General features: G+C 63.3%; 38 protein-coding genes. 9 read left to right on the plus strand and 29 right to left on the minus strand.

Annotated elements, in window-relative coordinates; all coding sequences use genetic code 11:
- Positions 1-71 precede the first annotated feature (71 nt).
- From DVDV_RS07890 to DVDV_RS07920, 7 genes are all read right to left on the minus strand, one after another.
- Positions 72-2,186, minus strand: coding sequence for a PAS domain S-box protein (locus DVDV_RS07890; protein WP_075354139.1), 2,115 nt, complete (start codon positions 2,184-2,186; stop codon positions 72-74).
- 108 nt (positions 2,187-2,294) lie between these two features.
- The gene (locus DVDV_RS07895) at positions 2,295-3,239 is read right to left on the minus strand and encodes a UbiA family prenyltransferase (protein ID WP_075354140.1); all 945 of its coding nucleotides are present in this window, start codon (positions 3,237-3,239) and stop codon (positions 2,295-2,297) included.
- Positions 3,240-3,243: 4 nt separating this feature from the next.
- Positions 3,244-4,254 (minus strand): cytochrome d ubiquinol oxidase subunit II, encoded by a 1,011-nt coding sequence (gene cydB, locus DVDV_RS07900; RefSeq protein ID WP_075354141.1) that lies wholly within the window; start codon positions 4,252-4,254, stop codon positions 3,244-3,246.
- Between the two features lie 58 nt (positions 4,255-4,312).
- Positions 4,313-5,701, minus strand: a complete 1,389-nt coding sequence (locus tag DVDV_RS07905) for a cytochrome ubiquinol oxidase subunit I (protein ID WP_075354142.1) — start codon at positions 5,699-5,701, stop codon at positions 4,313-4,315.
- Positions 5,702-5,719: 18 nt separating this feature from the next.
- Positions 5,720-6,322: a class I SAM-dependent methyltransferase gene (locus tag DVDV_RS07910; RefSeq protein ID WP_075354143.1), complete on the minus strand. Its 603-nt coding sequence runs from the start codon at positions 6,320-6,322 to the stop codon at positions 5,720-5,722.
- A gap of 82 nt (positions 6,323-6,404) precedes the next feature.
- Positions 6,405-7,094, minus strand: coding sequence for a ubiquinone/menaquinone biosynthesis methyltransferase (locus tag DVDV_RS07915; RefSeq protein ID WP_075354144.1), 690 nt, complete (start codon positions 7,092-7,094; stop codon positions 6,405-6,407).
- Positions 7,095-7,108: 14 nt separating this feature from the next.
- Entirely contained in the window at positions 7,109-8,491 is a 1,383-nt protein-coding gene (locus DVDV_RS07920) for an MATE family efflux transporter (protein WP_075354145.1), read from the minus strand.
- Positions 8,492-8,642: 151 nt separating this feature from the next.
- On the opposite strand from DVDV_RS07920, the gene DVDV_RS07925 reads away from it, so the two are divergent.
- Positions 8,643-9,098 (plus strand): hypothetical protein, encoded by a 456-nt coding sequence (locus DVDV_RS07925; protein ID WP_075354146.1) that lies wholly within the window; start codon positions 8,643-8,645, stop codon positions 9,096-9,098.
- A 3-nt stretch (positions 9,099-9,101) separates the two neighbouring features.
- Positions 9,102-10,313, plus strand: a complete 1,212-nt coding sequence (locus DVDV_RS07930; RefSeq protein ID WP_175577081.1) for a ParA family protein — start codon at positions 9,102-9,104, stop codon at positions 10,311-10,313.
- Between the two features lie 281 nt (positions 10,314-10,594).
- Here DVDV_RS07930 and DVDV_RS07935 read toward each other — a convergent pair whose 3' ends face one another.
- The 11 genes from DVDV_RS07935 to DVDV_RS07975 form a co-directional block, all read right to left on the minus strand.
- On the minus strand, positions 10,595-11,428 hold the full coding sequence (locus DVDV_RS07935; RefSeq protein ID WP_075354147.1) for a polysaccharide deacetylase family protein: 834 nt from the start codon (positions 11,426-11,428) through the stop codon (positions 10,595-10,597).
- A gap of 74 nt (positions 11,429-11,502) precedes the next feature.
- Entirely contained in the window at positions 11,503-12,648 is a 1,146-nt protein-coding gene (locus DVDV_RS07940) for a lytic murein transglycosylase (RefSeq protein WP_075354148.1), read from the minus strand.
- Positions 12,649-12,650: 2 nt separating this feature from the next.
- Entirely contained in the window at positions 12,651-13,604 is a 954-nt protein-coding gene (locus DVDV_RS07945; RefSeq protein WP_075354149.1) for a nucleoside recognition domain-containing protein, read from the minus strand.
- Positions 13,605-13,626: 22 nt separating this feature from the next.
- Positions 13,627-14,103: a hypothetical protein gene (locus tag DVDV_RS07950; RefSeq protein WP_075354150.1), complete on the minus strand. Its 477-nt coding sequence runs from the start codon at positions 14,101-14,103 to the stop codon at positions 13,627-13,629.
- Positions 14,104-14,224: 121 nt separating this feature from the next.
- Complete coding sequence (locus DVDV_RS07955; protein WP_075354151.1) at positions 14,225-14,566, minus strand: carboxymuconolactone decarboxylase family protein; 342 nt, start codon at positions 14,564-14,566, stop codon at positions 14,225-14,227.
- A gap of 116 nt (positions 14,567-14,682) precedes the next feature.
- Positions 14,683-15,237, minus strand: a complete 555-nt coding sequence (locus DVDV_RS07960) for a transglycosylase SLT domain-containing protein (RefSeq protein WP_075354152.1) — start codon at positions 15,235-15,237, stop codon at positions 14,683-14,685.
- A 43-nt stretch (positions 15,238-15,280) separates the two neighbouring features.
- Positions 15,281-16,642: a hypothetical protein gene (locus DVDV_RS07965; protein ID WP_075354153.1), complete on the minus strand. Its 1,362-nt coding sequence runs from the start codon at positions 16,640-16,642 to the stop codon at positions 15,281-15,283.
- A gap of 210 nt (positions 16,643-16,852) precedes the next feature.
- On the minus strand, positions 16,853-18,496 hold the full coding sequence (locus DVDV_RS22180; RefSeq protein ID WP_139311557.1) for a hypothetical protein: 1,644 nt from the start codon (positions 18,494-18,496) through the stop codon (positions 16,853-16,855).
- A gap of 17 nt (positions 18,497-18,513) precedes the next feature.
- On the minus strand, positions 18,514-19,020 hold the full coding sequence (locus DVDV_RS07970) for a type II secretion system protein (RefSeq protein WP_075354154.1): 507 nt from the start codon (positions 19,018-19,020) through the stop codon (positions 18,514-18,516).
- Positions 19,021-19,416, minus strand: coding sequence for a prepilin-type N-terminal cleavage/methylation domain-containing protein (locus DVDV_RS21830; protein ID WP_139311558.1), 396 nt, complete (start codon positions 19,414-19,416; stop codon positions 19,021-19,023).
- An 8-nt stretch (positions 19,417-19,424) separates the two neighbouring features.
- Complete coding sequence (locus DVDV_RS07975; RefSeq protein WP_075354155.1) at positions 19,425-19,988, minus strand: Tfp pilus assembly protein FimT/FimU; 564 nt, start codon at positions 19,986-19,988, stop codon at positions 19,425-19,427.
- Between the two features lie 80 nt (positions 19,989-20,068).
- Between DVDV_RS07975 and DVDV_RS07980 the strand changes: the two genes are divergently transcribed.
- Positions 20,069-22,267 (plus strand): lipopolysaccharide assembly protein LapB, encoded by a 2,199-nt coding sequence (locus DVDV_RS07980; RefSeq protein ID WP_075354156.1) that lies wholly within the window; start codon positions 20,069-20,071, stop codon positions 22,265-22,267.
- A gap of 99 nt (positions 22,268-22,366) precedes the next feature.
- Here the strand turns inward: DVDV_RS07980 and DVDV_RS23770 are convergent, their stop codons facing one another.
- The 10 genes from DVDV_RS23770 to DVDV_RS08030 form a co-directional block, all read right to left on the minus strand.
- Entirely contained in the window at positions 22,367-22,771 is a 405-nt protein-coding gene (locus DVDV_RS23770) for a prepilin-type N-terminal cleavage/methylation domain-containing protein (protein WP_075354157.1), read from the minus strand.
- Between the two features lie 201 nt (positions 22,772-22,972).
- Complete coding sequence (locus DVDV_RS07990; RefSeq protein ID WP_075354170.1) at positions 22,973-24,307, minus strand: sigma-54-dependent Fis family transcriptional regulator; 1,335 nt, start codon at positions 24,305-24,307, stop codon at positions 22,973-22,975.
- A gap of 22 nt (positions 24,308-24,329) precedes the next feature.
- Entirely contained in the window at positions 24,330-25,556 is a 1,227-nt protein-coding gene (locus DVDV_RS07995) for a type II secretion system F family protein (RefSeq protein ID WP_075354158.1), read from the minus strand.
- A gap of 20 nt (positions 25,557-25,576) precedes the next feature.
- On the minus strand, positions 25,577-27,286 hold the full coding sequence (locus DVDV_RS08000) for a GspE/PulE family protein (protein WP_075354159.1): 1,710 nt from the start codon (positions 27,284-27,286) through the stop codon (positions 25,577-25,579).
- Between the two features lie 37 nt (positions 27,287-27,323).
- Positions 27,324-29,825 carry an ExeA family protein gene (locus DVDV_RS22185; RefSeq protein WP_075354160.1) on the minus strand — a complete coding sequence of 834 codons (2,502 nt, stop codon included), beginning with the start codon at positions 29,823-29,825 and terminating at the stop codon, positions 27,324-27,326.
- Positions 29,826-29,940: 115 nt separating this feature from the next.
- Positions 29,941-31,971 (minus strand): secretin N-terminal domain-containing protein, encoded by a 2,031-nt coding sequence (locus tag DVDV_RS08010; protein ID WP_083634706.1) that lies wholly within the window; start codon positions 31,969-31,971, stop codon positions 29,941-29,943.
- A 35-nt stretch (positions 31,972-32,006) separates the two neighbouring features.
- Positions 32,007-32,369 (minus strand): hypothetical protein, encoded by a 363-nt coding sequence (locus DVDV_RS08015; RefSeq protein WP_254845306.1) that lies wholly within the window; start codon positions 32,367-32,369, stop codon positions 32,007-32,009.
- 157 nt (positions 32,370-32,526) lie between these two features.
- The gene (locus DVDV_RS08020; protein ID WP_075354161.1) at positions 32,527-33,060 is read right to left on the minus strand and encodes a hypothetical protein; all 534 of its coding nucleotides are present in this window, start codon (positions 33,058-33,060) and stop codon (positions 32,527-32,529) included.
- The gene (locus DVDV_RS08025) at positions 33,057-35,900 is read right to left on the minus strand and encodes a hypothetical protein (RefSeq protein ID WP_139311559.1); all 2,844 of its coding nucleotides are present in this window, start codon (positions 35,898-35,900) and stop codon (positions 33,057-33,059) included. The genes DVDV_RS08020 and DVDV_RS08025 overlap by 4 nt, the downstream gene beginning before the upstream one ends.
- A gap of 205 nt (positions 35,901-36,105) precedes the next feature.
- Entirely contained in the window at positions 36,106-36,291 is a 186-nt protein-coding gene (locus tag DVDV_RS08030) for a helix-turn-helix domain-containing protein (RefSeq protein WP_075354163.1), read from the minus strand.
- A gap of 340 nt (positions 36,292-36,631) precedes the next feature.
- Between DVDV_RS08030 and DVDV_RS08035 the strand changes: the two genes are divergently transcribed.
- The 6 genes from DVDV_RS08035 to DVDV_RS08060 are packed head-to-tail and all read left to right on the plus strand — an operon-like array spanning position 36,632 to position 42,792.
- A complete protein-coding gene (locus DVDV_RS08035) occupies positions 36,632-37,702 on the plus strand; it encodes a type IV pilus twitching motility protein PilT (protein ID WP_075354164.1) in 1,071 nt (356 codons plus the stop codon).
- Between the two features lie 5 nt (positions 37,703-37,707).
- Positions 37,708-38,859: a type IV pilus twitching motility protein PilT gene (locus DVDV_RS08040; RefSeq protein ID WP_075354165.1), complete on the plus strand. Its 1,152-nt coding sequence runs from the start codon at positions 37,708-37,710 to the stop codon at positions 38,857-38,859.
- Complete coding sequence (locus DVDV_RS08045; protein ID WP_075354166.1) at positions 38,856-39,569, plus strand: hypothetical protein; 714 nt, start codon at positions 38,856-38,858, stop codon at positions 39,567-39,569. The genes DVDV_RS08040 and DVDV_RS08045 overlap by 4 nt, the downstream gene beginning before the upstream one ends.
- Before the next feature lie 2 nt (positions 39,570-39,571).
- Complete coding sequence (locus tag DVDV_RS08050) at positions 39,572-40,450, plus strand: LytTR family DNA-binding domain-containing protein (protein WP_075354167.1); 879 nt, start codon at positions 39,572-39,574, stop codon at positions 40,448-40,450.
- 32 nt (positions 40,451-40,482) lie between these two features.
- Positions 40,483-42,411, plus strand: a complete 1,929-nt coding sequence (gene acs, locus DVDV_RS08055) for an acetate--CoA ligase (RefSeq protein WP_075354168.1) — start codon at positions 40,483-40,485, stop codon at positions 42,409-42,411.
- A gap of 39 nt (positions 42,412-42,450) precedes the next feature.
- Positions 42,451-42,792, plus strand: coding sequence for a type II toxin-antitoxin system HicB family antitoxin (locus tag DVDV_RS08060; protein ID WP_083634707.1), 342 nt, complete (start codon positions 42,451-42,453; stop codon positions 42,790-42,792).
- Between the two features lie 36 nt (positions 42,793-42,828).
- On the opposite strand, the gene DVDV_RS08065 is transcribed toward DVDV_RS08060, so the two are convergent.
- On the minus strand, positions 42,829-43,305 hold the full coding sequence (locus DVDV_RS08065) for a hypothetical protein (protein WP_083634708.1): 477 nt from the start codon (positions 43,303-43,305) through the stop codon (positions 42,829-42,831).
- Positions 43,306-43,536: the final 231 nt, after the last annotated feature.

The raw sequence follows: 43,536 nt of genomic DNA on the forward strand, positions 1-43,536 counted from the left end.
CGGGGTCCGGGGCAGCGCCCCGGCAGGGTCCGGGGCAGCGCCCCGGCAGGGCAGCGTCCTGTGTGCCTTGGTTACTCCAAGGGGAACGCCACGTGGAAGGTCGTGCCGTGGCCGGGTTCGGAGGCGAAGTGGATGGAGCCGTTGTGCTTCTGGATGATGGACAGCGCAATGGAGAGCCCCTGGCCGCCGCCGTGTCCGACACCTTTGGTGGTGAAGAAGGGATTGAAGATTTTATCCTGGATATCGAGCGGGATACCTGTTCCCGAGTCGGCCACGGTGACGGCGATGGTCTTGCCTTCGAGGCGGCTGCCGACGCGGATGACGGTATTGGGCGTCTGGTTGTGTTCGCTGGCCTGGGTGGCGTTTAAGAGCAGACACAGCAGGAGCTGGTTGAAATCGCCGGGCACGCAGGGCAATTGCGGCAGGTTTTCGGCCAGATCGGTTTCCATGGTGACGGGGTATTCCTGGATGCTTTTGGCCACTTCGACGGTGGCCAGGATGGCTTCGTTGACATCGATGCTGCGCCGGCCGGTGGCTTCGGACTGGGCGAAGCGTTTGATGGTGCGCACGAAAGCGGCGACCCGTTCGGCTCCGAGCCGGCTTTCTTCCAGGGCCAACGGCAGTTCGGCCAGCACCATCTCCATGTCGTGTTCGTGTTTGAAGGTTTCGATGGCCTGGAGGGCATTTTCCAGGTCCTGGCCACACTCGGCCTGATGCAGGACGACTTCGTACCGGTCGAGCAGTTCGACGAGCCGGACGAGGTTGGATTGGGCGAACTCCAGGTTGCCGGAGAGGTATTGCAGGGGGGTATTGATTTCATGGGCCACGCCGCCGGCGAGCTGGCCGATGGCTTCCAGGCGTTTGGCGGTGGCGAGTTGCATTTCGAGTTGCCGCAGTTGGCTGACGTCGGTGAGGACTTCAAGCGACCCTTGGTAGTCGCCGTCGGGGCCGATCAGCGGCGAGGGCGAGACCATGACGATGACGAGCCGGCCGTCGGCGCGGCGCAGGGACAGTTCGTAGGGATCGGACTGCCGGTCCTGGCGGCTAAGCAGGGATTGGAGGAATCGGGCCCGTTCTTCTTCCCGGATGAAATTTGTGGCTGGTTGTCCGACGATGTCGCACATGGGGTGGCCAAGCATGTCGCACAGGGTCTGGTTGGCGAAATCAATACGTCCTTCGGCGGACAGGATGGCCACGCCCTGGTGCATGAGGTCAATGAGCGTCCGGTAGAGCTCCTGGCTTTGGGCCAGGGCGATTTCGGTTTTGCGGCGGTCGGTGACGTCACGGCACAGCACGACCTTGCCGGTGAATTTACCGGAGACGTCGCGCAGCCGTTGGATGGCAACGTTGTACTGCCGGGCGCTGTCGCCGGGGCCGACAGTCTTCTCGATCTCCACGCGGTCACCATGGGAATCCCGGAATTCGGCCAAGGCCGGCTCCAGCCAGGGGAGAAGCTCGGCCAGGGGGCGGCCGAGGGTGTCCTGGCAACTGTCGGTTTTTTTCGGCTTGGCGGCCTCATAGTACACCGCCCCGGCCCCGCCGACAAAGCCGATCATGCCCAGGGCGACAGCATTGCAATTCTCCACCCGTCCGGCCGCATCGAGCAGGAACAGTCCGTGTGGAATGGATTCAAACACCGTGAGGTATTTGTTTTTTTCATTCGTCAGGGTGAGATTTTCCCGGGCCAGGGCGTCCTGGGCCTCCTGCCCGGACAGTTCGTTCCAGCGCAGGACGAAGGTGTATTCCATGCGCTCGAAACAGTCGGCGACGAAGTCCCGGGCAGCGGCGTGGTGGACGCGCGGCAGTTCATCCACCGCATCCACCAGATCGAGGTAGGCCCGCTTGTAGTATTTGAGCATCCCCCAGAACATGGGAAGGGTCACGCCGCGGTGGCGATGCACGGCCGCTTCGTGGACGGCGAAAGCGGCAATGGGGTCCTCGGATGCGTCGGGGATGAGCGGATATTCACCGGGCCGGCCGTCATGGCTTTTAAGCGCTGCGGTCATGGCTTCGGTGAGCCCGACCACGGACACCCGCCAGGCTTCGACCAGGGTCGAGGTGAAGGCCGTGTAGCCGTGGGTCTTGGCATAGGCCAGGACACGCTCCATGAGCCAGGTCTCGCTGCGGGAGAGCAGGGTCGCCAGCGTGGATGTCCAGGGGATGGCGAAGGGCTGGGATGGCTCCATGCGTGTGCTCCAGGCTATCGAACCGCAAGGGGGACTCCGATGCAAGGAGTATTGCCGCATTTCCCGGAAGCGTCAAATGGCACAAACGGGTATGGGACGGCGTGTCTCTTACCGGATGAGCAGATGCACGATAAGGACGACCAGGACCAGGGCCGGATAGGTGCTGGCCCGGTTGAACAGGGCGGCGGCCTGGGCATCATCAAGGCTTTTGGCCAGCCGCACGGCCGGGGGCAGCATGAGCCAGGCCCCGCCGAGGCAGGCAGCCAGGGTCAGCGGCCAGGACACGGCCAGGGGCGAGGCGGCCAAAAGCGGCAGGGACAGGACGAGGCTGGCCGCCAGCATGGCCACGGCCAAACGGCTGGCTTTGGCGTAGCCCAGGACCACGGGCATGGTGCGCGCGCCGGTCAGGGCATCGCGGCTGGCGTCGTGCCAGTCGGCGGGGATGTTCTGGCCGCCGATTTCCCAGGTGAAAACCCAGGCAAAAAGGCCGAGGAGGAACCAGGGCGAGGGGTCCGGGACCACGGCATAGGCTGCGGCCAGGGGGCCGAGCGCCTTGACCACACCGTTAATAAGGGCGCGCAGGTGGGTGACGGTCAACAGCAGGCAGTAGGCGGTTTCGAGCAGGCAGCCGACGATGAGCAGCACGGCGCAGACCGGATTTAAGGCATAGGCCCCGGCAAAGGCCACCAGGGTCCACAGGACGAACCAGACGATGGCTCCGGGCAGGGACAGGCAGCCACGGGCCAGGGGATGGCGGATGAAGGCCGCATCAAGGTAGTTGGCCCGCGCGTCCTCGCCGCTGCCTTCGAGCTGGCGCTTGTCGGAGCGGTAATCCACGATGTCGTTTAAGGCGTAGACGGCGGTGTAGCCGGCAAAGACCGTGACGATGCCGAGCACCACCACGGACAGCGGCGGCATGACGCCCCGGCACAGCAGGGCCGCGCAAAACGGCCCGGCCAGATCGAGCAGGCCGTGCGGTGTGCGGGACAGGGCCAGATAGACGGTCAGGACAAAGCCCTGGCCTTGGGGAGCGGCGCAGGAAGCGGATTTCAAACGGCTAGACCTCGTCTTCCGGGACCGCCTTGCCGCGAAACACCCGGTACTGGTAGGCATTGTAAAAAAGGACCACCGGCATGAAGCCGCCGATGACGTAGAGCATGATGCGCAGCATGGGCTCCGGCGAGGCCGCTATGGCGGCGGTGACGCCCGGCGGCACGATCATGGGGAAAAGGCTCGTGCCAAAGGCCAGAAAGACGAAAAACAGCATGGAGGCGCAGTACATGAGCGGCCGGCGCTCCCAGCCCTTGCCGAGCGCCCGGAAATAGAGGGCGGCATTGAGCACGGCCACGACCAGGAGCAGGATGAACGCCGGCGACAGCCCGGATGCTCCCGGACGGCCGACCAGATGGCCGAGACGGCCGTCCAGGGCGATGTAGCCCACCAGCAGCACCAGGCAGCCCACGGCCCCCGAGCCGAAGCGCAGGCCCCACAACCGGGCGGCGTCCTGCAGTCCGCCCTCGGTCTTAAGGACCAGCCAGGCGGCAGCGAACATGGGATAGAGGCACAGCAGCGTGGCGGTCACCAGGATGGTGAAGGGCGAAAACCAGTCAAAGACGCCGCCGACGTAGCGCAGGCCGTCAAAGGCCATGCCCTGCAGGATGGCTCCGAGCAGGATGCCGTGGGCCACGGTGACGGCCACGCTGCCCCAGCCGAAGGTCCTGGTCCAAAAGCGCTTGTCCGCGACCTCGGCCCGGTATTCGATGCCGATGCCCCGGGCCATGAGCGCAAACAGCAGGAACCCGGCCGGCAGGTACAACGCGGCCAGCACCGTGCCGTAGACCAGCGGGAACGCACCAAAAAGCACACCGCCAAGCATGACCAGCCAGGTCTGGTTGGCGTGCCACACACCCTCGATGGTTTCGATCATGACGCTTTGCCGGGCTTCGCTTTTCTCAAGCAGGCACAGGATGCCGATACCCAGATCAAAGCCGTCGGTGAAGACGTAGAGCCACAGCAAAAAGGCCAGTATCCAGTACCAGACATCGGCCAGGGTCATGAATGCGTCCATCTCTGCCGCCTTTGGGTCTGTCCGTGGTATGCCCGATGGTCACAAGGTAACATGCGCACTAACCGGCCGTGCGCCCGGGCAGATGGCCGGCAGGAGGCATTTCGTCCATATTGGGCCCCTTGCGCAGAAGCCGGCCCATGAAAAAGAGGAAGGCGGCCCCCAGGAGCGTATAGGCCGCGATGAACCCGGCCAGGGACAGGCCCACTTCGGTGGCCGACAGGTTGGCCGAATGGCCGCCCTCGGTGCGGATGAGGCCGTAAACCAGCCAGGGCTGCCGCCCGACCTCGCGGGTGACCCAGCCCATGACCACGGCCAGATAGGCCCCGGCGGCCATGAGCACCCAGGCCAGATAGAGGGGCTTGTTTTCCGCCGCGCGCCCGGGGGTGAGCCGGCCGCGCCGCCACCACCAAAGGGTCCAGGCCATGACGGCGACCATCATGCCGCCAACGCCCACCATGAGGCGGAAGGAATAAAAGGGCAGCACGATGGGCGGCCGGTCCTGCCTGGGAAAATCCTTGAGTCCGGGCACGATGCCGGTCGGCGAATGGGTGATGAGCAGGCTTAACGCATAGGGGATGGAGATTTCAAAATAGTTGCGTTCGTTGGCCGGATCGGGCCAGGCCAGCATGTTCCAGGCCGCGCCTTCTCCGGGCTTGTTGGTGTCCCAGTGGGACTCGATGGCCGCCACCTTGGCCGGCTGGAGACGGCCGATCTCCTGGCCGTTTAGGTCCCCGACAAAGGCCTGCAGCGGGGTCACGACCAGGGCGGCTACGGCGGCGAATTTAAACGAGCGCAGGAAGAAGGCCGGATGCCGGCCAAGGAGGATGTTCACTCCGGACACCGCGCCGATGACGAACAGCGAAACGCTCAGGCAGGCCAGATACATGTGGGTGAAGGCCAGGGGCAGGTCCGGGGAAAAGACGGCGGCCAGATAGTCGTCCACCACGAAGATGCCGTTTGCGACATGGCCGCCGGACGGGGTCTGCATCCAGGAATTGGCCACAAGAATCCAGAAGGCCGACAGCGAGGCGGCAAAGGCCACCATGATGGTGGCGAAAAAGTGCATCCTGGGGCCGACGCGTTTCCAGCCAAAGAGCATGATGTAGAGGAAGGCCGATTCCAGCATGAAGGCCATGGTGCCCTCAAAGCCGAGGATCTGGCCGAAGAAGTTGCCGACCGTGGCCGAAAACGGCCCCCAGTTGGCCCCGAACTGGAATTCCAGCGGGATGCCGGAGACCACGCCCACGGCGAAATTGACGGCAAAAAGCCCGGACCAGAACCGAAACTGGCGAAAATAAACGAGGTCGTGGGTTTTAAGCCACAGGTACTCGATAAAAACGAGATAGACGCCAAGCCCGATGGTCAGGGTCGGGAAGGTGATGTGAAAGGCCGTGGTCAGGGCGAACTGCAACCGGGACAGCAGGAGCGGATCAGTCAGGTAGTCCATGGCGGCTCCCAGGCCCGGTTAGGGGCGCGCGGTTTTGATGGCCACACCGAGGATAAACAGACACGATTCGTGGAATCCCGGCAACAGGGTCAGCCCTTCATCGGCCAGGGCGGCCCGGAACTCGGGGCCATGGAACCGGTTTTCCCTCGGGTGGGCCAGGATAATCCGGAACAAGGGGTTGGCATAGAGCGGCGGATAGATTTCCTCGAAATAAAACGCGCCCCCCGGCCGCAGCACCCGGGCCACTTCGGCCACGCCGCGCCGCCAGTCGGGCAGATGGTGGATGATGCCGAAGTTGACCACGGCATCAAAGGCGGCGTCCGGATAGGGCAGCCGTTCGGCGTCGCCAAGGACAAACAGGCGGTTGTCCCAGTCCGGCCCCTGGCGCCGGCCGGCCGCCACCTTGACCATGGCCGGGTCCACGTCCAGGCCGTGGTAGAGCGACGGGGCAAAACGCCGGGCAAAGATGCCGGCCCCGCCGCCGTCGCCGCAGCCGATTTCCAGCACCCTGGCCCCGGGCGGGATGGGATGGGTGGCGCGGAAATAGGACACTTCCCGCCATTGGGCGATTTTGCGTACGAAGCTGCGACAATAAAACCGTTCCGGCCAGTTCACTTCCATTATGCCCCTCTGCTTAAGCTGTCAGTCTCCCATGTTGCACCAGACAGGCGGGGGCACTGTCAAGGGAAATCTCTATTGCCGGCTAGCCCTTGCGTCCTGTGAAGATGCGGGCCACGCCGCAGGTGAGGTCGGTGACGCGGCACTGGCCAAAGCCGGCTTCGGCCATCTGGGCCAGGAAATCGGGGTCGCGGGGGAAGGCGTCCACGGACTCGACCAAGTAGCTATAGGCGTAATCGGTGCGCGACAGGAAATTGCCCACCGGCGGCAGGATGCGATCGAAATAGAAGCGATACAGGGCCGCGGCCAGGGCGTTTCGGGGGATGCCGAATTCCATGATGTGCATCTGCCCGCCCGGAACAAGCACCCGGTGGAATTCGCGCATGACCGCCACCCGCTCGGCAATGTTGCGGATGCCAAAGGCCATGGTCACGGCGGCGACGCTGGCGTCGGCCAGGGGCACGTCGCGGCAGTCGGCCACGCCCAGATGGTAGCCCGAGACATGCTTGCGCTCGCTCTTGGCCCGGGCCACGGCCAGCATGGCCGGGGAGAAATCCAGGCCGACCACGGTCAGGCGCGGCCGGCGGCGGCGGATGGCCAGGGCCACCTCGCCCGTGCCCGTGGCCGCGTCAAGGACGATGCCGCTGGTCGGCTCAAGCATCCCGACCAGCACCCGGCGCCACCAGATGTCGATGCCAAGCGACAGGGCGCTATTTTGGAAATCGTAGGAAAAGGCGATGTCCTCAAACATCCGCCGCACCAGGGTGTCGCGCATGGATTCCCCCGAAGTTAGCGGCCGTTGCCGGCCGGTTTGACCAGTCGCAAGGTTTGCCATGCCCGGCCCCGGTAGCGCAACCACAAGACCACGGCCATGACTGCGGCGTAAAAGGCGAAAAGGCCCCACAACCCGACCACCCCGACCCAGCCGTAGGCCACGGCGGCAACGGCCGGGACCACCAGGGCGAAAACGGACACGGCGGCCGCGGCCCACATGAGGTAGCGGGTGTCGCCGGCTCCCCGGAGCACACCAAAGGCCATGTGGATGACGATGTCGCAACACCCGAGGACCGCGGCCCAGGCGAAAAGCGGCCGGCACAGGGCCACGGCGTCGGCAAAGGTGGCGTCGGCGTCGTTTGGCCGAAAGATCTGGGCCAGTTGGTCGGGCACGGACAAAAAGATCACGGCCATGACGGCCATGTAGACGGCCATGACGCGCACGGCGCTGCCGGCGGCCCGCACGGCCTCGGCCGGCTTCCCGGCCCCCATGGCCTGCCCGACAATGACGGCCAGCCCCTGGGACAGGCCGATCAGCGGCAAAAAGGCCGGCGTGTTGGCCGAAAGGACGATGCTCGTGGCCGTCAGCTCGGCCCGCCCCAGGCGGCCGGACAGGGCAATAAAGACCATGGCCGCAAACACGTCCAGAAAGACCTGGGCTCCGCCCGGCATCCCCAGCCGCACCAGCCGGGAAAAAAGCCCGCCGTCGAAGCGAAAGTTCCGAAAGACGCCGTAAAGCTTGTCGTTGTCCCGGGTGAAAATCAGCAGGCAGTAGACGGCGGCCATGCTTGTCCAGGCCATGACCGTGGCCAGGGCCGATCCGGCCACGCCCATGGCCGGCAGCCCGAGCTTGCCAAAGATGAGCACGTAATTGAGCGGGATATTGAGGAGCGCTCCGCCGAAATTGACGAACATGATGACGCGTGTGAGCCCCCGGCCGCTGAAAAAGGCGGCCAGCGCGGCCTCAAGCACCATCATCCCGGCCCCGAGCATCAGCACCCGGTAATAGATGACCTCCAGATGGCGCACGTCCCGGGGATGCCCCATGGCCTCGAAGATCGGCCCGGCGGCCAGGGCCAGCAGGGTCAGCGGCACAAAGGACAGCAAGGCGAAATAGATGCCCTGCCAGACCACCCGGCCAACCATGGCGGCGAGGCCAGCCCCGACATGCTGGGCCACCAGCACCCCGGCATAGCCGGCCGTGCCGAGGAAAAACGAGGTGAGCAGGAAAAAGGTCACACCGGCCGGCAGGGACGCCGCCAGGGCGTCCTGGGAATACCAGCCAAGAAAGATGCGGTCGGTCAGATGCATGGCCGTTAGCGACCCCATGCCGGCCAACAGCGGCAACCCCAGCCGCAACACATGGGCGATGCCGCCCGGACCGTGCCAGCGTTTCATATACGTCTCCGCTGGTCCCGAAAATACGGGGCCGGATTACAAGGACCGGGCCGAATGCCGGCGGTCTGTTCGAGGGTGGGGGTCTTGGCAGAGTTTTTGCTTGGCGTCAAGGAGCCGGACCGACGTCCGGGGTCAAACCGAGGAGCCGACCATGCCATCCGCCCCACCGGCCGCAACCGACATCATGGACCTCCTGCTGTGCGCCGACGATACCACGCCCTACCCCGGGCAACAGGCCCTGGAGCAGCTCATCCGCCGGGCCGCCGCCCCCGTGCCGGCCAAAGCGGCCAGGAGTCCGGCCCTCTCCCCGGCCGGCCCCACCCTGCTCCCCCTGCCGGCCAAAGCCAAGCCCCGCCAGCCCAAGCGCAAGGCCACCCACTATTTCGAAGCCGAAGCGGTCGGCCGCCTGGAATCAGCCCGCACCGCCCTCAATGCCCTGGCCCGCCCAAACCTTCCCGGACGGGCCCGGCGCATCAGCAAGTCCGCCGTGTTGGAGGCCGCCCTGACCCTGGCCTGCGACGCCTTTGAAGCGGCCGGCCCCGACAGCCCGCTCGCCTGCCGCCTGCTGCCGCAGGCTGCGTCCACCCCGCCCAAGACCGGAGGCTGACCCATGGAAACCGCCCTGTTCGCCATCTGCCCCTTCTGCCGGGCCAGGCAGGATGTCCCGGAAGGCCAGGCCACTGCCGGCGTCACTTGCGCCAAGTGCCACCGCCGCTTCACCATGCGCCGCCCCGAACCGGCCCAGGCGACACCCGCAACCGCCCCGGTCCTTCGCTTCGAGCGCCCCCACGGCGTGTTCGAACGCCCGACCATGGTGGAACGAAGTGTCCAGGCTGTCACCCGGACAAACGCCGCCCCGTTGGCCGCAACCGCTCCGGCCGCCCCGGCTGCCTCTGTCGCCAAAGCCGCCCCGGCCCTGGCCCCGGCGGCAGACACCGAGGAAGAGACCGGGCCGCCCATCCTGGCCGAACCCGATGCCGCCGAGGAGCAGGCTGCCGCTGCGGCGCTTCGCTCCATCAAAAGCCAGCTCGCCGCCGAACCGGCCCCCTGCCGGCTGCCTGCCCCGAAAACGGCCAAGGCCCGGCGTATCGGCGTGATGCTCAGCAAAGGCGGCGTGGGCAAGACCACCACCGCCGTCAATCTGGCCGCCGGACTGGCCGGCCTGGGCAAGCGCGTGCTGCTCATCGACGCCGACACCCAGGGCCAGTGCGCCTTTGCCCTGGGCGTGGCCCCGGCCAAGGGACTGGCCGAATTCGTCGAAGGCTCGGCCGACGCCGACACCGCCCTGATCGAGGCCCGGGAGAACCTGTGGCTGCTTGGCGGCGGCAAGGGGCTGGCCGGGCTCAAACGCCTTATAAGCCGCAAGGATTTCGGCGGCGAACGGACCCTGGACGACGCCCTGGCCGCCCTCGACGCCCGCTTTGACGTGATCGTGGTGGACAGCGCCCCGGGCTGGGATGCCCTGACCGTCAACGTGCTTTTTTACGTGCGCGAGGTGCTCGTGCCGGTGGCCCTTGAAGCCATGTCGCTGCAAGGATTCTCCGAATTCCTGCGCAGCTTCGCCGCCGTGTCGCGCTACCGCCCGGAACTGTCCCTGGCCTATATCGTCCCGACCTTTCTCGACAAGCGCGTGCGCGGCCCGGCCGCCCTGGCCGGCGAACTGGCCGCGCTTTATCCCGAACGCATCTGCCCGCCGGTGCGCTACAACGCCAAACTCTCCGAAGCGCCGGCCGAAGGCCGCACCATCTTCGAATTCGCCCCCCGCTCCCCCGGAGCCAAGGACTACCGCGCCCTGGCCAACCGCGTCGCGGCGGGCGCATAGGGGAGGAATGGGAGAGGGGAGAGAAGGCAGGAAGAGTGCCTCCGGCGGCCGGGGGCCTGAGGCCCCCGGACCCCCCACATGGGAAAGGGGGGGACGGTGTTGCCCGACCGCCCGGGACTGGCGGGAGGCCATAAAATTTCACTTTCCCGGGAAAAAATGCTCCAGCCGCGCAAACGCCGGACGGCCGCCCCACTGGATGTGGAAAGCGGCCGTCCGGTTCGTCTTTTCCGGGAATGGGGAGCGAATGCAATTTGAGGGGGTTGCCGGCCCGGGGCTGCCGGCTACTCCACGTTGCGTGGAATCTGCTCGGCCGCCTTGGTGGCGCTGACCAGGGTCTTGTCGGTTGCCGCAGCCGGAGCCTGCTTGGCCTTGGCCAGCATGGCGGCATGGCCGCGCAGCACCGAGGCCAAGACCGGCAGGGACAGACGGTGGGCGGCGATACGCGGAATGGCCTGGATTCTGGTCGTGGCCGAGACCGGACTGTCGCCGGTGACAAAGAGGTATTCGTAGCCGGCCTCGCGCAACAGCCGGGTATAGGCCTCGCTCACCGCGCCATAGGGATAGGCAAAGTATTTGGTGTCGTAGCCAAGCACCTGCCGGAAGCGTTCGCGGCTCTTGCGTACGTCGTCCCGGGCAAATTCCTCGCTTTTGGCCAGTTTCGGGGAATGGCTGAAGGAGTGGTCGGCAAAGGTCGCCTTGGGATAGGTCTTGATCGTGTCGATGTCGGCCTGGGACAGGGTGGCCTTGCAGTATTGGTTGGCCGTGTAGGCCATGGGCAAAAACAGGGTAAAGGGCAGATTGCGGCGCTTTAAGACCGCATAGGCCTGCATCACCGTGGCCCATCCGTCGTCGATGGCGATGACCACCGCCCCGTCCGGCGGATTCTGGCCGGTGGCGATGTCGCGCACCAGTTCGTCAATGCCGATGATCTTGTTGCCGTTTTTTTCCAGAAAATCGAGCTGGCTTTCAAACGCAGCCAGGGAAATGGACATGGAGGTACGGACGCCAAAGCTGTGGTATACCAAAATGGTGGCTGCCCGGACAGGCAGCACCGCAGCAAGGATCAACAGACAGGTCGCCAGGGCGACGACGCAAAAAGGCCCTTTGGCGCGCATGGGCACCCCCGATGCAGCGACATCCCTGACGCTCGTTCCCCCGGCCCAACGCCGACGGTACGCCACGGGCCGCTTTATGGTTTTGTCGTACCAGAGGCAGAGGCGTCACGCAAACGCCGGGCCGCATCCATAATCGTATTCACGTACACCTGGCTATGGTTATAGCCGTAAAAAACCTTGCGCATGGCCTCGTCCGACATGGGTTGCTTCCAGCCCATGGCCCGCAGGATGTTGCCGAGGCTGGCCAGGGCGTCCTCGACGTCGAACAGGTCGGCCTTGCCGTCGCCGTTGCCGTCCACGGCGTACTTGAGCGCGTTTGACGGCATGAACTGGCAGATGCCGATGGCCCCGTAAATGGACCCCGGAATGGACAGTGCATCAATGCCCTGGATGTCGGCGTAGCGCAAAAGCGCCCGCAGTTCGCCGTAGGCCCATTCGCCTTTTTCCAGCGCCTTCCGGTTGAGCCAGGCCTGACGGTCCGGGGAGGGCTTTTCATAGGTGAACGAGCCGGCCAGCCGGGCCGGGTCCTCGCCGGCCACGAGGCTGGCCAGATTGACCACCGCCACCTCGTCGCCAAGATACCGCCCCACCCGGGTCTCCACCGCCAAAAGCGCCACCAGATACTCTTCGGGCACGCCGTAATTCTGCCGGGTCCGGGCCAGGGCGGCGCGGTTTCGCTCGTAAAATTCCCGGGCCTCGGCCATGCGTTCGGCCGAAAGCACCACATCGTGGACTTCGGCCGTGGGGAACACGGGAAAGACCAGACCTGCCGGGGCGTGGTGCGGGGATTTGTCGAGTTCGGCCAAAAGCGCCTCCGTGGCCGTGCCAAGCGGCGGCAGGCCTTCCGAGGCCTGATAGGCCCTAATCGACCAGCGGGTCATGCGGTCGAGCTTGCCGTCGGCCGGCCCCGGATGCCAGCCCAGGGCGATAAGCCGGGTCTGGATGTCGGCCACCAGACGCAGGCCGTACTTGCGCATATACAGGGCAGAAAGCTTGTCAGCCATGGCCTTGGGCGAAAAGACCATCTCGGCCCGGGAGAAAAGCCGCCGCAATTTCGCTTCCGGCAGCCCGTCGGCAGCCAGCCGGGTCAGGATCGGCTCAAAGGCCGGGTCCACGGTGGAGGCGGCCAGGGCTCCGCCCAGGGCCAGGACCAGGGCGGCCAGCCCCAGGAGCAGGGCCACGGCGCGGGTCAGGCGCCAAAACACGCGTCCGGGGCGCATGGTCAGGCCAGCCTCGGCCGGGCCAAGCCGGCGGCCACCCGGGACAGAACGGCCACCACGGCCAGGGAAAAGAGCAGCCGGCCGACAAAGGTGCCCCACAGGCTGGCCCCGATGAGATACATGAGCAGCGTGTCTTCAATGAGGGCATGGGACAGGCTCATGAGGCTTATGGCCGAAAAGACGTCGCGCGGGGCCACCTTGCCCTTTTGCACGTCGTGCAAAATAAGCCCGCTGCCATAGGCCAGCCCCATGACCAGCCCGATGACGGTGATGGTGGCCGCACCGCCGCCAATGCCCATGAGCCGCAAAAACGGCAGCAGGGCGGCCTCGAAGATTCGGGTGACGCCAAGGGTCTCCAGCAGGCGCATGGTCCCGACCAGGGCGGCGATGACGCAGTAGATCATGCCGAGATTCTTTATTTCCCCAAAGGCCCAGGCCCAAAGGCTGCCGTCTTCAGTCGAGGGGGTAAAGAGCAGCGGGGCCGGGTCGGTAAAAACGCCCAGGGCCGAAAAAACGCCGTTGAGCAGCATGCCGCAGGCCAGCGCCCCGGCCAGTCGCAACACGGCCTGGCCCCAGAACCCCACGCCGCAGCGCTTGGCTATGGCCCCTTCCACAAAGAGGTTGTGGGCAATGAGCATCATGGTGGCGATGACGGTCGCCTGGGCCACGGTCAGCGGGGCCATGTCCGGGACCAGGGCGGCGTGGACGGCCAGGCCGGCGTAGAGATTGTTGGCTATGGCCGTGGCCCAGGTCAGGCCGCATTCCGGCGGCAGGCCGACCAGACTCATGAGCGGAGCCAGCGGTTTGGCCAGATAGGCGATCCAGCCAAGCTCCTTGAGAAGCTTCACGCCGATGAGAATGGGCACCATGACCTTGAACAGATCGAGACAGATTCGTGCGGCATCGACAACCACCGCACGCAGGGCGCGCGGCAGGGCGGAAAAGGCGATATCCATGGGTGTTGGCTATCCGTTTCGCCTAGGGCAGGACTTTGTTGCCCCGGGCCATTTTCACATACGCGTCGTAGGCGGCATCGCTCATGATGCCGGAGCCGACATAGACGGCCCGCCAGTCCTCGGCCGTAAGGCTCGTGCCTTCCATGGCCGTTTGCAACTGGATGTCGTAGACCATGATAACCAGGTATTCCCGGGCGATGGGGCTGCCGGACTTGGCCATTGCCAGGGCGGCCTCGGTGGTGGCGGCGGCGGAGTAGTCGCCGGACCAGGGCGCGACATAGACGGTTCGGGCCAGCCGCACGTAGTCGTCACGGGTTTCGGCCTTGCCGGCCTTGGCCTTGGCTGCGGCAACTTTGGCGCGCACCGCGGCCACGGCGTCCGCCGTCAGGGGCATGGCCGTTGCGGGGGCAACAGAGGAGGCGGGTTTTGCAGACAGCGCGCCGCAACCGCCAAGGAGTAAGGTCAGAGCCAGGATCGCCAACGCCGCTTTCGCCGCCATCTTTGCCTCCGGGGACGTACCGGCCGCAACAGCTGTCGCAACCGGCCGCGACAGAACCATTTTCCCGGCCATTTGTCCATGACGGCAGGAGGGCTTGGCCCCCCCGCCGCCAGAAGAGGCGTTATTTGGCGAAGGCGTCGTAGGCGTCAAGGATACGCGAGGAATAGACGAAGGCAGCGCCGGTGTTGAGGGTGATGGCCACGGCCAGGGTTTCGAGGAGTTCCTCGCGGCTGGCCCCGGCTTCGACGGCAGCCTTGGCATGAACGGCGATGCAGGTATCGCAGCGGGTGGTTGCGGCCACAGCCAGGCTGATGAGTTCCCGGGTCTTGAGATCCAGGGTGCCAAGGGCGCTCCCGGCTCCGTCCAGGGCCTTGTAGCCGTCCATGATGCCCGGATTGCCCTTGGCCAACGCGCCCAGTGCCTTGACTGCCTCGCCCAACTTCTCCTGCCAATTCTCGACCATTGCGGCCTCCTGTTTTTTGCCGCCACGCGGCGGCGTGGGCCGGGAACACGGACCCCACCGCTCCCGGATGATTCTTGGTGTCCGAGAACGCCGGCGCGGTCAAGAAGGGGTCGAGGTCAGCGCACCCCGCTCCTGGCCAGAACCTTGTCCACGTAGGCCCTGGTTTCCGGGATATCGGGCACGCTGCCGCCCTTTTTGACCCGTCCGGGGCCGGCGTTGTAAGCGGCCAGGGCCAGACGCACATCGCCGTAGGCATCGAGCAGGGCGCGCATGTAGCGGATGCCGGCCTCAAGGTTGTTGGCCCCGTCAAAGGCGTCGGCCAGTCCCAGGTCGCGGCCGGTGCCGGGCATGATCTGCATAAGCCCGCTCGCCCCCTTGGGCGAGACGGCCCGCACGGCAAAGCCCGACTCCACTTCCACCATGGCCCGCACCAGTCCGGGGTCCACGCCGTGGCGGCGGCAGTAGTAGCGGATAAACGGCACGATTTTGGCCTGGTCTGTCCCGGCCGGCAAGCGCATGTAATCAAACGGCTGGAAGTTCTCGTCGAGTTTGCGGTTGCTTAAGTGGATGGCGCCCTTGGCGTCGCGGTACTGGTAGATAGGTTCGGCTGCGGCTGGTACAGACGCGCCAAGCAGGCAGATCAGGGCAAGGGCGGCGTAAAGGGCAGGCATGGGCCGAGTGTGCTTGGATGCAGGCGTTTTGGCAACCGCTGGGTCAGTGGCGAAAGTCCAGGGAAAAGTCGTAAATGGCCACGGTCTGGGTTTCCCCGCCGGTGCCTTCGGTCCAGCCAAAGCGAACCGAGGCCAGACCGGCGTGATCGGACGGCGCGAGGCTTACGGTATGGTCAAGAAGCGGGGATTCGCCGCTGTAGTCGGCGCTGACGTCCTTGCTGCCTGTCCCGCCCGGATCGATCCAGGCCAGGACGCGGTACCGGCCGCGTGTGCCGTCGTTTGTGCGGTGAATTTCCAGGCGCATGGCATGGGCTGCCCCGTCCTCCAGCCAGTTGGGTCCGCTGGCCGGTTTGGCCCGTTGGTAGTAGCCGGTTGAGTTCTTGCCGGGATTGCCCGGGGCGTTGCCGGCTCCGTGGGTATTGTCGTCGTAGCTTGTGGACGAGCTGCCCCAGTACACCACGGCAATATGGTTGGCGAAGCTTGCATCCGCCCGGCTGTTGGACATGGTCGGAGCCAGTTGCCCGGTGTTGGGGTAGGTGTCCACCTCGACGGCGAGTTTCGGCGGCGCTATGCCAAGGCCCGAGGGGCCGGGCCCGGAATAGCCAAGGTATTCCCCGCGCGACCCGGAAGCCGGGCCGCCGGCGGCAGTGGCCGGGTCGTTGGCCGCAGTGGCCACGGTAAAGGTGAACCCGTCGGCGCACCGCATGGAGTCGGCGCTGTCGTCGTAGTTCTGGAATGTGAAGACGAAATAGGCGCGCAGTCCCTTGCCAAACGTGCACGCACCGTCCCGGCAGGTTCCATCCGGGCATTGGGCGGCTTGGCAGGAGCCGTAATCGCCGCCGTACCAGATCGCGCCATTGGAATCCGACAGCCCGCCGCCCAGGCGCAACCAGCCGCCGGCATACCGGTAGGCGTTTTCGGCCCACAGCGTGGCCCATTCGTGATCGGACAGGCCGCCTGGCGCATCCGGCAGGTCACTGTCGAAAACAAGTATGGACCGGGCGTTGTTGGCTGTTTTGCCGACGACTGGCGGGATGAAATCGTCTATATCGTCGTCGAAATTGATCGGCTTTGCCGATTTGCGCCTGGCCGAGAGCTGGCAGTTGGCAGCGGCAGCCGTGCCTGCATTGACGCACCCCAGGCTGGTGACGGTATAGTAGCCGGCGCCATCCGGTCCGGATTGGGACAGGGTGAAGGAACCGTCCGCCAGCGAATAGGTGCCGGTTTTGCCGGCCGACCAGTAATTGAGGCCGGAGAGGGCCAGGTAGTAGGCGCTCGTAGCGTGGATTGAGGCAAGTGAAGTCCGCTGGGAACTTGAGGTCAGAAAGGAGACGGTTACGGCAAGACAGGTGAATGCGAGAAGCGTCGTAATGACAAGCAGCAGGGATGAGCCGGATTGGCGCATTGCGTCATGCGCCTCCAGGGGGGGATGGGAAGAGTCTCGATTGCAATTAACGAATGCATTTCGCCACATGCTATTTTTGGGCCTGCGGCGAATAATTTTATGACATAAAGTACGGGATGCCGAAGCCTCACTTCATCTACTCTATGAACACGAAAAGCGACAACACCAAATAATATTTACAAATCAATATAAGCATTTTGTTAATGCCGCCTACTGATACCAATTAGCTATTGCATAGTTTGAAGGCACATAGGTAATATCATTGTCCCATTTATAATTGTTATTCGCTCCGAGCATGACAACTGCTCCAATGAGCGTATTATTTCCTCCTAAAGTTATAGATCCTGTTGAGAACAGTGTCCCAAACCACTCTGCACCCCAATCAAAATTTATGTCGGAATGGGCTTCCAAATACACTCGGGCGGCATAGGGATTTCCAACAGTTGACATGCTTTTCCACGTCGTCCCGTCAATAGATACATTCACAGAATCCAGGTTACCAACATTTACTGTTCCAATGCTAAAAATAGTAATATCACCACCTGAGACATTCAGATTAAGTGTAGCCCCGTATGCTAAGTCAATCTTGTTGAATACATACGTACCAGCGACCAATGTCAGCGGTTCACTGACGGCAATAGACAAATTCTTGTAAGACCCTGGCAAAAGCGGAGATGACTTTCCAAATTTTCCCTCGCCATAGTTGGATACTTTGTCCACAGTACCAGCCACGAGGTTGGCCTTTGGCGAAGGATCAGCCACATTTGCACAAATTGAAGGCGCAGTTGGAGCGACATTAGGCGGGTATGACGTTGTTTCAATTTTTGAACCAACCGTCCCAGACCCGACTTGGACTGATTTTCCAACAGCAACACCTAGGATTTTTGAAGCCCAAGACAAAGAGATTGTCTTACCAGCGTATGCATTTTTCGTCACTACAACTTCATTTCCGGAAAAAGTAATGTTATTTTTTATATATACATTCGTTCCATAAAAATTTTGAAATCCGAATATCCCATCACTCGCCGAGACAGCACCTACGTTAAGATTCCCGTTTACTGAGACATTCTCATCTGCCGTATACGATGTACCAACAAAAGCATCAGATCCAATAGATGACTTATATTTCATACGCAAACTTCCCTGTGCATTAAGTGTTCCGGCGACAGAGCTTTGATCCAAAACAACATTTCCACCACTGCAAAGGTTCTTGCTTAATTTCGTCGAATAGCCAAGAGTGGCATCTTTTTTTGTCGTCACACTACCGGTAATATTTGCCTGTTGCGATGTAAATGATTTAGCATACAAATTTCCTATGACAACAGAATCACCGCTTATTACAACATCAGAATTTCCTGCAAACACGACATATTCTGATGCACCGGTTGGTGTCGATTGTGGCTTTACTGTAAACGTCCTTTGCCCAGAATAGGTCAACAAAAAATTACTTTCTTGCGAACTAGCGGAGGAACTAATTGCACTTCCAACAAGTGTAGTCACAGTATAATTTGTCGTACTACCGCCGACAGGTGTAACAACTATTTGAAACTGCCCGATGCCTGATGGCAAAGTATAAGGCGACCCTGCATTAACTTTTGCGATAAAATCACTCAGGTCGGAATATACATAGTTTGGATTTTTTTCTACATACTTTAAGTACTGCAACCCAGAATACGCAGCATAATATGCACTACCAAAGCGGTTTTCCTGTGCTTCACTCGAAGAACTCGACCCGGTTAACTGCGATATCACGGCTCCGAGGACACTCAACGCAATAATAGAGCCTATAACCACGAATAATACGCTGCCATGGCAGCGCTTCCCCAAACAAGATTGCCAATAAATATTCTTCACTTAGCCACCAAATCCGCTTATGACAAATTTTTTATTGTAACTTGAGAAGTTAAGACCTGCGACTTCCCATTGACTGTCACAGTCATTGCAACAGTTACATACTTCAGACTGGACACACCTGTTCCTGATGTATCTTTCTGCATAGAAAAAGCTGTCACATTTTGACACAGCGGAGCACCATTCAAGTTCAACGTTTTTGTTGATGCCACATAGGTAATAACATTATCAACAATTGTCGCTCCATCCAATGACGGGATCTTGTATGTCGTGCTCGGTGTCGCTGCCCCTGGATTATCCAGAACATATGCATGAGCGGTTGCCGTCGTATCAACTGAAATTATTTCAATAAAAAGTCTATTCATAGCGACCTGCGCCTGCTGGATCGCCACATCTGTGTCCTTGACGGCCAAGTAAAGTTTGATGACCCGAGAGATCCCAACACTGGCGAATGAACCAAGGACGCCTAATATCACCAGGACGCAAATAATTTCGATAAGAGAAAACCCGTTGCGATTTCTCATCATTCACTTTCCGGGGAAAAGCATTGTCAGGGACTCACCAGTTGCAGTGCTTTTTACAGTCAAAGCATACATACCAGAAGTCAAGGTGTTATCGACACTGAATGTTGAACCCGTGAGCTTACAATAGCCTGATTTTGCAGCATCCTTTGCGTAACCAGACCCCATATTATTCGGAATACAGGTATCGATAAAAACACTCATCGTACTATTTGAATAGCAATTTACAATTTTTTCCATAGTCGACTGCAACGTCACGGCTGTTCCAAGATCTTGGAGAGCTTTCGAACTTCCCACCAAGGAGCCGACCATGTTCGGTCCTGCCAGAGATGCCAGCAATCCAGCCAGGACGAGGGCCAGGATAATTTCAATCAGGGTGAATCCACTTACAGACCGGCTCATCGACACCCTCACTGCGCAAACCCAGTTTTGGCGAAAACCGTCATCGCCTTGGCCGTATCCCCGGTAAATGTCACGGTAATATTCTTGCCGTACACGGCCAGCGGCGCGGTTTTCAGGTATTCCTTGCCCGCATTATTTCCCGCCCCGCCCGTACCGACCAGACGGCCGCGAGAATCGAAAATGATGTCCTGCCCCACGGCATCGCCCACCGCCATGGTCACGCCGTTGGACAAGGTGCGTGAGTTTGCGCCAACACCTGGCAGCACGGGACTGGTTTTCAAATCCGGATTGTTCGTGAAGAGGGCATAGGAATGGCCGTCTGCGTTTACGGTGATACCCCAGGTGGAGATATCGCCCATGGCCCGCTGCTGGGCATACCGCAAACTGGCCTTGAACAGATCGGCTTCCGTGGCAGCGGAAATATTGTTGGTCGAATATTTGCTTATCGCAACGGCAGTCAAAATCCCAAGCAGCAATAAAACGACAACAATCTCCATGAGACTGAAGCCGTGTGTGCCCGCATTTTCGGCACCCGGCGCCGCTCGTTGCTTTGCAAGACTTTGACAAATCATGTTTTATCCGCCATAGACCACGCTGCTCCAAGCACCAAAGCCAGAAAGCTTCTTGATTGTTATAAACATTTCCATGCCCTATGCAAATTGAAAATAATCCACTGTTCCGCGCCGGAAAGAATCCCCTTGTCTGGGGCTGCCTGCTCCTGACCGCCGTGACCATTCTCAACAACTGGCCCATGGCCGCCTTCGGCTTCGCCTGGGACGATCACGGCTACATCGTGCGCAACTACCCTATCCAGGACCCCGTCTCTCTCAAAAGCATCCTGTGGTGCCTGACCGCCTTTGCCGAAGCCAACTGGCATCCCCTGACCTGGCTGGCGCTGCATATCCAGTTCCAGTTCTTCGGGCTCAACCCCGGCGGTTACCACGTCGTCAACCTGCTCCTGCACCTCGCCAACACCCTGCTGCTCTACGCCCTGCTCTTTCGAACCACCCGGGCGGTCGGCAAAAGTCTGGCCGTGGCCGCGCTTTTTTCCGTGCATCCCCTGCATATCGAGTCCGTGGCCTGGATCTCCGAGATAAAAGACGTCCTGAGCACGTTTTTTTTCCTGCTGACGCTGCACGCCTACACCAGCTACGCCAGACGCCCCGGCCCCGGCCGCTACGGCCTTGTCTGCCTGTCCCTGGCCTGTGGTCTGGCCGCCAAGCCCATGCTCGTCACCGCGCCGTTCGTCCTGGTCCTGCTCGACTACTGGCCGCTCGGCCGCTGGCTGGCCGGTCCGACTGCAGTCCTCCAGACGCCGATCGTCCCCCGCTTCCCCGCCCGACGCCTCATCCTGGAAAAACTGCCGCTCCTGGCCATGGTCGCGGCAGTGTGCGTCCTGACCTTTATGGCCCAGCACGACGGCGGGGCCGTGGCGAAGTTATCATCGTTGCCTATACTTATGCGCTTGGGCAACGTGGCCAACTCCTACCTGCTCTACCTCTGGCGCATGATTTGGCCCTGGCCGCTGTCGTTTTTTTATCCCTTGGTTCCAGTCCCCATCTGGCGTTTCGCACTGTGCCTGCTCGGCCTTGCTGTCCTGAGCTACGCGATGTGGCGCACCCGGCGGAACAAGCCTTATCTGCTCTTTGGCTGGCTCTGGTATCTCGGCACCCTGGTGCCGGTCATCGGACTCGTCCAGGTCGGTTCCCAGGCCATTGCCGACCGCTACACGTACATCCCATCCATTGGCGTCTTCATTGCCGCATCCTGGATTATTGACGATTTGCGAAAGCGAGTGCGCTTAAGTGTACTGCTGCCAGCGGCGATGACTATTGCCGTGGTATTTATCTTAATGTGTGTCAGCTTGGACTATCTTCTAAAGTGGATTAACGAAGAGGAACTGTATTCCTACGGCCTGAGTCTGGATGAAAACAATCCCATCGCCCGCAATAACCTTGGCATTTTTCTCATTAAAAATAAAAACTCCGGCGACGCCGCAAAACAATTTAAAAGCGATCTTGAAATCAATACTAATTCCGAAGCCGCAAGGCTCAATCTTGCAAATATATCCCTCATGAGGGGAAACTACTCTGAAATGCTCGACTATTTGCTCCCTGCTTTACAAATCAACCCAAACAATGGACTCATTTACTATTTCTTGGGACAAATGTTTAATCAAGTACATGACACTGAAATGGCAGAAAAATTATTCAGGAAAGGATTAAATTTTAAAGATCTTAAATTCAAGACAGCCGTTGCGCTGACAGACGTGCTCATCCAGGAAGGCCATTACAAGGAAGCACTTTCCGTTTCTGAAAATTTTATGTCTAAGATATATGATAAAGACCCACAAAAATCCATGCTCCTCTGGAATTCTAGCAGAGCACACCGCCTCAAAGAAGACTTTGTCAACGCCAAAATAGATGCTGAGCGCGCCTTACAGCTGCAGCCGATTTTTCCAAATGCACGTCGCGAATTAGCTTTACTGGCTGTGAACGGGAAAAATACATATGCCGCAGTAAAAGAACTCAAGTTATCGCTCGGACAGTATCCTTTTGATCCAAACACATGGGCATTACTTGGACAAATCTATTTCGATCAAGGTCGATACAGTCGTGCATATGAACAGCTTCGACGAGCACTTTGCCATGAGCATGAACTATACGACAATTTTGCGATTGATGCACATCTGAATATGGCTGTACTACTGCGGCGATTCGGCCAAGCAGACGACGCCGCCCTCCATTCAGCCCGGGCGAATGATCTGCGCCTGATCGCAACCTCAAAGGCAGCGCAATCCTTGCGACAACGACTCTTCAGCACCGTCATCACGATTCCGGCCCAGAAATAACAAAACTATCTCGTCATGACGTCAAGCGTGGCGAACATAGACTGCCCTCAGCAAAGCCCTACCCGGAAAGAATCCACGCAGGGCTTTGCTGATGGATTATTAGTTTATAGTAAACGTATAAGACATCTTGGCGATATCAGTTTTGTCCAATTTGTCAAACCAAGTCTTGGCTGCCCCGAGACCAGCAGTCACGTAGGCTGAGACGACGCCTTTGTTCGCGGTATATGAACCGGCAAAATCTGTCGCCGTATCGCTTCTGCTTGTCGTAAAATCGGTTCCAACGCTGCCGGCGTTCGACATCGCAAACGCATGATAGTCATTGGTGGCCATGGTCACGATAGACGGCAGCGCGCCCATAGCGGTCTTTATCTGGGCCTGCGTTTGCAGATCGTTGTACTTCGGAATGGCCACAGCGGCCAGAATGCCGAGAATCACCAAGACGGCAATGATTTCGATGAGGGTGAAGCCCTGTTCGCCCTGCCTGCTCTTCCTTGCGATACCCATGTTCAGTCTCCTCCTGAGGTGTGTTCGCCTTGCGGCACATTTTGACTAGCACAAACCATGCCCCTTCCCCCTTATAGGGCCAGAGGCCCGGCTTTTCCCCGCCTTTGACGTTGCTCAAACCGCTCCAAACCTACATCAGCGACACCAATGCTCCAATATTTGGAGCATTTTCCTCCATAATTTGATGCCTGACAATCGTCCTTACGAACTGCCTGGCCGAAACCGACCGACCTCGATGCCAAGCTTTTTCACCCGGTGCCACAGGCTGCGCTCCTTGATCCCCAACAGCGCCGCAGCCCTGGCCTGCACACCGCCGGTGCGGGCCAGGGCCGCCTCGATCAGTGTGCGCTCATACGCACTCAAACGCAGCTCCAAGTCCGGGCCCTCGTCGACACCAGCCGTTTCCACCGGCCCCGTATCAGACAACCCGGTCAAATGGCGCGGTCCAAGCTCACTCCCGCCCGACAACACCGAGGCCCGCTCCAGGACGTTTTTAAGCTCCCGGACGTTGCCCGGCCAACCATGGGCCAACAATCGCTGCAAGGCTTCCACGGACAACGTCGTCCCCGGCCGGGTCGCCTCCAACATCCGCTCGGCCAGAAGCGGGATGTCCTCGCGCCGCGTCCGCAACGGTGGCAGATGAATGGGAAAGACGTTGAGCCGGTGGTAAAGATCCTCCCGAAACCGTCCCTGACGGATCATTTCCGACAGATCGCGATGGGTGGCCGCCACCACCCGGACATCCACACAAACCGGAACAGTGCCCCCCACCCGTTCGAACTGTCGCGTCTCCAAGGCCCGTAGAATCTTAGCCTGGGTTTCCGGCGGCATGTCGCCAATCTCGTCAAGAAACAGTGTCCCGCCGGCGGCTTTCTCAAATTTTCCGATTTTCCGGGACACCGCACCGGTAAACGCGCCCTTCTCATGGCCGAAAAGCTCACTTTCCAGCAGCCCGTCAGGGATCGCCGCACAGTTGACCGGCACAAACGGTCCTTTGGCCCGGCCGCTTTTTTCATGAATGCTGTGGGCGGCCAAGTCCTTGCCCACTCCGGACTCCCCAAGCAGCAACACCGTGGCGTCGGTGGTCGCCACCTTGAGCAGTTGGGAAAACACTGCCCGCATGGCCCGGCTTTCCCCCACCATATTCGGGAACAGCGCCCGGGCATCCATGGTGCTTAACAGCTCCACGACCTGATCGAACACCCCTTCCAAATGGTCGAGGGCGTCCCGGGAGCGTGCAACCGTTCCCGGAGCCTTTGCCAGCACGTCGATCTGTCGCGCCGATTCCAGAAATCGGAGGATCGGACGCCGCACCCACAGCAGCAAGCCCGTGGCCGCCAGATAGACTGTACCGCCAGACAGCAGGCACAGTATCTCGGCATGTCGCTCCCAAAAGAGTCCCGGCCACAAGGACGAGGCCGCCAGGATAGGCAGGGCCGCCAGACCGGCCAGAATAAAGGGCACCAGGATGACAAGGCTGATGCCGACCAGTGGTGAGTTGTGGCCCCGGGACTTGCCAAGGTCTGGCTCCGGCATCTTGGTTCGGGCCACTGGAACCTCACATTTTAAGAGTCGCCTGGGACAGGTCCCACATAGGCATGAAGATGGCCAAAGCGAAGAAACCGACGACCGCGGCCAGCCCGACAATCAGAACAGGACCGAGCGCATCGGACAGGCGTTTGACTGCAAAGGCCACTTCCACGTCGTAGTGTTCGCTGATGGCCGAGAGCATCTCGTCGAGATTGCCCGACTCCTCGCCAACCGCCACCATGGTCACCACCATGGGCGTGAAATACTTGGCCCGCGACAATGGACCAGCCAACCCCTGGCCGGAACGGATCATCTCCTGGATGCGCCTAAACTCCTGGGCGATGGCCGCATTGCCGATGGTGCCGACCAGAATGTCAATGGTCGTCAACACCGGCACACCACTGGCCTGCAGGATGGAAAAAATGGCCGCAAACCGGGACATGGCTGCCTTACGCAGCAGCATACCCACGACCGGGATGTGCAGGAAAAAGGCGTCCCGCGCCACTTTGCCGTGTTCCGTGCGAAACCATAGGGCAAACGGAATGACCACGATCAAAAACGTCCCGAGAGTGATATACCAGTATTCATTGACGAGGGTGTGCAAGTGCATGGCCATCCGGGTCGGCCAGGGCAATTCGATCTTGGCGCTGGCAAAGATACCGGCAAAGGTTGGCACGACAAACTTGAGCAAGAAGAAAAACGCGCCGCCCAGGGCGATAACCACTGTGATCGGGTATTGCAGGGCAGACTTGATATCGGTACGAACCTGATGTTCGTGGGAAATGATGTAGATGAGCCGTTCAAGGACCGACGGCAAGGCACCGGCAGCTTCGCCGGCCCGGACCATACTGATGTAGAGCTCGGAAAAGACCCGCTTCTGGGCGGCCATGGCATCAGATATCGTCGAACCTTTTTTGACCGCATCAGCCATGTTGGCGCAGACCTTGCGCAACTTGGGATTTTCCGACTGCTGCTCGAGCACCTTGAGGATTTCCAGCATCGACAGTCCGGCCCCGAGCATGGTCTTGAACTGCTTGGTGAACAAAATCAGTTCCTGGGCCTTGACCGATGCCAGCATGTCGTTGAGAGACTCGACAAAGCCACCCCCCGACTCTCCGCCGCCCTTTTGCACCGAAACCGGAATATAGCCCATGCCCGACAGCCGCGACTTGACGGCATCGGCGTTGTCGGCTTCCAGAACACCTTTGACCGTGTTCCCGGATTCGTTGATGGCCTCGTAGGCGAATTGCGGCACCAGCTCCGTCCTTTATGGCCTCAGACCAGGACCGCTGAGGACGCTTCCTCAAAGGTGGTCTTGCCTTCCAGTATCTTCAGTCGCGCGTCGTCCTGCAACAGTTTGAGGCGTCCCGAATCCGCAGCAAACCGGGTGATCTCCCGCGAGGTGCACCGCTTGGCCACCATTTCCTGGATTTCCTCGTCAATGACCAGGATCTCAAAGAGCCCCAGGCGTCCCTTAAAGCCTGAATCGCCACACTGATAGCACCCCCGGCCGCGCATGAATACGGCATCGGCGGTATTTTCCAGATTCCAGAAGCGAAGAATCTCCGGACGCGGCGTGTATGGTTCGGCGCAGTTGGGACAAATTCGGCGCACCAGACGCTGGGCGATGGAAACCATGAGGGTCGAAGACACCAGAAACGGCTCGATGCCCATGTCCATAAGCCGCATGACCGCACCGGCAGCGTCGTTGGTGTGGACGGTCGAGAGCACCTTGTGGCCGGTAAGCGCCGCCTGGGTGGCGATGGCCGCGGTTTCCGGGTCGCGGATTTCGCCGACCAGCACCACGTCGGGGTCCTGGCGCAGGGTGGAGCGCAGAGCGCTTGCGAAGGTCATGCCGGCCTTGCGGTTAAGCTGCACCTGCCGCACCCCCTCCATCCGGTATTCCACCGGGTCTTCCAGGGTGATGACGTTGATGTCCGGGCGGCTTATCTCCCGCAGCAAGGCAAAAAGCGTGGTGGATTTGCCCGAGCCGGTGGGACCGGTGGACAGAAACAGGCCATAGGGCTTGTCCACCACCAGCCGAATCTTGGCCAGATCGTCGGCGGAAAGGCCGAGGTCGGACAGGGCCAGCCCCCCGCCGCTCATGTCAAGCAGGCGCAGGACCAGATTTTCGCCGTAGATCGTGGGCAGGGTCGAGACGCGGATGTTTATTTCCTTGCGGTCGATGGCCACGGAAAACCGGCCGTCCTGGGGGATGCGGCTGACGGCGATGTCGAGATTGCCAAGGATCTTGATGCGGGAAATGATGGGCAGGATCATGGGTTTGGGCGGCGACGGCACGGATTTGAGCTTGCCGTCGATGCGCATCCGAATCTGCACCTGATCACGCTCGGGGCTGATGTGGACGTCGCTGGCCCCTTCGCGCACGGCCTGGGACAGAAGCGAATTGACGAAGCGCACCACCGGGGCCTCGCCGGCCATGTCTTCCAGGGAACTCAGCTGTATGTCCTCGGAGGCCCGGGACACGGCCGGTTCGTCGCCGTCGCGCATGGACTCGATGCTGTCGAGCACGCCCTCGCTGCCAAGGCCCATGCCGTAGACGGCGCTGGTCAGATAGCCCAGCTCCCGCTCGGTGCAGATAACCGGCTCTATTTCACAGTTCTTATAGATTTCAATATCTTCGATGGTGGCAATGTCCAGGGGATCGGGCATGGCCACGCGGATCAGGTTACCGACCTTGGACAGGGGCACGAGCTTGGCCCGAAGAGCCATTTCGGCCGGCAGGAGCTCGGCCAGATTGGAGGTCACGGGGTAGCGTTCGGGGGTGTACTTGGCCAGCCCCGTCTGCCGGCTGATGAGGTCGACGATGTCGGCTTCCTTGACCACGCCGTCGCGCAGCAGTTGCTGGCCAAGGCGCAGACCGCTGCGTTTGCCGGCGGCCAGACCCTGGCGCAACTGATCGTCGGTAATAAGGCCGGCGGCGACAAGCATCTCGCCCAGGCGCAAGCGTTTTCTCGGCTCCATGGTCGTCACGTCCTTCCCTTCCGGTAAAACCCCGCCACTAGGGCCGCATATCCTGCCGGACCTGGCCGGACACGGCCACCTGTCTGGCGGCGGACTGAGCAGGAGCGGCGATTTTCTGCGCTCCCGACCGGCCCGGCCAGAGGGAGATGTCGGTCAGGGCCGTGGTTCCGGCCGGATACCCGTCCACCACCGCGGCCTTGCCGGCCAGTTCGCGGGGCAGGCCGGCCAGGGCGATCTCGGCTTCCTGGCGGTTCTGGAACAGGATGGCCAGGACCAGATCGAACCGCAGGCCAAGGCCGGGCTGCAGGGTGCAATACAAGGACAGGCCAGGATCGGTGTCGCGCTGGCGGCCGATGAAGGCCAGCCCCTTGTCCAGGCTTTCCACGGTCCCCAGGCGGACCAGACAGGCCCCCTGGGGCAGCGGATCGGCCGGGATGGTCGGGAAGACGATGGGATCGCCGGCCCGCACCCGGTTGAAATCCATGCCCGGATTGGCCTTGGCCACGCGGGCCATGATGGCGCGGCGGGCATGCCCATAGATTCTGGCCGCCTGACGGGTGACCGCCCAGCCTGAGGGCACGGTGGTTTCGCCGAGAATCGCGGGCATGGCCGCAACCGTGGCCGGAGCCGGAGCCGCCTGCAACGTGTCGGTGTATTCCGGGGACACGATGATGACCTGCTCGACCGGTTCCGGCGGCAAGGCAGCGGCGGCCAGGGTCAGGGCCGCGCCAAGCCCCTGGACCGGAGCGGCGGCGGGCCGGGGGACGGCCGGGGCCGGGACAGCCTGGGCCGGCGTGGCCGCCACCGGAGCGGGAGCCCTGGGCGCAACGGCTGGCGAGGCCGGAGCGATGGCAGCAGCCGGGACAGAAGCCGCAGGCACAGCCGGCGTCTGCGGCGCGGCAGCCGGCAGGGCTGCGACCGCCGGGGCGGCCGGGATTGGCGTTACAGCCGCTTCCGGACGTTGCTGGCCATGGGCTCGGACCAGGGCGACCTCCCCGGCCTGGGGCGCACCGGCCGGGGCCGCGGCCGAAGCCGGGGCCACGGGCGCGGCAGGGGTGACGGCCAGGGGGGCAACGGCCGGCGAGGCCGCCACCTGCGGTGCAGGGGCAAGATCTTTTGCGGCCGGGGTGACAGCAGCCGGGGCGGGGGCCGGGGCCTTGGCAGCCTGGACCGGAGCCGGGGTTGCTGCGGCCGCCGCTGCCTTGGTGATCTGGCCATCAGCTTCGAGCGTTGCAGGCAGGGCTGCCGCAGCCACGGCCACGACCTGTTCTGCCTTGGGAGCCGGCAAGGAGGCGGAATTGCCGGGCTGGACCGGTGAAGCGGGCGCACCTGCGCTCACGACCGGCTTTTTCGCCGCTTCCGCAGCCTTGGCCACGGCCGGGCCGGCCGCCGGAGCCGTCGTTGTCTCGGTCAGGCCCAGGGCCTCTTCGCAGGCCGGCACCTCGGAGACAGCCGGCGAGGCTTTGGCTGTGGCCACAACCGGGGCCGGGGCACGCTGTGCAGCGGCGGCGCCGGAGGGGGCAGCCGGCTGGGGCGCGCCGGCAGGCGGGGCCGGCTCAAAGACCACGGAGGAAAGGCTCGTCTGCATCCGGCCCAGGGCGTCCAGGGCGGCCAACCGGGCGTCCGGCAGGGCCGGGCCGGCAAAATGGAGCGCCAACGCCGCCACAGAGCCGGCCGCCCCGGCCACGACCAGCCGGCGCAGCCAGACCCGGCCGACGCCGCGGGATTCCCGGGAAGCCCGGCCGACCAACCCCCAGCCGATGCGGCGTTTGCCAAAGCCCACGGCCAACAGCATGGACAGATGGCACAGCCGCACGATCTTTCGCGGATAGCCGCCGGTCAGCTTATGGATGCGCCGCAAGGCCAGCCGGGTGAAGATCGGGGGAATCCTGCCGTCCGGGGCACACAACAGCAGCCGGGTCTCGATCATGCGCCGGGTCTGCACCCGATCAAGGGGCGTCAGGCGATAGAGAAAATTCACCCGGTCCTCGAGGTTGGGCCGCTCGTGCAGGATCTCTTCGAACTCGGTCTGGGCAAAAATGACGATCTGCAGGAGCTTGTGGGCATTGGTCTCGAAATTGAGCAGTTCGCGCAAGAGTTCCAGGCACTCCGGAGTGATCTTCTGGCCTTCGTCGACGACCAGGGCCACGGTGCGACCGCCGTCCTGGCTGCGGGCCAGCAGCCCGGCCTTGAGGGCATCCTTGAGGAGCGCCGCGTCCCGGCCCTGGGCCGTCGTGTCCAGGCCAAACAGCCGGGCCAGGGACAAGAGGAATTCCGTGGTCGAAGGGCAGTAGGGATCATCGAGAAGATAGGCTTCGATGTCGCCTTCCTGGGCCAGCACACGGATCAGTTCGCGGCTGAGCGTCGTCTTGCCGGTGCCGACCTCGCCAAGCACCACATTGAGTCCCCGGCGCAGGCGCACGGCGATTTCCATGTGTTGCAGGCACTCCAGATGGGTCCTCGAGCGATACAGCATGTCCGGGTCAGGCGAGTTGGAAAAAGGTTCCCGCGTCAGTCCCAGGGCTTGATAGTAACTCATGACCGCCTCCTCCTGTCCTGTTGCCGGCTTGCCCGCCGGCCTGAAAGCGCACAATCCCTGCCATGGCCGACGCCGCCGGGGGGTGACCCCGGGCGTGTGGCCGGCCTGCCCCCGGTCATGGCCGCACCATGGCCGCCGAGGCCACCGGTGCCCCGGCCGGCCCGGCCGCCGCCGGCGTCGGCGCGATGGGCTTGTCGCGCAAAATCGTCGGCGTGACGAAGATGAATATTTCATTGCGCACGATGCTCGACCCCTTGGTCTTAAACGCCCAGCCCAAACCCGGTATGTCGCTTAAATACGGCACGCCGGCCTGGCTGTCGCTCACCTCATCCCGGGTCAGGCCCGAGATGACGATGGTGTCGCCGTCTTCCACCACCAGATTGGATTGGGTTTCACGCTTGTAGATGAGCGGGTTGCCCTGAACGGAATTGGCGGTATCGACCTGATCGTCCTTGACCAGGATCTTCATGCGCAGGTTGGTGCCGTCCACCACGTGGGGGAGCATTTCGAGCTTGAGGGTGGCATGGGCGAACTGCACGTTGGTGCCGTTTTGCGAAGTGGACACGTAGGGCACGTCCTTGCCGTTTTCGATGAAGGCCGAGACGTTTTCCATGGTGGTAATGGTCGGGCTGGACAGGATCTTGACCTTGTTTTCCTCGGCCAGGGCGGTGAGCTGGGCTTCCAGCACGTTGCCGGCGATATTGCCGAACAGGAAGTTGACGCCGGCACCGGCCGCGCCCAGGCCCGAAGCCGAGGTCAGGGCGTTGGTCAGGGCCGGGTAGTTGAGGCCAAAGCCCTGGCCCGAGGTGCCGCCCGGGAAGATGGGCGAGGCCGTGCTGGACAGCGCGGTGCTGCCGGTGGAAGCATTGGACGAGGCCCCGGTGGCACCGAGCACGGCGCTGGCCGCGGCGGCGGCAGCGATGTCGGAAGCTGTGGTTGTCGTGGTCGTGGTCGTCGAGCCGTCCGGGTTGACCGTGGTCGTGGTTTTCCCCGCAGCGGTCAAGGCGTTGTTGCCGGAGGCCTTAAGCGAACCGTTCGTCGTATTGCTGGTGGTGGCCGTATTGGACCCGGTATTGCCGGCCGTGGTCGAGGTGGTGGAGGTGCCGGTCTGGGCCGGAGAGATGCGCAGGTTGGAATTTTTCAGCAACCCGCCCCACTGCACGCCGAGCTGGCGGCCGGTTGTCTGATCGGTCTGGACGATGAAGGCCTTGAGCTTGACTTGCGGGCGCGGCTTGTCGAGTTCTTCAATAAGCGCCACCAGCCGTTCGGCATCGTTTGGCGGGCCTTGGATAATGATGGAATTGCTGTGCTGGTCGGGCACCACCGAACAGTTGAGCTGGCCGGGATGGCGGCTGCCACCGGGCGCGTTAATGCTCATGGCGTCGCCTGCGGCGCTGGTCGGGGTGATGTCCCGGGCGGTTTCGCCGGGTTTGTTCGCGGCGGCGGCGGCAGGCCCGGCCAGACCGGACTGGGCCGACGAGCCGCACATGGCGCTCAGCGTGGCGTAGATTTTGGGCAATTCGGCAAAATTGATTTCCACCCGGGCCATGACAAAGGGTTCGAGCTCCTTGGCCTTGGTCTTTTCGGCGAGCAGTTTGTTGCTCGCTTCCTTGAGCTTGTTTTGCTGTTCCATGTCGCCAAGCGTCATGACCTTGATGATGTCGCCGTCCACGGTATAGCTCAGCCCGTTGGCGGACAGGATGCTCGTAAAGGTCTCGTCCCAGGGGGCGTCGACGACGTTGACGTTGATGCGCAGGGTCTTTTCGCCGCCGGCCGTGCCGGGAATGGCCGAGGACAGCACCACGTTCTGGTTGGCTGCCCGGGCCATGGCCCGCACCACCGCCACCAGATCGGTGTCGTACATGCGAAGGGTCACCCGCTGCTTGGGCAACGCGCGCACCGGCTTGGTTTCAGCCTTTTCCTCTTTCTTGGGCGTGATGGCGACCTGGCTGAATTCCACTTTGCGCGGCCGGGCCACCGGGGAATAGCCCTCGGACATTTGCGCCATGGCGTCCCAATGCTCCATAAACGCATCCTTCTGGGGCTTTTTCACGCACCCGGCCACCACCGACAGCAGGACCGCCGTCGCCAACGCCGCCCACCCCATCCGGCCAAGCCGCCTTTTGCCCATGCCCATGCTTCGCATATTCCTCTCCCGTCCCGGCGCGTCTGCGACCAGGCTTATCGTCCCTGGGACTCCTGCCCGTCGTAGGGAAGCTCCAGCTTCTGGCCATTGGCCAGACTCTCCAGCGTCACCTTGTCCGGGGATACGGCGAGCACCTTGTAGCCACCGCCCTCCAGGCTGTCGCCGGCCTGGTATTCGTAGCCGTCAATGACCGCCAGCCGGCCCGATCCCAGCTCCACATAGCCGGTGAACCGGGGAGTGGCCGTGGGCTTGGTGGCCGCATTCCTGGCCTCCAGCGTTTTGTCGTAGAGCGCTTCGGCCCGCCAGGGTTTGTCGATGGCGGCCATGAGCGCCGATTCCGACTTGCCGGCCGTGGCCTGTCGGGTCAGGGCCAGGACGTCGTCCCGGATCTGCCCCACGGCCTGGGGCTGGGCCGTCTGGGGGGCTCCCGGGCTGCCCGGCCGGTTTGCCCCCCATAAACAGGGAGCCAAGGCCGATGACAGCCACGAGGCCGGTTACGGCCAAAATGATTTGTTCACGCCGGGTCATGGCGAAAGCTCCTTTCCAGGCGTCGACTCATTGCACGGCCAGCCAGCATTTCATGGTGTATTCCCGCCCCTCCCGGCCAAACATGGTGGTGGCGGACTCCACCTTGACCAGGGGGCCGAAGCCGCCCAGGGACAGCATGAACTGCCGCACCGCGTCGGGTGGCCCGAGAAAGGCCAGCCGCACGGCCACAAGTCCCTCCCGGGTCACCGACGAGGCGTCCGGGGAGACCGCGGTCATGCGCACCCCAAGCGGTTTGGCCAGGCTGTCGAACACGGCGGTCAGGCGCTCGACCTCGGCCAGAGGCAGTTTGCCCTGGCCGCCGACGACACCCACCGAACGCACCTTGGCCTGGGCCTCGGCCAGGGCCTTGACCACCGGCTCGAGCTGGTGGTTCAGTTCCATGGTGCTTCGCATACTCGCCACTTTGGCTGTCAAAGATTCCACTTCCCGGTATTCCGGCAGGAGGAACACCAGCACAAACCCGAGGGCCACTGCCGCGCCCACGGCCAGGGTGGCCAGGGTCCGGGCCGGCAGGGCGTGTCTGATTTCGGTCAGGGTCATGGCCGGACCTCCGAGAGGTTGAGCGTCACCACGAAGCGCAATGCCGTTGCGCCGTTTTCGAGGCTTTCAAGCTCATTGCGCTTGACCGACACGTCTTCAAACAGGGGGGAACCCTCCAGGGCCACCACGTAACTGGCCAGCATGGAGTCGAAAAGACGCGAATCCCCGGTCACCACGCCTTCCACCACCAGCCGCGACACCGGGGCGTTGGGGTCCTTGCCGCCCGGCGCGGGCTGGCCCGCCGGCTTGGCCGGATTGGCCGGGTTGGCCGGCTTCTCCACCGGTCCGCATTCCGCTGTCAGCGTCCCGAGCCGCACCCCTTCCGGAGCCAGGGCCAGGGCCTCTTCCCAGACACCGACAATCTGATTGCGCGAAATATAGCGCCGCATGGCCTCGACCTTGCCCCGCAGCTCCTGGGCCTTGTGCGACATCACCGAGGCATCGAGGCCCGAGCCGAACGCCGCCAACTGCCTGGCCAGGGCATCGTGTTCTTTCTCAAGCCCCTGGCGCTCGGATGCGGCTGCAAAGAAAAACAGCGCCATGCCGGCCAGCACCGCCGCCAGCCCGACCAGGGACCACTGTTCAAGCAGGCGCGAGGTGTGGACGGCCGCGCGATCCTTGTAGGTGACAAAGACGCTTGGCGTCGTGGCGCTGTCGGACAGGGCCAGTCCCAGGGCCTGGGTGAACAGCGTGGACGGGAGCGTGCGGCCAAGCGTGAGGTTGGGCGGCAGCCTTCGGCCGGACAATATATCCAGCGGCATGCACGGCAAGCCGATATTGTCGCGGATAAACTCAATAAAAAGCGCGCTGCCGCCAAGCACCCCGGACACCGTCAGCCGGGAGACCGGTTCATGGCCCAGGGACTCGCGGTAATGCTTGATGGTCATCTCCACCTGCCGTACCAGCCGCGAGGCCACCGGACGCAGCATCTCCATGACGTCCTCGACGGCCAGGCCGCTTCCCGGGTGGCATTCCTCCTCGGGCATACAGCCGTAGATCACCGCTTCAACCAGTTCACGGGCATGGGCGGGCTCTGCCGCCACGGTCGCACGGGAAGGCTCGGCCGGCTGCGGCTCGGGGGCAACCTTCGGGGGCTCGGGAACAGGGTCGAGCTCGAGAATAAGCCCGGTGTCATGTGGGCCCAGGGCATCGAGGTCGAGCACCATCTCCTCGCGGGGCCCCGGCGGCACCGGGGAGGTGCTCCGGCCGGCAGGAGCGGGGGGGGCGCTTGGGCTGACTGCGCCGCGCGACTCCAGGGACTCGAGCACGGCCTGCTCCATGCCCGACATGGAGGTCTTGATGACCCGCACGAACATGAGATTGCCGTTGCTGAAAATTTCCAGACGCGACCAGTGCTGGCCCACGTGCAGGTTGGCCACGGCCCCGGCTGCGCCCTCGGTAAGAACGCGCCGCCGAAACAGGTTCTGGTGGGCAAAGGGTTCAAGCGTCAGCCCGGCCAGCGGGAATCCGGCCTTGGCGAAATCGTTGCGTATGACGGCCACTGCGTCGCGCGGCGTGGTATAGGCCATGGCCCCCAGGCGCGTCGCCCCTTTTTCGGCCACCTCGCCCCGGCGTTCGAAGTCAAAGACCACCCCGGCCTCGTCAAAGCCCATCTCTTTTTTGGCCGTCCAAAAGACCGCGTTGTCCACCTGCCGCGACGCCACTTTGGGGATGGTCAGAAACTGGAGGTTGGCCCGGGCACTCTGGGTCGCCGCCCAGATCGAGGGAATCGGGCCGGGACCGCACACGGCCTTAAGGGCCCGCCCCAACAGTTCGATAAAGGCCTGGCTGCCCGGCTCCACCCCGGCCGGAATGGGGGTCACCTCGGTAGCCAGCACCTCAAATCCGGCGTCATGGCCAAGAATCTTCACGCACACCAGTTCGGACTGGGAAATATCCACGCCGACATGGGTTTTCTTGCCCAGGGAGAACAGGGAACGCCGGGGGCCGGCCGTTCGGACAACAGCCTTGCCACCCGCCTTGCCCCCAGCCCTGGAGACAAGCTTGGCGGCAACCGAGGCTGCAACCGAGGCTGCAATCGCGGCCGGAGCCTTGGCTGCAAGCTTGGTCGGAACCTCGGCTGCAAGCTTGGTCGGAACCTCGGCGGCAGGCTCGGTCGGTGTCGCAACGGCAGCCTCGGCCGGGACCTCGGCGGCTATCGCAGTTGCAGCCTCGGCATCGACCTCGGCCGCAAGCTCGGCAGCAGCCGCGGCCGGGATGTCGAAAGCAGGTTCTGTCGGAAGCTCGGCGGCGGCGGCGGGCGGAACCTCAAGTTCAAGCGCTGTCGGAACTGCGGCGGCGGCCGCAGGCGAAACGTCGGCAACGACCTCGGCCGGAAGTTCGGCAACGACCTCGGCCGGAAAGTCGAAAGCAAGCTCAATCGGAGCCGCGGCAACGACCTCGGTCGGAAGCTCGGTCGGGACAGCGGCCGGGACGTCGGCAGCAAGCTCGATCAGAAGCTCGGCCGGAAGCTCGGCAGCAGCCTCGGCCGGGAAGTCGAAAACAAGATCGGTCGGAGCTTCGGCAACAACCTCGGCAACGCCTTCGGCCGGAAGCTCGGTCGGGACCGCGGCGGCAACGGCAGGCGGGACCTCAAGTCCAAGCTCTGTCGGACGCTCGGCGGCACTCTCGGCCGGGAGTTCGGCAAGAATCGTATCCGGCCCCTTGAAAGAGGGCTCGGCCGGAGCCTGGGCCGCAACTGCAGACGAAGCAGCCGGGGCAGCCACGGGCGCAATCTCCGCTGCGGCCTCAGGGACAACCGCAGCCGGGATTTCGACGGCAGGCTCGGCCGGAGCCGCAACCGGAGCCCGGGGCGCGGGCGTCGGGACCGGTTTCACCACGGCCCCCGCTCCCGACGGCTTGCGGATCAGGTCCAACAACCGTTGGCTCGGCGTAATTTTGTCTTCCTTGGCCACCGTGTCTCTCCCGTTGCAGTGCACTATCGCCCGAGTCTCTGCCGCGACCGCGCAGCCAAATCGTCTGCGGGAGGCCGGCACCAATACCTGATCCCGGCCATACCACCCCGCCCCTGTCCGGGGCGCGACCCTAGCCCTGCAAACGCGTCATCCGCACCACTTCATCGTGACAAATTCGCCAGCTCCGCCCGACCTTGGCACCGCGAAGTTCATTGCCATTTAAGAACTTGCGCACCGTCTGGTCACTGCACTTGAGCAGTTTGGCCACTTCCCGGACCGTGTACGTCTCCTTCACTTCCGTCTCGCGCTCGTACATTTCGCATCACTCCTTGTCGTTAACGAACGATAAATACGATGGCGTCCGGCCCAAAAAAAATGGACCTGTCCGGGGGTCTGCCCCCGGCAATCGGACTGCGGATGTTTCATTTTCTTGTTCATCGGTCGCCCTCGTTTCATTTCGTCAAACGGTTTGACGGTCCTTCCCACCGCCAAACGTCCCGGAATCCCTCACCCGACATATCCCGGATTCAGACCCGCAACGCTTCTGGCCCTGGCTTTACAAGACCCGTGCCCGGGACGCCCCTCCGGGATGATTCCAATGCCGGGCACTTCCATGCTAGCGTCGGCCATCCTGTCGCCCCAAGGAGCGCCGGCCCATGGCCCAACTCGACGCCTTTTTCAAAATGCTCAAGGATACAGGAGCCTCGGACCTCCATCTGGCCAGCGGCTCCCAGCCGATGTTGCGCCTTGGCGGCCGGCTGGAACGTATCAAATACAAGGTGCTCGAAGAGGACGAACTCAAAAACCTGCTCTACGAAATCGCCCCGGAACGCCTGGTTGCGGTGTTCGAGGCCACCGGCGACCTGGATTTCGCCCACGCCGCCCCGGGCATCGGCCGGCTGCGCTGCAACTACTTTCGCCAGGAACGGGGCGTGTCGGCCGCCTTCCGGGCCATCCCGGAAACCGTGCCCACCCTGGCCGACCTCGACCTGCCCGCCATCCTCGGCGAACTGGTCATGCGGCCCAAGGGCCTGATCCTGGTCACCGGCCCGACCGGCTCGGGCAAATCCACCACCCTGGCCGCCATGCTGCGCCACGCCGCCGACCACCGGCGCGACCACATCATCACCATCGAAGACCCCATCGAGTTCGTCCACACCTCCTCGGGATGCCTGATCAACCAGCGTGAGGTGGGGCGCGACACCCGCTCTTTTGCAACGGCCCTGCGCGGCGCCCTGCGCGAGGACCCGGACATCATTCTCGTTGGCGAAATGCGCGACCTGGAAACCATCGAACTGGCCCTGGAAGCAGCCGAGACCGGCCATCTGGTGCTCTCCACCCTGCACACCGTGTCGGCTGCCAAGACCATCGACCGGGTCATCGACGTCTTTCCCGGCGACCGGCAGGCCCAGATCCGCTCGGCCCTGTCCGAATCGCTCTCCGCCGTCATCTCCCAGACCCTGCTGGTGCGCGCCGACGCCCCGGGCCGGGTCCTGGCCATGGAGCTGCTCCTGGCCAACACCGCCGTTCGAAACCTCATCCGCGAAAACAAGATCTTCCAGATCAGTTCCATCCTGGAGACCGGCAAAGCCCAGGGGATGCGCCCGCTGGATGAATCCCTGCTCGAACTGCTGGCCGCCGGGCGCATCACCCCGGCCGATGCCTGGCGAAACGCCGCCAACAAGACCCGTTTTGCCGAAATCGCGCCCAAGGCCGGGGAGGCCTAAGCCCCGTGCCCCGTCGCCTCCTCGACGCCGTGGTCGGCCAAGCCCTGGCCGGCGCGCCCAAAGCCTCGGATTTCCTGTTCCCGGCCACCGGCCCGGCCGGGGCCCTCCTGGACGGAGCCTTTGTCCCCCTGGCCCTGCCCGGCGTGGCCGGCCGCCTCACCCCGCACCAGACCGCCGTCCTGGCTCGGGGCCTTGTGGGCGACGATGCCCGGCTGCTTGCCGATCTTCGCCGCCGGGGCAGTTGCGACGCCAGCTACCGCCATCCCGGCGGCACGCGGTTTCGGGCCAACATCCACCGGGCCGGCGATTCCATCGGCCTCGTCCTTCGCCGCCTGCCGACCCGCCCGGCCAGACTCCGGGATCTGGACCTGCCGCCGGTGCTCTCGCGCCTGCCGGCCCTGGCCGACGGACTCGTGCTGGTGGTCGGGGCCACGGGCTCGGGCAAATCCACCACGCTTTCCGCCCTGGCCGCCGCCATCCTGGAGAGCCGGCCGGTCCATGTGGTGACCCTCGAAGACCCCGTCGAATGCCTGCTGCCGCCGGGCCCGGGCGTGGTCAGCCAGCGCGAGCTGGGCACGGATTTCCCGGATTTTGCCGAAGGGCTGCGCGCCGCCCTGCGCCAGGCCCCGCATGTCATCGTTCTTGGCGAGGCCCGGGACCGCGACACCGTGGATGCGGCCCTGGCTGCGGCCGAAACCGGCCATCTGGTCCTGGCCACCCTGCACACCGCCGACTGCGCCGGAGCCATCGAACGCGTGCTGGCCTTTTTCGGACCGGCCGAGGAAAAGCTGGCCCGCAGCCGTCTGGCCGGCTGCCTGCGGTATGTCGTGGCCCAGCGCCTGCTGCCGCGCCTTGGCGGCGGGCGGGCCGCCTCGGTGGAAGTGCTTTTTGCCAACCTGCGGGTGCGCGAGCGCATTGCCGGCAGCCAGGAATCGAGCCTGGGGTTTGCCGACATCATCGAACAGGGCGCGCCCCACGGCATGGTCGGCTTTGACGCGGCCACAGCCGCCCTGTTCGGGGCCGGGGTCATCAGCGAGGAAACCGCCCTGGCCAAGGCCTCCGACCGGGCCGCCCTGGCCCGGGCGCTCGATGCCGTCAAAGCCTCGCGCGGCCTGCCCGTCTCGGACATCGCCGGCCTGACCCTGGAGGGTTCATGACCGCCCAGCCCATGGTCATCGCCTGCCCCTGCGGCGGGCACAGCTTCACCCTGGCCGCCGACACCCTGCCGGTTGGCGGCCGGGCCGCCTTCACCTGCCCGGCCTGCGGACTGCGGCGCACCTGCGTTCGCACCGAGCGCGGCGTGGTGGTGGACGACCGGCCCACCCCGGACCTGGCGGCCGGGCCGTTGCCGCAGCCGCCCGTTTCTCCGGCTTCGCCGCCGACACCGGAACAGGCGTCCATGGCCCGGCCGGCCGAAGCCCTGCCCCTGCCCGTGGCCGACGAGCTGCCCCTGCCAAGTCCGGTGCCGCCGGCCGTCCGGATCGCCCTGGCCTTGGTGGGTGATAGCGACTGGGCCGCCGCCCTGGAGCGCGCCCTGCCGCCGGGCTGGCATGTCCTTTGCCCCGGAACCGCCAATCAGGCCCTGGCCGATTTCCTGGCCCTGGCCCCGGGCGTGGTGCTGCTCGATGCCGGCGAGGCCGGGCGGGCGGTCCGAGCCGCAGCCGACGCCCTGCCCGGCCGCAGCCGCGAGGCTCTGGCCCTTCTGGCCCTTGTTCCCAGCCCCGAGGCCGAGGCCATGGCCGCCTTTGCCCACAGCGCCGATGCCGTGCTCGACAACCGCGACGTCGGCACCAAGGCCGAACGCCTGCAGGCCGCCCTGGCCCGCATTGCCGCCCTGCCCTCGCTTTTTACCGGAGCGCGCGCCTGACCATGGACCGCATCACCGCCCTGCTCGTGCATCCCGATCCCGGAGTCCGCACCGCCCTTCGCCAGCAACTGGCCCGGGTGGATTTCATCCGGGTGCTCGGCGAGGCCGCCGATGCCTACGAGGCCTCGGAACTGTTGCGGGCCATTCCCTACGGGCTGCTTTTTTGCGGGGTGGAGCTTGGCGGCGAAGTCGGGGGGTTTGAGCTGGCCGAAGCGCTTGGTGCCGCCAAACGCCAGCCCGGATTGGTCTTTATTGCCGATGACGAAGCCCGGGCCTTCCGGGCCTTTGAACTCGGGGCGGCCGATTACCTGCTGTGGCCGTTTACGCCCCAGCGTTTCGCCCAGACCCTGGAGCGACTGGCCCGCTACCGCCCGGCCTTTCGCGAGGCCCCGGCCCCGGAATGGCGGGCCGCCTCGGCCCCGCGCGACACCGACGACGAGGCCGAGGACGAGGAAACCGTGCGCCTGCCCCTGGAAGAGGAGGAAGAGGACCGCTTCCTCTCGGCCTTGCGCCAGGCCTGGGACCCACGCCACGAGCGGCCGGTGGACATCGAAAAGCTGCCCATCACCCTGGACGGGCGCACCATCCTGCTGCCCTACACCCAGATTCTTTTTATCGAGGCCTACGAGGATTATTCCTTCGTCCACACGGCCGCCCAAAAGCTTCTGACCTCGTATCGCCTGAAAAATCTTGAAGAACGGCTGCGGCCCCACCGCTTTTTCCGGGTGCACCGCAAATATCTGGTCAACCTCGATCAGGTGACCGAGATCGCCACCCTGCCCGGTGGCAATTTCATGCTGCGCACAGCCGGCAAAACCCGCATCGAGCTGCCTATCGGCCGCCGCCGCATTGGCGAGCTGAAGCAGATACTCGGTTTGTAATGGGCACGCCGCCCTGCCAAGGAGGAGAACCGATGACGCCGACCGGAACGCTGGATGCCCTGCTCGTGGAACAACGGGTATTTCGGCCGGCCCCGGCCACGGTCATCGAGGCCAACGTCAAGCCGCACGAGCTGGCCGAGGCCAACCGTCTGGCCGAGTCGGACCATCTGGCCTATTGGGAAAAGGCCGCTTTGGAACTGGAGTGGCACCGCAAATGGGATGCGGTCCTGGACGAATCCCAGGCCCCGTTTTACCGCTGGTTTCCCGGAGCGCGCGGCAACATCGCCCACAATGCCCTGGACCGGCATGTCAGCGCCTGGACCAAGAACAAGCTGGCGCTCATCTGGGAGGGCGAGGCCGGGGATTGCCGCAAATTCACCTATTTCGAGCTCTACCGCGAAGTGAACCGGCTGGCCGGGGCCTTGCGCGCGCTTGGAGTCTCGCGCGGCGACCGGGTGTGCCTCTATATGCCGCCCATTCCCGAGACGGTCGTGGCCATGCTGGCGGCGGCCAAGATCGGGGCGGTGCATGTCTTCGTCTTTGCCGGGTTTTCGGCCAAGGTGCTGCGCGAACGTTTAAACGACTGCCGGGCCAAGGTGCTCATCACGGCCGACGGGTTTTACCGGGGCGGGCGGCTCATCAATTTAAAGACCGTGGTGGACGAGGCCCTGCCCGGAGTCCGGGGCGATGCGGCCGAAACGGTGGTGGTGGTGCGGCGCACGGGTGACGACATCGACATGCAGGAGCCGCGCGACCTCTATTACCACGATCTGCTGCGCCAGGAATCGCCCGAGGCGGCGACCGAGATCATGGAGGCCGGCGATCCGCTCTTCTGGCTGCACACCTCCGGGTCCACCGGCAAGCCCAAGGCGGTCATCCACGGCCACGGCGGCTATATGGTGGGGGCGCATCACACCTTCCGCACCATCTTTGACATCAAGCCCACCGACATCCATTTCTGCACCGCCGATCCGGGCTGGATCACCGGCCACACCTACGGCGTCTACGGGCCGCTTTTAACCGGGGCCACGGTCATCCTGTATGAAGGCCACCCGCTCTATCCCCAGGCCGACCGGCTGCCGAGCATCATCGAGCGCTACGGGGCCACCATTTTCTACACCACGCCAACGCTCATTCGTATGCTCATGCGCTACGGGCCGCAGTATCCCAAAAAGCGCGACCTTTCGACCCTGCGCCTGCTTGGCAGCGTGGGCGAACCGCTCGGACCCGAGGCCTGGATGTGGCTGTACAAGCATTTCGGCGGCTCCAAATGTCCGTTGCTCGACACCTGGTGGCAGACCGAGACGGGCATGGCCATGATTTCGCCCATGCCGATCTCGGTTTTAAAGCCCGGTTCTGTGGGCAAGGCCTTGCCGGGCATCGAGGCCGACGTGGTGGATGCGGCCGGGCAGAGCGTGCCGCCGGGCCAGGGCGGCTACCTTGTCGTCAAGAAGCCCTGGCCGGGGATGCTCCTTGGCCTTGAGGGCGACGCCGCCGGCTATGTGTCGGCCTATTGGGAAAAGATTCCGGGCATGTACTTTGCCGGCGACGTGGCCAGACGCGATGAGGACGGCTATTTCTGGATTCAGGGCCGGGCCGATGAGGTCTTAAACATCGCCGGGCACCGGGTGGGCACGGCCGAAGTGGAAGCGGCGCTCACCTCGCACCGCTTTGTCACCGAAGCGGCGGTGGTCGGCCTGCCGGACAAGATCAAGGGCGAAGTGGCCAAAGCCTTTATCATCCCCGATCCCGGCTGGATTGGCGCCTTTGCCGACGCCGACGCCTTTGGCGCGGACCTGCGCAGCCATGTGCGCCGCGAACTCGGGCCGATCGTGGTCTTGCGGGCGGTGGAGTTGCGCGACGCGCTGCCAAGGACCCGGAGCGGGAAGATATTGCGGCGGCAGTTGCGGGACGAGGAGTTGGGGGAGGGAGGGGAAGGCGTCGCTGCGACGATTGATTGAAAGTAAATTCACTCATTCCAGACGTACCTGAGTCATGCCATGAACATCATGAAATACAAAGATTTTATAGGCGAATTCGAATACGACGCCGAAGGCCGCTGCTTCCATGGCCGGGTCGTCAATATCCGCGACACCGTGACCTTCGAGGGCGCGTCCGTGCCCGAACTTGAACAGGCCTTGGCTGATTCGGTGGAAGACTATCTGGAATTTTGCCGCGATCTCGGCCGCGAACCGGACAAGCCCTTTTCCGGCAAATTCAACATCCGCCTGACGCCGCAAAACCACCGACTGGTGGCCACCGCGGCCAAGGCGGTCGGCAAGAGTCTCAATGCCTTCGCCTCCGAGGCTCTGGAACGCGAGGCCCGGGCCTTACTCGGGTAGGACGGACACGGCCGGTTCCATGGGCGAAAAAGCTCGTCACCCCCGCCCGGCTTCCTGTCCCTTGTGCACGGCGTCATAGCCCAGGCAGGCCAGACCGACGGTCTTGGGGATGAGTCGTTCGCCCTTGTCGTAATAGGCCACCGTGCGCGGGGCCAGCCCCAAGGCCTTTGCAGCGGCGGCCAGGGTCAGGTGGTGGCGCTTTCGCCACTGCGTAAACTGCTGCGCCGGCATGATCTCGCCGGCTTGGGCCAGGGCCAGAAGCCGCACGTGGTCGGTCGGCATCTCCAGATCGTCGCCGAAATCAAGCGTCCAGCCGTCCTCGCCAACCGCGACCCGGGCAAAACGCTCCGGCGCGGCAAGAGCCGCATAGGCTGCGAAACGCTTGATCGGCTCGGACAGATCAACCTCGGCGGCAAAGCCGTCCGCCCAGACAACCCGTGCCCGAAGCGGCCTGCTGCCGCAAGCGACCGACACAATGGGGACCAGCAGCGTCACTGCATTTTTCTTCGGCATATCAGTATCCTGCCCGTATCGCCCGCCAAGCGGCGGCAATCTCGCGTCTATTCCCGATGCTCCGACCATCTACCACCAGCCGCAAAAAAGCCGCAACCGGGTTCGACGCCGCATCCTCCCCAGCCAAGATGGCGGCAAACCCGATTGTGGCCTTGAAAAACTCCGTCGCTCCCCCCCTCGCTCCCTGTGCGGGGGTCCGGGGGGATCATCCCCCCGGCGGGGTTTGGGGCA

This window comes from Desulfovibrio sp. DV (genome assembly GCF_001936595.1).
Taxonomy (GTDB): domain Bacteria; phylum Desulfobacterota; class Desulfovibrionia; order Desulfovibrionales; family Desulfovibrionaceae; genus Solidesulfovibrio.

Coding starts and splice junctions, on each gene's coding strand:
- DVDV_RS08050 (WP_075354167.1), top strand. CDS start 39,572: ATGGACCGCATCACCGCCCTGCTCGTGCATCCCGATCCCGGAGTCCGC.
- DVDV_RS07945 (WP_075354149.1), bottom strand. CDS start 13,604: ATGGATATCGCCTTTTCCGCCCTGCCGCGCGCCCTGCGTGCGGTGGTT.
- DVDV_RS08060 (WP_083634707.1), top strand. CDS start 42,451: ATGAACATCATGAAATACAAAGATTTTATAGGCGAATTCGAATACGAC.
- DVDV_RS07990 (WP_075354170.1), bottom strand. CDS start 24,307: ATGCCGGAGCCAGACCTTGGCAAGTCCCGGGGCCACAACTCACCACTG.
- DVDV_RS08000 (WP_075354159.1), bottom strand. CDS start 27,286: ATGGAGCCGAGAAAACGCTTGCGCCTGGGCGAGATGCTTGTCGCCGCC.
- cydB (WP_075354141.1), bottom strand. CDS start 4,254: ATGGACGCATTCATGACCCTGGCCGATGTCTGGTACTGGATACTGGCC.
- DVDV_RS07940 (WP_075354148.1), bottom strand. CDS start 12,648: ATGCGCCCCGGACGCGTGTTTTGGCGCCTGACCCGCGCCGTGGCCCTG.
- DVDV_RS07980 (WP_075354156.1), top strand. CDS start 20,069: ATGCAAATTGAAAATAATCCACTGTTCCGCGCCGGAAAGAATCCCCTT.
- DVDV_RS08010 (WP_083634706.1), bottom strand. CDS start 31,971: ATGCGAAGCATGGGCATGGGCAAAAGGCGGCTTGGCCGGATGGGGTGG.
- DVDV_RS07960 (WP_075354152.1), bottom strand. CDS start 15,237: ATGCCTGCCCTTTACGCCGCCCTTGCCCTGATCTGCCTGCTTGGCGCG.
- DVDV_RS08045 (WP_075354166.1), top strand. CDS start 38,856: ATGACCGCCCAGCCCATGGTCATCGCCTGCCCCTGCGGCGGGCACAGC.
- DVDV_RS07950 (WP_075354150.1), bottom strand. CDS start 14,103: ATGGCGGCGAAAGCGGCGTTGGCGATCCTGGCTCTGACCTTACTCCTT.
- DVDV_RS08035 (WP_075354164.1), top strand. CDS start 36,632: ATGGCCCAACTCGACGCCTTTTTCAAAATGCTCAAGGATACAGGAGCC.
- DVDV_RS07920 (WP_075354145.1), bottom strand. CDS start 8,491: ATGAAACGCTGGCACGGTCCGGGCGGCATCGCCCATGTGTTGCGGCTG.
- DVDV_RS07930 (WP_175577081.1), top strand. CDS start 9,102: ATGGAAACCGCCCTGTTCGCCATCTGCCCCTTCTGCCGGGCCAGGCAG.
- acs (WP_075354168.1), top strand. CDS start 40,483: ATGACGCCGACCGGAACGCTGGATGCCCTGCTCGTGGAACAACGGGTA.
- DVDV_RS22185 (WP_075354160.1), bottom strand. CDS start 29,825: ATGAGTTACTATCAAGCCCTGGGACTGACGCGGGAACCTTTTTCCAAC.
- DVDV_RS07890 (WP_075354139.1), bottom strand. CDS start 2,186: ATGGAGCCATCCCAGCCCTTCGCCATCCCCTGGACATCCACGCTGGCG.
- DVDV_RS07970 (WP_075354154.1), bottom strand. CDS start 19,020: ATGATGAGAAATCGCAACGGGTTTTCTCTTATCGAAATTATTTGCGTC.
- DVDV_RS08065 (WP_083634708.1), bottom strand. CDS start 43,305: ATGCCGAAGAAAAATGCAGTGACGCTGCTGGTCCCCATTGTGTCGGTC.
- DVDV_RS21830 (WP_139311558.1), bottom strand. CDS start 19,416: ATGAGCCGGTCTGTAAGTGGATTCACCCTGATTGAAATTATCCTGGCC.
- DVDV_RS07975 (WP_075354155.1), bottom strand. CDS start 19,988: ATGATTTGTCAAAGTCTTGCAAAGCAACGAGCGGCGCCGGGTGCCGAA.
- DVDV_RS07925 (WP_075354146.1), top strand. CDS start 8,643: ATGCCATCCGCCCCACCGGCCGCAACCGACATCATGGACCTCCTGCTG.
- DVDV_RS07955 (WP_075354151.1), bottom strand. CDS start 14,566: ATGGTCGAGAATTGGCAGGAGAAGTTGGGCGAGGCAGTCAAGGCACTG.
- DVDV_RS23770 (WP_075354157.1), bottom strand. CDS start 22,771: ATGGGTATCGCAAGGAAGAGCAGGCAGGGCGAACAGGGCTTCACCCTC.
- DVDV_RS07910 (WP_075354143.1), bottom strand. CDS start 6,322: ATGGAAGTGAACTGGCCGGAACGGTTTTATTGTCGCAGCTTCGTACGC.
- DVDV_RS07905 (WP_075354142.1), bottom strand. CDS start 5,701: ATGGACTACCTGACTGATCCGCTCCTGCTGTCCCGGTTGCAGTTCGCC.
- DVDV_RS07965 (WP_075354153.1), bottom strand. CDS start 16,642: ATGCGCCAATCCGGCTCATCCCTGCTGCTTGTCATTACGACGCTTCTC.
- DVDV_RS07915 (WP_075354144.1), bottom strand. CDS start 7,094: ATGCGCGACACCCTGGTGCGGCGGATGTTTGAGGACATCGCCTTTTCC.
- DVDV_RS07935 (WP_075354147.1), bottom strand. CDS start 11,428: ATGCGCGCCAAAGGGCCTTTTTGCGTCGTCGCCCTGGCGACCTGTCTG.
- DVDV_RS08020 (WP_075354161.1), bottom strand. CDS start 33,060: ATGACCCTGACCGAAATCAGACACGCCCTGCCGGCCCGGACCCTGGCC.
- DVDV_RS08030 (WP_075354163.1), bottom strand. CDS start 36,291: ATGTACGAGCGCGAGACGGAAGTGAAGGAGACGTACACGGTCCGGGAA.